This window comes from Streptomyces sp. NPDC037401 (assembly GCF_055602345.1).
On sequence record NZ_JBVJWO010000001.1, the window covers coordinates 30,355 to 85,660 of the forward strand.

54 protein-coding genes, 1 tRNA gene and 1 riboswitch (1 of these 56 cut by a window edge) are annotated in these 55,306 nt (G+C 73.3%); of the genes, 25 read left to right on the forward strand and 30 right to left on the reverse strand.

Annotated elements, in window-relative coordinates; all coding sequences use genetic code 11:
• Positions 1-142 precede the first annotated feature (142 nt).
• Positions 143-1,717, reverse strand: a complete 1,575-nt coding sequence (locus tag ACZ7H1_RS00135) for an RNA polymerase sigma factor (RefSeq protein ID WP_470782351.1) — start codon at positions 1,715-1,717, stop codon at positions 143-145.
• Positions 1,718-1,931: 214 nt separating this feature from the next.
• On the reverse strand, positions 1,932-2,693 hold the full coding sequence (locus ACZ7H1_RS00140; protein WP_470782353.1) for a class I SAM-dependent methyltransferase: 762 nt from the start codon (positions 2,691-2,693) through the stop codon (positions 1,932-1,934).
• 60 nt (positions 2,694-2,753) lie between these two features.
• A riboswitch (ZMP/ZTP riboswitch) is annotated at positions 2,754-2,845 on the forward strand.
• A gap of 27 nt (positions 2,846-2,872) precedes the next feature.
• Here ACZ7H1_RS00140 and ACZ7H1_RS00145 point away from each other — a divergent pair.
• Complete coding sequence (locus ACZ7H1_RS00145) at positions 2,873-3,739, forward strand: bifunctional 5,10-methylenetetrahydrofolate dehydrogenase/5,10-methenyltetrahydrofolate cyclohydrolase (RefSeq protein ID WP_470782354.1); 867 nt, start codon at positions 2,873-2,875, stop codon at positions 3,737-3,739.
• Positions 3,740-3,956: 217 nt separating this feature from the next.
• Positions 3,957-4,373 (forward strand): hypothetical protein, encoded by a 417-nt coding sequence (locus tag ACZ7H1_RS00150; RefSeq protein WP_470782356.1) that lies wholly within the window; start codon positions 3,957-3,959, stop codon positions 4,371-4,373.
• Here ACZ7H1_RS00150 and ACZ7H1_RS00155 read toward each other — a convergent pair.
• Together ACZ7H1_RS00155 and ACZ7H1_RS00160 are read right to left on the reverse strand one after the other, a co-directional pair.
• Positions 4,359-5,159, reverse strand: a complete 801-nt coding sequence (locus ACZ7H1_RS00155; RefSeq protein WP_470782357.1) for a helix-turn-helix domain-containing protein — start codon at positions 5,157-5,159, stop codon at positions 4,359-4,361. The genes ACZ7H1_RS00150 and ACZ7H1_RS00155 overlap by 15 nt on opposite strands.
• A gap of 24 nt (positions 5,160-5,183) precedes the next feature.
• Positions 5,184-7,004 carry a hydroxysqualene dehydroxylase gene (locus tag ACZ7H1_RS00160; RefSeq protein ID WP_470782358.1) on the reverse strand — a complete coding sequence of 607 codons (1,821 nt, stop codon included), beginning with the start codon at positions 7,002-7,004 and terminating at the stop codon, positions 5,184-5,186.
• A gap of 186 nt (positions 7,005-7,190) precedes the next feature.
• Between ACZ7H1_RS00160 and ACZ7H1_RS00165 the strand changes: the two genes are divergently transcribed.
• Together ACZ7H1_RS00165 and ACZ7H1_RS00170 are read left to right on the forward strand one after the other, a co-directional pair.
• Positions 7,191-7,496, forward strand: a complete 306-nt coding sequence (locus tag ACZ7H1_RS00165; protein WP_470782360.1) for a 4a-hydroxytetrahydrobiopterin dehydratase — start codon at positions 7,191-7,193, stop codon at positions 7,494-7,496.
• Between the two features lie 2 nt (positions 7,497-7,498).
• The gene (locus tag ACZ7H1_RS00170; RefSeq protein ID WP_470782361.1) at positions 7,499-8,248 is read left to right on the forward strand and encodes a class I SAM-dependent methyltransferase; all 750 of its coding nucleotides are present in this window, start codon (positions 7,499-7,501) and stop codon (positions 8,246-8,248) included.
• 110 nt (positions 8,249-8,358) lie between these two features.
• Here the strand turns inward: ACZ7H1_RS00170 and ACZ7H1_RS00175 are convergent, their stop codons facing one another.
• Positions 8,359-9,243, reverse strand: a complete 885-nt coding sequence (locus ACZ7H1_RS00175; protein WP_470782362.1) for a Rossmann-fold NAD(P)-binding domain-containing protein — start codon at positions 9,241-9,243, stop codon at positions 8,359-8,361.
• A 103-nt stretch (positions 9,244-9,346) separates the two neighbouring features.
• Between ACZ7H1_RS00175 and ACZ7H1_RS00180 the strand changes: the two genes are divergently transcribed.
• Entirely contained in the window at positions 9,347-10,279 is a 933-nt protein-coding gene (locus tag ACZ7H1_RS00180; protein ID WP_470782364.1) for an AraC family transcriptional regulator, read from the forward strand.
• A 54-nt stretch (positions 10,280-10,333) separates the two neighbouring features.
• Here the strand turns inward: ACZ7H1_RS00180 and ACZ7H1_RS00185 are convergent, their stop codons facing one another.
• The 6 genes from ACZ7H1_RS00185 to ACZ7H1_RS00210 all read right to left on the reverse strand — a co-directional run bounded on the left by ACZ7H1_RS00185 (position 10,334) and on the right by ACZ7H1_RS00210 (position 19,346).
• Positions 10,334-11,176, reverse strand: coding sequence for an aldo/keto reductase (locus ACZ7H1_RS00185; protein WP_470782746.1), 843 nt, complete (start codon positions 11,174-11,176; stop codon positions 10,334-10,336).
• Between the two features lie 164 nt (positions 11,177-11,340).
• Positions 11,341-12,084, reverse strand: coding sequence for an ABC transporter ATP-binding protein (locus tag ACZ7H1_RS00190; RefSeq protein ID WP_470782365.1), 744 nt, complete (start codon positions 12,082-12,084; stop codon positions 11,341-11,343).
• The gene (locus ACZ7H1_RS00195; protein WP_470782366.1) at positions 12,081-14,948 is read right to left on the reverse strand and encodes an ABC transporter permease subunit; all 2,868 of its coding nucleotides are present in this window, start codon (positions 14,946-14,948) and stop codon (positions 12,081-12,083) included. Before ACZ7H1_RS00195 ends, ACZ7H1_RS00190 begins: the two co-directional genes overlap by 4 nt.
• 18 nt (positions 14,949-14,966) lie before the next feature.
• Entirely contained in the window at positions 14,967-16,238 is a 1,272-nt protein-coding gene (locus ACZ7H1_RS00200) for an ABC transporter substrate-binding protein (RefSeq protein ID WP_470782367.1), read from the reverse strand.
• A 145-nt stretch (positions 16,239-16,383) separates the two neighbouring features.
• Positions 16,384-18,204, reverse strand: a complete 1,821-nt coding sequence (locus ACZ7H1_RS00205) for an AMP-dependent synthetase/ligase (protein WP_470782369.1) — start codon at positions 18,202-18,204, stop codon at positions 16,384-16,386.
• 260 nt (positions 18,205-18,464) lie between these two features.
• A complete protein-coding gene (locus ACZ7H1_RS00210) occupies positions 18,465-19,346 on the reverse strand; it encodes a LysR substrate-binding domain-containing protein (protein ID WP_470782370.1) in 882 nt (293 codons plus the stop codon).
• A 171-nt stretch (positions 19,347-19,517) separates the two neighbouring features.
• Between ACZ7H1_RS00210 and ACZ7H1_RS00215 the strand changes: the two genes are divergently transcribed.
• Both ACZ7H1_RS00215 and ACZ7H1_RS00220 read left to right on the forward strand, forming a co-directional pair.
• Positions 19,518-20,561 carry a bile acid:sodium symporter family protein gene (locus ACZ7H1_RS00215; RefSeq protein ID WP_470782372.1) on the forward strand — a complete coding sequence of 348 codons (1,044 nt, stop codon included), beginning with the start codon at positions 19,518-19,520 and terminating at the stop codon, positions 20,559-20,561.
• Between the two features lie 25 nt (positions 20,562-20,586).
• Positions 20,587-20,997, forward strand: a complete 411-nt coding sequence (locus ACZ7H1_RS00220; protein WP_470782373.1) for a (2Fe-2S) ferredoxin domain-containing protein — start codon at positions 20,587-20,589, stop codon at positions 20,995-20,997.
• 20 nt (positions 20,998-21,017) lie between these two features.
• Here the strand turns inward: ACZ7H1_RS00220 and fdhD are convergent, their stop codons facing one another.
• The gene (fdhD, locus tag ACZ7H1_RS00225; protein ID WP_470782374.1) at positions 21,018-21,872 is read right to left on the reverse strand and encodes a formate dehydrogenase accessory sulfurtransferase FdhD; all 855 of its coding nucleotides are present in this window, start codon (positions 21,870-21,872) and stop codon (positions 21,018-21,020) included.
• Positions 21,873-22,083: 211 nt separating this feature from the next.
• On the opposite strand from fdhD, the gene ACZ7H1_RS00230 reads away from it, so the two are divergent.
• The 6 genes from ACZ7H1_RS00230 to ACZ7H1_RS00255 all read left to right on the forward strand — a co-directional run bounded on the left by ACZ7H1_RS00230 (position 22,084) and on the right by ACZ7H1_RS00255 (position 26,825).
• Positions 22,084-23,022 (forward strand): beta-ketoacyl-ACP synthase III, encoded by a 939-nt coding sequence (locus tag ACZ7H1_RS00230; RefSeq protein WP_470782376.1) that lies wholly within the window; start codon positions 22,084-22,086, stop codon positions 23,020-23,022.
• Between the two features lie 124 nt (positions 23,023-23,146).
• The gene (locus ACZ7H1_RS00235) at positions 23,147-23,605 is read left to right on the forward strand and encodes a hypothetical protein (protein WP_470782377.1); all 459 of its coding nucleotides are present in this window, start codon (positions 23,147-23,149) and stop codon (positions 23,603-23,605) included.
• An 83-nt stretch (positions 23,606-23,688) separates the two neighbouring features.
• Positions 23,689-23,773: transfer RNA gene (locus ACZ7H1_RS00240), tRNA-Leu, on the forward strand.
• A gap of 143 nt (positions 23,774-23,916) precedes the next feature.
• Positions 23,917-24,576, forward strand: coding sequence for an NADPH-dependent FMN reductase (locus ACZ7H1_RS00245; protein ID WP_470782379.1), 660 nt, complete (start codon positions 23,917-23,919; stop codon positions 24,574-24,576).
• A 419-nt stretch (positions 24,577-24,995) separates the two neighbouring features.
• Positions 24,996-25,973 (forward strand): hypothetical protein, encoded by a 978-nt coding sequence (locus tag ACZ7H1_RS00250; protein WP_470782381.1) that lies wholly within the window; start codon positions 24,996-24,998, stop codon positions 25,971-25,973.
• A gap of 72 nt (positions 25,974-26,045) precedes the next feature.
• Positions 26,046-26,825 carry a bestrophin-like domain gene (locus ACZ7H1_RS00255; RefSeq protein WP_470782382.1) on the forward strand — a complete coding sequence of 260 codons (780 nt, stop codon included), beginning with the start codon at positions 26,046-26,048 and terminating at the stop codon, positions 26,823-26,825.
• A gap of 6 nt (positions 26,826-26,831) precedes the next feature.
• On the opposite strand, the gene ACZ7H1_RS00260 is transcribed toward ACZ7H1_RS00255, so the two are convergent.
• The 4 genes from ACZ7H1_RS00260 to ACZ7H1_RS00275 form a co-directional block, all read right to left on the reverse strand.
• Positions 26,832-28,331: an FAD-dependent monooxygenase gene (locus ACZ7H1_RS00260; protein ID WP_470782384.1), complete on the reverse strand. Its 1,500-nt coding sequence runs from the start codon at positions 28,329-28,331 to the stop codon at positions 26,832-26,834.
• Entirely contained in the window at positions 28,324-29,511 is a 1,188-nt protein-coding gene (locus ACZ7H1_RS00265; RefSeq protein ID WP_470782386.1) for an MAB_1171c family putative transporter, read from the reverse strand. Before ACZ7H1_RS00265 ends, ACZ7H1_RS00260 begins: the two co-directional genes overlap by 8 nt.
• Before the next feature lie 8 nt (positions 29,512-29,519).
• Positions 29,520-30,068, reverse strand: coding sequence for a toxin-antitoxin system, toxin component (locus ACZ7H1_RS00270; RefSeq protein ID WP_328967692.1), 549 nt, complete (start codon positions 30,066-30,068; stop codon positions 29,520-29,522).
• A gap of 72 nt (positions 30,069-30,140) precedes the next feature.
• Positions 30,141-30,809, reverse strand: a complete 669-nt coding sequence (locus ACZ7H1_RS00275) for a helix-turn-helix domain-containing protein (RefSeq protein ID WP_470782388.1) — start codon at positions 30,807-30,809, stop codon at positions 30,141-30,143.
• 219 nt (positions 30,810-31,028) lie between these two features.
• On the opposite strand from ACZ7H1_RS00275, the gene ACZ7H1_RS00280 reads away from it, so the two are divergent.
• The 3 genes from ACZ7H1_RS00280 (at position 31,029) to ACZ7H1_RS00290 (ending at position 35,628) form a co-directional block, all read left to right on the forward strand.
• Positions 31,029-32,021, forward strand: coding sequence for a helix-turn-helix domain-containing protein (locus ACZ7H1_RS00280; RefSeq protein WP_470782389.1), 993 nt, complete (start codon positions 31,029-31,031; stop codon positions 32,019-32,021).
• Between the two features lie 99 nt (positions 32,022-32,120).
• Positions 32,121-33,461, forward strand: coding sequence for a 6-phospho-beta-glucosidase (locus ACZ7H1_RS00285; RefSeq protein ID WP_470782747.1), 1,341 nt, complete (start codon positions 32,121-32,123; stop codon positions 33,459-33,461).
• 139 nt (positions 33,462-33,600) lie between these two features.
• Positions 33,601-35,628 (forward strand): MDR family MFS transporter, encoded by a 2,028-nt coding sequence (locus ACZ7H1_RS00290; RefSeq protein ID WP_470782748.1) that lies wholly within the window; start codon positions 33,601-33,603, stop codon positions 35,626-35,628.
• Here the strand turns inward: ACZ7H1_RS00290 and ACZ7H1_RS00295 are convergent.
• Entirely contained in the window at positions 35,611-36,123 is a 513-nt protein-coding gene (locus ACZ7H1_RS00295) for an NUDIX domain-containing protein (RefSeq protein WP_470782390.1), read from the reverse strand. The two genes, ACZ7H1_RS00290 and ACZ7H1_RS00295, sit on opposite strands and share 18 nt — an antisense overlap.
• 68 nt (positions 36,124-36,191) lie before the next feature.
• On the opposite strand from ACZ7H1_RS00295, the gene ACZ7H1_RS00300 reads away from it, so the two are divergent.
• Positions 36,192-37,586, forward strand: coding sequence for an NAD(P)/FAD-dependent oxidoreductase (locus tag ACZ7H1_RS00300; protein WP_470782391.1), 1,395 nt, complete (start codon positions 36,192-36,194; stop codon positions 37,584-37,586).
• A 40-nt stretch (positions 37,587-37,626) separates the two neighbouring features.
• Here ACZ7H1_RS00300 and ACZ7H1_RS00305 read toward each other — a convergent pair whose 3' ends face one another.
• Positions 37,627-38,691 (reverse strand): ATP-dependent DNA ligase, encoded by a 1,065-nt coding sequence (locus tag ACZ7H1_RS00305; RefSeq protein WP_470782392.1) that lies wholly within the window; start codon positions 38,689-38,691, stop codon positions 37,627-37,629.
• Positions 38,692-38,765: 74 nt separating this feature from the next.
• Here ACZ7H1_RS00305 and ligD point away from each other — a divergent pair, with 74 nt between their 5' ends.
• The 3 genes from ligD (at position 38,766) to ACZ7H1_RS00320 (ending at position 42,333) form a co-directional block, all read left to right on the forward strand.
• The gene (gene ligD / locus ACZ7H1_RS00310) at positions 38,766-39,785 is read left to right on the forward strand and encodes a non-homologous end-joining DNA ligase (protein ID WP_470782394.1); all 1,020 of its coding nucleotides are present in this window, start codon (positions 38,766-38,768) and stop codon (positions 39,783-39,785) included.
• A 140-nt stretch (positions 39,786-39,925) separates the two neighbouring features.
• Positions 39,926-40,897: an alpha/beta hydrolase gene (locus ACZ7H1_RS00315; protein ID WP_470782395.1), complete on the forward strand. Its 972-nt coding sequence runs from the start codon at positions 39,926-39,928 to the stop codon at positions 40,895-40,897.
• Complete coding sequence (locus ACZ7H1_RS00320; RefSeq protein ID WP_470782396.1) at positions 40,894-42,333, forward strand: MFS transporter; 1,440 nt, start codon at positions 40,894-40,896, stop codon at positions 42,331-42,333. Before ACZ7H1_RS00315 ends, ACZ7H1_RS00320 begins: the two co-directional genes overlap by 4 nt.
• Here ACZ7H1_RS00320 and ACZ7H1_RS00325 read toward each other — a convergent pair.
• Complete coding sequence (locus ACZ7H1_RS00325) at positions 42,305-42,979, reverse strand: TetR/AcrR family transcriptional regulator (protein WP_470782397.1); 675 nt, start codon at positions 42,977-42,979, stop codon at positions 42,305-42,307. The two genes, ACZ7H1_RS00320 and ACZ7H1_RS00325, sit on opposite strands and share 29 nt — an antisense overlap.
• 210 nt (positions 42,980-43,189) lie before the next feature.
• Here ACZ7H1_RS00325 and ACZ7H1_RS00330 point away from each other — a divergent pair, with 210 nt between their 5' ends.
• Both ACZ7H1_RS00330 and ACZ7H1_RS00335 read left to right on the forward strand, forming a co-directional pair.
• Positions 43,190-43,987, forward strand: coding sequence for a VOC family protein (locus ACZ7H1_RS00330; RefSeq protein ID WP_470782399.1), 798 nt, complete (start codon positions 43,190-43,192; stop codon positions 43,985-43,987).
• Between the two features lie 78 nt (positions 43,988-44,065).
• Positions 44,066-44,302 (forward strand): WhiB family transcriptional regulator, encoded by a 237-nt coding sequence (locus ACZ7H1_RS00335; protein ID WP_470782401.1) that lies wholly within the window; start codon positions 44,066-44,068, stop codon positions 44,300-44,302.
• On the opposite strand, the gene ACZ7H1_RS00340 is transcribed toward ACZ7H1_RS00335, so the two are convergent.
• The 7 genes from ACZ7H1_RS00340 to ACZ7H1_RS00370 form a co-directional block, all read right to left on the reverse strand.
• Positions 44,303-44,887, reverse strand: a complete 585-nt coding sequence (locus ACZ7H1_RS00340; protein WP_470782402.1) for a hypothetical protein — start codon at positions 44,885-44,887, stop codon at positions 44,303-44,305. It lies immediately after the preceding gene.
• A complete protein-coding gene (locus ACZ7H1_RS00345) occupies positions 44,884-45,540 on the reverse strand; it encodes a hypothetical protein (RefSeq protein WP_470782403.1) in 657 nt (218 codons plus the stop codon). Before ACZ7H1_RS00345 ends, ACZ7H1_RS00340 begins: the two co-directional genes overlap by 4 nt.
• Positions 45,537-46,688, reverse strand: coding sequence for a hypothetical protein (locus tag ACZ7H1_RS00350; RefSeq protein WP_470782404.1), 1,152 nt, complete (start codon positions 46,686-46,688; stop codon positions 45,537-45,539). The genes ACZ7H1_RS00345 and ACZ7H1_RS00350 overlap by 4 nt, the downstream gene beginning before the upstream one ends.
• Positions 46,681-46,983: a hypothetical protein gene (locus ACZ7H1_RS00355; RefSeq protein WP_470782405.1), complete on the reverse strand. Its 303-nt coding sequence runs from the start codon at positions 46,981-46,983 to the stop codon at positions 46,681-46,683. Before ACZ7H1_RS00355 ends, ACZ7H1_RS00350 begins: the two co-directional genes overlap by 8 nt.
• 58 nt (positions 46,984-47,041) lie before the next feature.
• Positions 47,042-48,013 (reverse strand): acyl-ACP desaturase, encoded by a 972-nt coding sequence (locus ACZ7H1_RS00360; RefSeq protein WP_470782407.1) that lies wholly within the window; start codon positions 48,011-48,013, stop codon positions 47,042-47,044.
• A 259-nt stretch (positions 48,014-48,272) separates the two neighbouring features.
• Positions 48,273-48,476 (reverse strand): hypothetical protein, encoded by a 204-nt coding sequence (locus ACZ7H1_RS00365; protein ID WP_470782409.1) that lies wholly within the window; start codon positions 48,474-48,476, stop codon positions 48,273-48,275.
• Between the two features lie 80 nt (positions 48,477-48,556).
• Positions 48,557-49,408 carry a helix-turn-helix domain-containing protein gene (locus ACZ7H1_RS00370; RefSeq protein ID WP_470782410.1) on the reverse strand — a complete coding sequence of 284 codons (852 nt, stop codon included), beginning with the start codon at positions 49,406-49,408 and terminating at the stop codon, positions 48,557-48,559.
• 198 nt (positions 49,409-49,606) lie between these two features.
• Between ACZ7H1_RS00370 and ACZ7H1_RS00375 the strand changes: the two genes are divergently transcribed.
• The gene (locus tag ACZ7H1_RS00375) at positions 49,607-50,086 is read left to right on the forward strand and encodes an ATP-binding protein (protein ID WP_470782412.1); all 480 of its coding nucleotides are present in this window, start codon (positions 49,607-49,609) and stop codon (positions 50,084-50,086) included.
• 56 nt (positions 50,087-50,142) lie between these two features.
• On the opposite strand, the gene ACZ7H1_RS00380 is transcribed toward ACZ7H1_RS00375, so the two are convergent.
• A complete protein-coding gene (locus tag ACZ7H1_RS00380; protein WP_470782413.1) occupies positions 50,143-51,804 on the reverse strand; it encodes an ABC-F family ATP-binding cassette domain-containing protein in 1,662 nt (553 codons plus the stop codon).
• A 173-nt stretch (positions 51,805-51,977) separates the two neighbouring features.
• Positions 51,978-52,394, reverse strand: a complete 417-nt coding sequence (gene ssgD / locus ACZ7H1_RS00385) for a spore wall synthesis regulator SsgD (RefSeq protein ID WP_470782414.1) — start codon at positions 52,392-52,394, stop codon at positions 51,978-51,980.
• 306 nt (positions 52,395-52,700) lie between these two features.
• Between ssgD and ACZ7H1_RS00390 the strand changes: the two genes are divergently transcribed.
• Positions 52,701-53,777, forward strand: a complete 1,077-nt coding sequence (locus ACZ7H1_RS00390) for a WD40/YVTN/BNR-like repeat-containing protein (protein WP_470782415.1) — start codon at positions 52,701-52,703, stop codon at positions 53,775-53,777.
• A gap of 116 nt (positions 53,778-53,893) precedes the next feature.
• Here the strand turns inward: ACZ7H1_RS00390 and ACZ7H1_RS00395 are convergent, their stop codons facing one another.
• Positions 53,894-54,193: a YciI family protein gene (locus ACZ7H1_RS00395; protein ID WP_470782417.1), complete on the reverse strand. Its 300-nt coding sequence runs from the start codon at positions 54,191-54,193 to the stop codon at positions 53,894-53,896.
• Positions 54,194-54,219: 26 nt separating this feature from the next.
• On the opposite strand from ACZ7H1_RS00395, the gene ACZ7H1_RS00400 reads away from it, so the two are divergent.
• Positions 54,220-54,900, forward strand: a complete 681-nt coding sequence (locus ACZ7H1_RS00400; protein WP_470782419.1) for an endonuclease V — start codon at positions 54,220-54,222, stop codon at positions 54,898-54,900.
• A 34-nt stretch (positions 54,901-54,934) separates the two neighbouring features.
• Here ACZ7H1_RS00400 and ACZ7H1_RS00405 read toward each other — a convergent pair whose 3' ends face one another.
• Positions 54,935-55,306 carry the end of a saccharopine dehydrogenase family protein gene (locus ACZ7H1_RS00405; RefSeq protein WP_470782421.1) on the reverse strand. It continues 819 nt past the right edge of the window, so only the last 372 of its 1,191 coding nucleotides appear in the window; the start codon falls outside the window, past its right edge — the gene reads right to left on this strand; it ends in the stop codon at positions 54,935-54,937.

The following is a 55,306-nucleotide window of genomic DNA, read 5'->3' on the forward strand; positions in this document are numbered from 1 at the left end:
GCCCCCCCCCCCCCCACCCCACCCCCCCCCCCCCCACCTCCCCCACCCCCCCCCCCCCCCCCCACGCCCCCCCCCCCCCCCCCCCCCCCCCCCCCCCCGCTCCGTCGTGCGGGTGCGCGGACGGGCCGCGGACCGGGTGCGACTAGTCGAGGTAGTCGCGCAGGACCTGGGAGCGCGACGGGTGCCGCAGCTTCGACATCGTCTTCGACTCGATCTGGCGGATCCGCTCGCGCGTGACGCCGTAGACCCGGCCGATCTCGTCGAGGGTCTTCGGCTGGCCGTCGTTCAGGCCGTACCGCATGGACACGACGCCCGCCTCGCGCTCCGAGAGCGTGCCCAGGATCGACTGGAGCTGCTCCTGGAGGAAGGTGAAGGACACCGCGTCCGCCGGGACCACGGCCTCGGAGTCCTCGATGAGGTCACCGAACTCGCTGTCGCCCTCCTCGCCCAGCGGGGTGTGCAGGGAGATCGGCTCGCGGCCGTACTTCTGGACCTCGATGACCTTCTCAGGGGTCATGTCGAGCTCCTTGCCCAGCTCCTCCGGAGTGGGCTCGCGGCCGAGGTCCTGCAGCATCTGGCGCTGCACACGGGCGAGCTTGTTGATGATCTCGACCATGTGCACCGGGATGCGGATGGTGCGGGACTGGTCCGCCATGGCGCGGGTGATCGCCTGGCGGATCCACCACGTGGCGTACGTGGAGAACTTGAAGCCCTTGGTGTAGTCGAACTTCTCCACCGCGCGGATCAGGCCGACGTTGCCCTCCTGGATCAGGTCCAGGAAGAGCATGCCGCGGCCGGTGTAGCGCTTGGCCAGCGAGACCACGAGACGGAGGTTGGCCTCCAGCAGGTGGTTCTTGGCCCGGCGGCCGTCCTCGACGAGGATCTCCAGCTCGCGCTTGAACGCGGGCTTGTGGTCCTCCTCCTCTTCGAGCTTGTACTCGGAGAAGAGACCCGCCTCGATGCGCTTGGCGAGCTCGACCTCCTGCTCGGCGTTGAGCAGCGGCACCTTGCCGATCAGCTTCAGGTAGTCCTTGACCGGGTCGGCGGTGGCGCCGGCGACCATGACCGTCTGGGCCGGGGCGTCGTCGTCGTCCTCGTCGGACAGCACGAAGCCCTGGCCGGCGGCACCGGCCTTGGGCGCCTCCTCCTCGACGTCGTCGGCGAGGTCCTCGGCCCAGTCCTCGCCCTCGACGACCTCGGCGTTCTCCGGGTCCGCGTCCTTGGCGCCGGTCTTCTTCGCCGCCGTCTTCTTGACGGCGGTCTTCTTCGCAGCGGTCTTCTTGACCGTGCGCTTCTTCGGCTCTGCGGCGGCCTCGGCCGTGGCCGGGTCCGCCTCCGCCGCGGGCTGAGCGGATATCGCCGCCGCGGCGGCCGGGGCGGCTGCGGTCTTGCGCGCGCCGATGGGCCGCGGAGCGGCGGCCGCCTTCTTGACGGCCGTGCGGGCGGGGGCCGCCGCGGCCTTGCGGGGCTTCTTCGCGGCGGTCTTGGCAGCGGGAGCCGCGCTGACGTGCAGCGCGACGCCCTCCTCGTCCAGCACCTGGTTCAGGCTGCGCAGGACCCGCTTCCACTGGTCCACCGGGATGCGGCCGGCCTCGAAGGCCTGGCGCACATCGTCACCGTTGATGTGACCCTGCTCGCGGCCGCGCTCGACGAGCGCGACGAGGGCCTCCGATTCGGCGATCTCCGGAGGGAACGTACGGGACGGGCTGAGCGACACAAGGAGCCTCTCGTTGCGAACAGACAAAGGACGGGCGGGACATCTTCGCGCGACGGCAGGTACCCGGACCGGTCGGGGTCGGGAGACCGGGCCGCGCGAGGACACCTGTCGGTTCATCGCATGCCCGAGTCGATTCGTTACGCACGGAATTGAGTGACCTGCGCCACGCCGTCTACGAGCCGCCGTCACGCTGCCAACGCTCCGCGGCCCGGGATCATTCCGGTTTGCGGGCCTCGATCAGGAATCGTGCCGTATGCGCGACGAACGGACCGTTCCGCCCGATCTGTTCGTGCAGCTCGCGCAGCCGGTCCCGGTAGTGGCCGACCGTGAAGCCGGGCACCATCCAGATCACCTTCCGGAGAAAGTAGATCACGGCGCCGATGTCGTTGAACTCCGTCCGCAGCCGTTCGGAGCGCAGATCGACGACCTCCAGCCCGGCGGCCCGCGCGTCGGCCACCGCGTCGTCGGGGTGCCGCCCGCGCCGGACCTCGTCCGGCTGCGGGCCGAGGAAGTACTCGACGAGCTCGAAGACGCTCGCCGGTCCGACCTGCTGCGAGAAGTACGTACCGCCCGGGCGCAGCACCCGCGCGACCTCCTCCCACCAGATCGTCACGGGGTGCCGGCTCGCCACCAGGTCGAAGGCGCCGTCGGCGAACGGCAGCGGCGGCTCGTCCGGGTCCGCGACGACCACCGCGCCGAGGGGGTGCAGCAGCCGGGTGGCCTTGGCGACGTTCGGCGGCCAGGACTCGGTGGCGACCGTCAGCCTGGGCAGCGGGCCCGCTCCGGCCAGCACCTCGCCGCCGCCGGTCTGGATGTCCAGCACCGCCTCGGCGCGGGCGAGGCGCTCGCGCAGCATCCGCTGGTACCCCCAGGACGGGCGCTGCTCGCTGGCGCGCCCGTCGAGCCAGGAGAAGTCCCAGCCTTCGACGGAGACCGACTCCGCCTCCGCGACCAATGCGTCGAAAGTTGGCGTCATGTCTTGATCATCCCAGTTGAGGTGCCCTTTCGGCCACCGGTTTGGCATTGGGTACGCTTGGTGGCGGGCCGTGACTGGCGCTTGGGTGGATCACCACCGGGGAGCGGCCCGGCGTACGCCGTACGCCGATGCCGCGCGCCTGGGCGAACCGCGATCCGCAGCGACGTTCAGGAGACCCCGTGACGACTGCCCAGACTGCCCGCCTGATGGACGGCACCGCCGTCGCCCGCCGCATCACCGAGGCCACCGCCGCCCGTGCCGCGCAGATCACCGAGCGCACCGGCAAGGCGCCCTGTCTCGCCACCGTGCTCGTCGGCGAGGACCCCGCTTCCGTCACCTACGTGAAGATGAAGCAGAACCGCTGCGCCAAGGCCGGGATCACCTCCCGCCACGTGGAGCTGCCGGCGGAGACCACCACCGAGGAGCTGGTCGCCGCCATCACCGAGCTGTCCGAGGACCCCGAGGTCAGCGGCATCCTGCTGCAGCACCCGGTGCCGCACCACATCGACGAGCGCGCGGCCTTCGAGGCGATCGCACCGGGCAAGGACGTCGACGGCGTCACCATGCACTCGTTCGCGGCCATGGGCTTCGGCCTGCCGGGCTTCGTGTCCTGCACGCCCGGCGGCATCATGCGGCTGCTGGCGGAGTACGACGTCGACCTCACCGGCAAGCACGCCGTGGTCGTCGGCCGCAGCGCGATCCTGGGCAAGCCCGCGGGCATGCTCCTGCTCGGCCGGAACGCCACCGTCACGTACTGCCACTCCCGGACCGAGGACCTGCCCTCGATCGTCCGCCAGGCGGACGTCCTGGTGGCGGCGGTGGGCAAGGCGGAGTTCATCCGCGGCGAGGACATCAAGCCGGGCGCCGTCGTCCTGGACGCCGGGTACAACGAGGGCAACGTCGGCGACGTCCACTTCGAGTCCGCCGCGGCCCGCGCCTCCCTGATCACCCCGGTGCCGGGCGGCGTCGGCCCGATGACGATCGCCGTCCTCCTGGAACAGACGGTCCAGGCAGCCGCCACCCAGTCGGGCCTCGACCTGACCTGACCCCCACCGCCCCACCCCACCCGCCCCGACGCCCCGTGCCCCCGGCCCGGGGCGTCGTGCTGTCCCCTCCGGGCCGCCGGGGCCCCATTACCCGGGAGGTAATCGACCTCCGGGGGGCGGGGCGGGAGGGTGGGGGGTGTTCGGGTCCGGGGTGGCGCACTCTGCTCCGGGCCCGGGCTTCGGCCAGTGGTGTTCTGTTTGACGGAGGGTGATTCTGATGTCCGCAACCCTGTTCGCCGGGCTTGCCCGGGCCGGTGGGCCGCAGACCGTGCTGCGGCGGTTCCTCGCGCTCGACTCCGTGGTCACCACCGGGAACGGCCTCGCCTACGTCGCCTTCTCCGCCCCGCTCGGGCGGCTGCTCGGGGTCGGGCAGGGGCTGCTCCTGGAGCTCGGGGTCCTGCTCGTGGCGTACGGCGCGGCGGTCGGGTGGCTGGCGTCGCGGCGGCGGCCGCCGGCGCTCGCCGTGAAGGCCGTCGTCGAGACCAACTACGCCTGGGCCGCGCTGAGTCTGGTCGCGCTGGTGGTGTGGTTCTCGCCGACCGCCGCCGGGACCGCGTGGATCCCGGCGCAGGCCCTCACCGTCGCGGCGTTCGGTGTGCTCCAGCAGCTCGCGCTCCGCTCAACCCTCAAGTGAGCGGAGGTACTTCACCGTCGCCGGGTCGGCCGGGAGCATCGTCTCGATGGCCAGCTCGGCGACGGTCACGTCCATCGGCGTGTTGAAGGTCGAGATGGACGACACGAAGGACAGCACGTGCCCGTCGTGCTCGATGACCAGCGGCAGCGCGAAGTACGGCACGGGCTCGCCGGGTTCGGCGTCACCCGGGCGGTCGGCGACGGGGTAGGCCGCCACCTCCTCGTACAGGGCGCGCAGCGGCTCGGAGCGGGCGAGGGCGATCTGCCGTTCCATCTGGGCCAGCAGGTGCCCGCGCCACTCCTTCAGGTTGCGGATCCGCGGCGCGAGGCCCTCGGGGTGCAGGGTGATCCGCATGGCGTTCAGCGGCGGCGTGAGCAGGTGCCCGGGCAGGCCGTCCAGCAGCATCGCGATGCCCCGGTTGGCGGCGACCACGTGGTACGTGCTGTCGACGACGAGCGCCGGGTACGGCTCGTATCCGGTCAGCAGCCGCTCCAGGCCCTCGCGCAGCAGGCCCATCGAGGGATCGCTGAGCGGGGTCTCGGCGTACCGGGGAGCGTAACCGGCCGCCAGGAGCAGTGCGTTGCGCTCGCGGACCGGTACGTCGAGCCGGTCCGCGAGCCTGAGCAGCAGCTCCTCGCTCGGCCGGGACCGGCCCGTCTCGACGAAGCTGATGTGCCGGGACGAGGAGTCGGCGCGGCCGGCCAGCTCCAGCTGGCTGATCCCGCGCCGCTCCCGCCAGGTGCGCAGCAGGGCGCCCACGCCCGCCCGGTCCGGAAGAGTCGTCATGGACGCGACACTAGCCGAGCGCGGTCATCCCAGGTCGAAGAGGTTCCGCAGCCCCAGCCGGTAGCGCAGCCGGTCGTGGCGCCGGACGGGCTCCAGCTCCGGCGGCCGGTACATCGGCACGACCGTGCACCGGTCGGCCGCCGAACCCGCCCGGTCCAGAAGGGCGTTGACCGCCGCGCGGGCCGAGGCGTTCGCCCCCTCCATGGTGGCGAGGTCGATGTCGACGGCGACGTAGTCACCGCACAGGAAGAAGTTCGGGATCCGGGTGCCCGCGCTCGGCCGGTCGTACAGGGTGCCCACCGGGTGGATGAGCAGCTCGTCGTCGTTCGCCGGGTGCGGGGTGCCCAGGCCGTCCACGCCCGGGTCCAGGAACCACGAGTGCAGCGCGCCGTCGCGCAGCACCGTGCGCCCCGAGTCGTTGAGCGAGGCCTTCAGCTGCGCCCAGACCTCCCGGGCCACCTCGTCGCGGGTGCACTGCTTGGCCGTCTTCCCGTACAGGATCCCCGGCTTGTCCCACTCCGAGATGTCGATGGAGAGGCAGTCCACGGCGACCCCGTCGCCGTAGTCGGCCGGGAAGTCGCGGTCCGCCCAGTGCTCCGCCTGCTGAATCGCCGTCAGGGACCAGGCGGAGTCGATGCAGTTGAGGTGCCCGTGCACCAGCGGCGCCCGCTCCGTCAGATAGAACTGGATGCCCGTCATCCAGTCCGTCTTCAGGCGGTCGCAGCGCGCCAGCATCGGGTCCGCCGCGCGCAGCCCGGCCCCCCAGGTGCGCCGGGCGTGCTCCACCGGCATGGCGCTGACGTAGTGGTCGGCCGTCACGGTCTGCCGGGCCCCGCCGGGGCCCTCGACGGCCACGCCGCTCACCCGCCCGTCCGCGTACAGCACTTCCCGTACGCTCCACCCGATCCTGAACTCCACGCCCAGGGAGCGCAGATGGGTCTCCCACGGGTCGATCCAGGCTTCGTTCGTGGGCAGGTTGAGGATCCGGTCCGGCGGGCCGTCGGCGCCGCGCCCGAGGGCGTTGAAGACGAACGCCTCGCCGAGGGTTCCGACCGTACGGGTCGAGGCCTCCTCGGCCTTCGTCGCGACGATGTTGCGGGTGATGCCGACCGCCAGGATGCGCTGGTACTCCGGCGACATCTGCCCGGCCCGTACGAAGTCCCACCAGGGCGTGCGCTCCCACACCTCCGCGCGCCGCTCGTCGCAGCTCGTCACGAACACCAGAGCCCGGTCGACGAAGTAGGCCGTCTCGTGCAGCGGGAGCCGGACGAAGGTCTGCAGCAGGCCGGTCAGGGCACGGCGCAGCTCGTCGGGGCTCAGGGAGGCGGGCCGGTGGCCTGGCCAGGGGATCGGCGCGCGCAGGTCCTCGCGGCCCGCGGCCCGCGCGAACATCATCTCGGGCGGTGCGATCAGGTTGTCCCACACGCCGTTGGGGTTCCCGGGGAAGGGGATCCGCCGCATCGTGTCGGGCAGGTTGTGGTAGATCCCGGGGATGAACCGGAAGCCGTGCTCGGCGGGGAGCGCCCGCCGTCCGCCGCGCGCGCTGCCCGGCACGTCCATGCTGCGCGCCTTGCCGCCCAGGGCCCGGCGCTCGTACACGGTCACGGCGTAGCCGCGCTCGGCGAGTTCGTGCGCGGCGGTCAGGCCGGCGACCCCGCCTCCCAGGACGGCCACCCGGCGGCCGTCCGCCGCCTCCGGGGACCGTAACGACCCCGCCGGGCCGGCCGCACCCGCCGGGCCGGTCGCCGCCGCCGTCCCCGCGCTCCCCGCCGTCCCCGCGCTCCCCGCCGTGCCCGCCGTCGCGGCCGCCGCCGCGCCCGCCATGAACGTACGCCTCGAAGTCATGCACCCACCCCTACTACCGCCGGTAACAGTCGCGTCCGGCGCAGGAGCATAGGAGCGGCGACCCCGTCACGGAAGGGACGGAAGGCCACGGCCGTGACGCGGCGCGCACTATGGCGCGAAAGCCTCCCCCGGGTGTCGCCTGTGGGAGGCTGGGGCTTCCGTTCACCGACCACGGAGGAGCCACGCATGGCCATGGAGCCGCTGTCGCAGAAGGAGATCGAGGAACGGCTGCGGGAGCTGCCCGGCTGGGCGGTGGAGGACGGCCGGCTCGTGTGCACCTACCGCCTCGCCGCGCACTTCGCCGCCGCCGCCCTGGTGATGGGCATCGCGGCCGTACAGGACGAGCTCGACCACCATGCGGACCTGACCCTCGGCTACAACACCGTCCGCCTCGCCGTGAACACCCACGCCGCGGGCGGCGCCCTCACCGAGCGGGACTTCGCCCTCGCCGACCGCGTGGCCGCCATGGCCCCCGTGCACGGGGCCGGCTGACGGTGCGTACGCTCCTCGACTACGACGAGGAGGCCGCGGCCTACGACCGGACCCGGGGCGGGGTCCCGCGCGCCGAGGCCGCGGCGGCCGCCGTCCGCGCCCTCCTGCCGCCGCACGCGCGCACCCTCCTCGACCTCGGCTGCGGCACCGGCATCGTCACCGCCCGGCTGGCCCGCCCGGGACTGCGCGTGCTCGGCGCGGACGCCTCCCCCGGGATGGCCCGTATGGCCCTCTCGCGCGGCGTCCCGGTCGTGCTCGCCTCCGGGACCCGGCTGCCGTTCGCGTCCGCGTCCCTCGACGCGGTGAGCGCGGTGTGGCTGCTGCACCTGCTGCGCGCCTCCGGGACCGTGGCGGCGGTGACCGCCGAGGTCGCGCGGGTGCTGCGGCCCGGCGGGGTGTTCGTCACCACCGTCGACAAGGACGCCGCGCACGACGTGGGCTGCGACATCGATGCCGTCCTCGCGCCCCACCTGACGTCCGCGCCCTCCGATGCGTACGGGGCGGTCGCCGGGTACGCCGCCGGGCACGGGCTCGTGGTGGCGGGGGAGGGGGCCTTCACCGGCCTCGGGCAGGGCCGCTCCCCGCGCGGCGCGGCGGAGGCCCTGCGCAAGGGCCGCTACGTCTCCCCGGTGGCCCCCCGCACCTCGGCCGAGGAGGTGGCCGCGGAGCTGGAACGGCTGCCGGACCCGGACCGGCCGAGGGACGACCCGCGCTACCGGCTGCTCTGCCTGGCCCGGCCCGCGCACCGCTGACCGGGCCCGCGCACCGCTCGCCGGGCCCCGCGCACCGCTCGCGGAGCCCGCCGATCGGCCTCCCGGGGTACGCCGGCCCCGGACCGTCCGCCCGCCGCGGCTCCGGCGCCTCAGGACCAGGCGCCGGCCGCCGCGGCCGCCCGCGCGTACTCGGCGAAGCTGCGCGGGTCGCGTCCGAGGACCCGCTTCACCCCGTCCGTCACCGGGGTGTTGTGCCCGTCCAGGAGCCGGGTGAACAGCCCGGCGAGGAAGCCCGCCTCCTCGGCCGGAAGCCCGAACCGCTCCAGCAGGACGGCGTATTCGGCCTCCGAGACCGGCGCGTACCGGATCTCTCGGCCCAGCGCCCGGCCGATCTCCGCCACCGCCTCGCCGAAGGTCAGCGCGTCCGGGCCGGTGACCTCGTGGACCACCCCGCCGTGCGCGTCCTGCGTCAGCGCGGCCACCAGCACGTCCGCCAGGTCGTCCGCGAGGACGAACGGCTCGGCCGTCTCCCCGGCGGGGAAGGGCAGTTCGCCCCCGAGGATGCCCTCGATGAACAGCCCCTCGCTGAAGTTCTCCGCGAAGAACGAGGCCCGTACGACCGTCACTTCGGCCCCCGCCTCGCGCAGTGCGTCCTCGGCCGCCACCGCCTCCGGCTCGCCGCGCCCCGAGAGCAGGACGAGCCGCCGCACCCCCTTCGCGACCGCCAGGTGGCCGAACGCCCGCAGCGCGGGCACCGCCGTCGGCGCGGCCAGGTCGGGTACGTACGCCAGGTACGCGCGGTCCGCACCTGCCAGGGCCGGGCCCCAGGTGGACTCGTCCGCCCAGTCGAACCGGACCTCGCCGGTGCGGGAGCCCGCCCGGACCGTGTGCCCCTGTGCCGCCAGCCGCTCCGCCACCCGGCGGCCAGTCTTGCCCGTCGCCGCCGTCACCAGGACCGTCATCGTCTCGTGCTCCGTGTCGCTCGCCGTGTTCGCCGTGTTCGCCGTGCTCGCCGTGCTCGCCGTGTTCGTCATGGCTTCAGCTTGGCGGCTCGGGCGTGGACGATCCATGCTCCAAAGGCTCGTTCAGATGTCCAGGCGTCTACATCTGCCGGCGGTACTGGTTACGCTGGACGGCATGGACGCGTTGACGGGACTCCTGAACGGGCCGCGTGCCCAGGGCGCCTTCCTCCTCAGGATGGTGATGCAGGCGCCCTGGTCGGTGCGGATCGAGGACCGCGCGCCGCTGACCCTGATGTGCGTACGGCGCGGCGAGGCATGGATCGAGCCCGAGGAGGGCGAACCGGTACGGCTGCGCGTGGGCGACGTGGCGGTGGCGCGCGGGCCCGCCCCGTACACCGTCTCCGACCGGCCCGGCATCGCACCCCGCGTCATCGTCGGCGCCGACGGCGAGTGCCGGACCCCCGCGGGGGAGCCGCTCGGCTCGGTGATGCAACTGGGCGTGCGGACCTGGGGCGACAGCACCGAAGGCGACACCGCCCTGCTCGTCGGCACCTACCGGATGGAGGGCGAGATCGGCGGACGGCTGCTCGCCGCCCTCCCGCCGCTGCTCTCGCTGCCCGCCGGGCTGGACGCATGCCCCTTCGGGCCGCTCCTCGACGAGGAGGTGGCCAAGGACCGCCCGGGGCAGGAGGTCGTGCTCGACCGGCTGCTCGACCTGATGCTGATCGACGTGCTGCGCACCTGGTTCAACCGGCCCGAGGGCGAACCACCCGGCTGGTACCGGGCGCTGGGGGACCCGGTGATCGGGCCCGCGCTGCGGATGCTCCAGGACCAGCCCGCCCGGCCGTGGACGGTGGCCCTGCTGGCGGGTGCGGTCGGGGTGTCCCGGGCGGCCTTCGCACGCCGCTTCGCCGAGCTGGTGGGAGAGCCGCCGATGGCCTATCTGACCGGCTGGCGGCTCTCCCTGGCGGCGGACCTGCTCCGCGACACCGACGAAACGGTCGAGGCGGTGGCCCGCAAGGTCGGCTACAGCGGTTCCTTCGCGCTGAGTTCGGCCTTCAAGCGGGTCCGCGGCATCAGCCCGAGCCGGCACCGCGAACTAGCCTGACGGCCGGTGTACGCGCCGGAGCAGCCGCCCGGCCGCCCGGCGCGCCCGTGTCCTTCAATTCCAGTCGAAGCCGTCCGGGTCCGGCCCGATCCGCCGGCCGGCGTCCAGGGCGTTCAGCGCGGCCATGTCGTCCGCGTCCAGCTCGAAGCCGAACACGTCCAGGTTCTCGCGGATGCGCGACGGGGTGACGGACTTCGGGATGGCGATGTTGCCGAGCTGGAGGTGCCAGCGGAGCACGACCTGCGCCGCGCTGCGCCCGTGCTTGCCGGCGGCGGCCAGCACGGCCGGGTCCGTCAGCAGCTCCTTGCCCTGGCCCAGCGGGGACCAGGCCTCGGTGGCGATCCCGTGCTCGGCGTGCACCGCGCGCAGCCCGGGCTGGGCGAGGAAGGGGTGCAGCTCGACCTGGTTGACCGCCGGGACCAGCCCGCTCTCGGCGCGCAGCCGCTCCAGGTGGGCGGGCTTGAAGTTGGACACGCCGACGGCCTTGGCGCGGCCGCTCGCCGCGATCTCCTCGAAGGCCTTCCAGATGGCCGGGTAGCTGCCGTGCATCGGGCGCGGCCAGTGGATCAGGTACAGGTCCACGTAGTCGAGGCCCAGCCGCTCCAGGGAGGCGTCGAACTCGCGCAGCACGCCGTCGCGGTTCCAGGTCTCCTTGCCGCTGTTCCACAGCTTGGTGGTGACGAACAGCTCCTCGCGCGGCAGGCCCGAGGCGGCGAGGGCGCGCCCGGTGCCCGTTTCGTTCTCGTAGACCGAGGCGGTGTCGATGCTGCGGTAGCCGGCCTCCAGGGCGGTGCCGACCGCCGTCGCCGCCTCGTCGTCCGGCACCTGCCAGACGCCGAAGCCGAGCTGCGGCATCAGGGTGCCGTTGTTCAGCTTGATGGCGGGCACCTGGTTCACGGCCTGGTTCGCGTCCTGGTTCACGTCGCGTCGTTCCCTCGCGTTGTCGTCCGCGTACACGTCGTCGTCTCGTGTACGACCATGGGCAACCGGCCGGCGGAGGGTGCTATTCCCGCCACTGGCCGGTTCCCGTCCCCGGGGCCGCGGCCAGGGCGCGCGTACGGTCAGGAGGCCCGGCCCAGGTACGCCTCCCGGACCGCGGGGTCCGCCCGCACCTCGGCCGCCGTGCCCTCCGCGAGCACCCGGCCCAGGTCGAGCACGACCACCCGCGCGCAGAGCTCCATCACGAAGGCCACGTTGTGCTCGACGAGCAGTACGGCGCAGCCCTCCTCCCCGGCGAGCCGCCGGACCACCGCGGCCAGCCGCTCCCGCTCCGGCGCGGACATCCCCGAAGCGGGCTCGTCCAGCAGCAGCACCCGCGGCGGGTCGGCCAGCGCGCGGGCCAGCTCCACCATCCGGGCCCGGCCCACCGGCAGCCCGCCCGCACAGGTGTCCGCGAGGGAGCTCAGCCCGCACTCCGCCAGCACGGCGGCGGCCCGCTCCCGCCGCAGCCGCCCTGCTGCGGCCCGCCGACGACCGGCGCCGCCGCGCCACTCCTGTGCCACGAGCAGGTTGTCGGCGACCGTGAGCTGCCCGAAGAGCTGCTGGCGCTGGAACGTGCGCCGCATCCCGTGCCGCGCCCGCCACACCGGCGAACGCCGCGTCACGTCCGTGCCGTCCAGGAGCACGCGGCCCTCGTCGGGCCGCCGGATCCCCGACACGACGTCGAAGAGGGTCGTCTTCCCGGCGCCGTTGGGCCCGATCAGCCCGCACACCTCGCCGGGCCGCAGCCCGACCGAGACCTCCGCCAGGGCGCGGACCCCGCCGAACCGGACCCCGACCCCCCGCACCTCCATCACATGGTTCATCGGGCGATCCCCAGGTAGGCGTCGGTGAGCCGGTCCGTCTCGACCGCGGCCCGGGGGCCGCACCAGGAGACCCGGCCCTGGGACAGGTAGGCGACGGTGTCCGCGACCCCGAGGATCTCGGCGGCCTTCTCCTCGACGAGGAGCAGTGCGGTCCCCGCCGCGCGCAGCTCGGCGAGCAGCGCGTACACCTCGTCCACGACCCGGGGGGCGAGGCCGAGCGACGGCTCGTCGGCGATCAGGACCCGGGGCGGGCGCTGGAGCAGCGGGGCGAGCGCGAGCATCTGCTGCTCGCCGCCGGAGAGGGCTCCGGCGGGTACGGCACGCCGGTCGGCGAGCCGGGGGAAGCGCGCGTACACGGCGTCCCGGTCGTCCGCCCGCCCGAGCTGGAGGGCGAGGTTCTCGGCGATGGTCAGGCCGGGGAAGATCCCGCGGCCCTCGGGCGCGAGCAGGACGCCCGCGCGGGCCCGGCGCACCGGCCCCTCGCCGGTCCGCTCCCGCCCGTCGACGTGCACACCGCCGCGCGCCGCCGGCAGGGCGCCGGCGGCGACCCGGCAGGCCGTGGTCTTCCCGGCACCGTTGGGCCCCAGCAGGGCGAGGATCTCCCCGGGCCGTACGCGCAGGTCGACTCCGCGCAGCACCGCGCCGCCGTCGTACCCGGCCCACACCCCGCGCAGCTCCAGCGCCGCACCGGGGTCCGCCGCCGGGACGGGCCCGGCGGAGGGCGCCGCCGACGACCGGCCGTCCGGCCCGCCCGGTCGCGGTGCGACCCGCCCCGCGCCGCCGCTGCCGCCCGTACCGCCGGCGCCGCGGGCGGTCGCCCCGTACGCCGCCGTGCCGTCCGCGCCCCCGGCCGCGTCCGCACCCCCGGCCGGGGGCGCCGTACCCTCCGCCTCCGCCCCGGCGTCGAGCTGCCCCGGGACGCCGGGAGTGCCGGCCGTCCCCGCCCCCGCGTCGAGCCCCGCCCTCCGCCGCGCCAAGCGCATCGGGAGGGCCGCGCAGTAGCCGTCCGGGTCGTTGGCCAGGGCCAGGCCCGCGAGGCCGAACAGCAGGACCGGCAGGTGCGCCGACTCGGTGACGTAGTCCGTCATCAGCGGGGGCGCCACGGCGAACACCAGGCCCGCCACCACCGCGTACTGCGGCCGCCGCACGCCCGCAGCCACCACCACGGCCAGCCACACCAGTCCGGTCAGCGCCGTGAAGTCCGTGGCCGTGATCCGGGTGTTGAAGGACGCGTACATGACCCCGCCGAAGCCCGCGAGCCCGGCGGACAGCGTGAAGAGCAGCAGCTTCGTACGGACGACGGACACGCCCGAGGCCATCGCGGCGGCCGGAGCCGAGCGTACGGCCAGCATGGCGCGCCCCGCGGGAGAGGACCGCAGCGCGCTCAGGGCCGCCGCGGCCAGGGCGACCAGGACCAGCAGGGCCACCCCGAAGGCCCGGTCGTCGGACAGGTCCAGCGGTCCGATCACCGGCCGCGGCACCGACCACCCCTGGTCGCCGTTGCGCAGCCAGCGCAGCTGGAAGAGCACCTGGTCGGCCAGGAACGCCAGCGCGAGCGTGGCCAGCGCCAGCGAGCGGCCGCCCAGCCGCAGCGCGGGCAGGGCCACCAGCGCGCCCAGCAGCGCCGCCGCGCAGGTCCCCACCAGCGCCGCCGCCAGGAAGGGCCAGCCGCGGCTCATCAGCAGCCCCGCGACCAGCGCCGCGCCCGTCACGAACGTCGCCTGGGCCAGGGAGACCATCGCGCCGAGGCCAGTCACCACCGTGAAGGACATGAAGACCAGCGCGATGGCCAGCCCCTGCGCCAGCGCGCCGCTCCAGAACGGCGTGGTCACGGTGTAGAAGGCCGCGGCCAGCAGCGCGGCCGCCACGGCCCACGGCCCCCAGCGGCGCCCCCACGGCCGTCCGGCCAGGTGGTCCACCGGCGGCGCGTCGGCGGCCGCCGTCCCCGCCGTCCGCTGCCGCCGGGTCAGCACCAGCAGGCCCGCGAAGAGGATCAGGAAGGGGACGGCCGTACGGAATCCCGTGATCCGCTCGGCGAAGGACGCGTAGCCGGCGACCAGGTTCTGCAGGACGCCCAGTCCCAGCCCGCCCGCGAAGGCCAGCGGCACCGATGCGAAGCGCCCCAGCACCGCGGCCGTCGCGGAGACGAAGAGGAACAGCGTGAAGTCGTGGGCCGACAGGCCCAGCAGGGGAGTGGCGAGCACACCCGCCAGGCCCGCGAGCCCCGACGCCAGCATCCACGCCACCGACGACAGCCGGTCCGCACTGATCCCGCGCAGCTCGGTCAGCGAGCGGTTGTCGACGGCCGCCCGCAGCCGTAGCCCCAGCCGGGTGTGCCGCAGCAGCACCCACAGCGCGACCGCCACCAGGGCCGTCGTCACCCACGTGATCAGCTGGTCGGAGTCGACGCCCACCCCGTCCATCAGCTGCCAGGACACGGCCGGGCTCGGTCCGGCGCCGGGCAGCCCGAACTGGTTCTCCGCGGGCACCACCGGCGCCCCGGCGGCGGCCAGCAGCTCGACCACCCACAGTCCGGCGGCGGGCAGCGCGACCAGCAGGCCGATCGTGGCGACGATCTGTGCGGTCTCGCCGACGCGCGCCAGCTTGCGGAACATCAGCCGGTCCAGCGCCCAGCCGAGCCCCGGCGCCACGGCGCACACGACGAACACCGCCGCCGGGACCGCCGGCCACCCGAACCCCGACCGCAGTTCGTGGAAGGTGAGCGCGCACAGGTAGGCCGTGGCCCCGTGCGCGAAGTTGAACAGACCGGAGGCGGAGTACGACAGCACCAGGCCGGTGGCGAGGAGGGCGTACAGCGCGCCGGAGACCAGACCGCTCAGCACGAAGGCCAGCAGATCACCCATGCCCGGACCCCCGCGCCGCTACTTGAAGGGGATGGGCTCGTAGCACTTGAACGGTACGGAGACCTCGTACTTGCCCCCCTTCAGCCGGACCAGCGCCCCGCAGCCGAAGCTCTCCTTCTGCCCCTTGGGCTCGCTGCGGTCGCCGACCAGCGTGCCGGTGTCGGAGAAGGCGGCCGCGGCTGTCTGGAACGACTCCGGGGTGAGGTCCTTGCCGGCCTTCTGCGCGATGGCGAGGAAGAGGTCGGCCGACATGTACCCGGTCATCATGTGCATGTTGAGGGGGACTTCCTTGCCGCCCGCGGCCTTCCTGATGTCCTCCTTGAACCGGGCCATCTGCGGGTCGTCCGACTCGAAGGGCTGGAACTGCAGCAGGACGTGCACCCCGTCGAGCGCCTTGCGGGTCGTCTCCTGGGCCAGCAGCCCGGGGTCGTAGTCCGTCGGGTCGGAGAGCAGACCGGTGTAGCCGCTGCGCTTGAGGGCCGTGAACAGGCCGATGTTGTTCGGGGTCTGCATGACCGAGACCACCGCGTCGGGCGCCCTGCCGCCGTTGCTGCGCAGGATCTCCTTGGTGTACGCGGACCAGTCGCTCGGCACCGCCGTCGCGGGCACGGACGGCTTGGCGTACGTGACCTTGAACCCGGCGGTCGCGAAGCCCTGGCTGAAGGTGCGGATGCCGAACTTGCCCGCGTCGCTGTCGTTGGCGATGATCGCGACCGACTTGCCCTTGCCGCCGCCCAGGACGGACAGCAGGCCCTCGGGCCAGGTCTGGTTGAGGGTGCCGCCGGGCATCGGCACGAGGCAGCCGTTGAAGCCGTAGATGTACTTGGGGCCGCAGAAGGACGGCAGGGTGCCCCAGCCGAAGGTGGGCACCTTCGACTGCTCCAGGAAGTCGGCGCCGGAGAAGGTGACCGAGCTCATCGGGGCCACCGCGAACACCTTGTCCTGCTGGACGAGTTTGCGGGCCGCGGCCATGTTGCGGCCCGGGTCCTGGCCGTCGTCCTCGGCGCCCAGGTATTCGATCTTCCGGCCGTTCACCCCGCCCTCGGCGTTGGCCCTGAGGTAGCGGGCGCGGGCTCCGAGGTCGGTGTCCTTCTTGCTGTAGCCGCTCGCGGTGGTCATGGAGACGATGCCCCCGACCTTGATCGAGTCGGCGGTGACCCCGCGCACGGCCGCACCGGGCTTGCCGGCGCCGTCCTTCCCCCCGTCCTCGCCGCCGGAGGCCGAGTTGCAGGCGGAGACGAGGGCGAGAGCCGCGGCCGCGGCGGCGAGGGTGCGGATCGGTCGCAACATGAAGTCAGGTCCCTCCGGTCGGAATTCCCGCATTCTGGGCGCGACCTGATGAGCCGTCAATAATCATGGCAAGAGCAATTGACGAATCGTCAGATTCCGCTTGCCGGCGCCCCCGGGCGGCGGTTCGCCGCGGACCGGGGCCGGGTCACTGCCGGTAGAGCGCGGCCACCTCGGACGCGTACGCCCGCTCGATCGCCCGCCGCTTGAGCTTGAGCGACGGGGTCAGCAGCCCCAGCTCCTCCGTGAACGGCTCGGCGAGCACCCGGAACGTGCGGATCGACTCGGCCTGCGAGACCAGGGTGTTGGCCGCGACCACCGCCCGCCGCACCTCGGCCGTCAGCTCCTCGTCCCGGACCAGCCGCTCCGGGGGCAGCTGCGGCCGGCCCCGCATCGACAGCCAGTGGGCCACCCCCTCCCGGTCGAGGGTGAGCAGGGCGGCGACGTACGGGCGGTCGTTGCCGAGCACGATGCACTGCGCCACCAGCGGGTGCGAGCGCACCCGCTCCTCCAGGGCGGCGGGCGAGACGCTCTTGCCGTTGGAGGTCACGAGGATCTCCTTCTTCCGGCCGGTGAGCGTGAGGTACCCGTCCCCGTCCAGCCGCCCGAGATCGCCGGTGGCCAGCCACCCTTCGCGCAGTACGGCCTCCGTCGCGTGCGGGTCGTTGAGGTATCCGGCGAAGACGTGCGCGCCTCGCAGCCACACCTCCCCGTCCTCGGCGATGTGCACGGTGCCGCCCGGGATGGGCCGCCCGACCGTGCCGTACTTGACCGCCCCCGGCGGGTTGGCGGTCGCCGCCGCGCACGACTCCGTCAGCCCGTACCCCTCGAAGACGGTGATCCCGGCGCCCTCGAAGAACAGCCCGAGCCGCCGGGACATCGCCGAGCCGCCCGACATCGCGTGCCGGACCCGGCCGCCCAGGGCCTCGCGCACCTTCGCGTAGACCAGCTTCTCGAACAGCCTGTGCTGCATCCGTACCGCCGCCGAAGGTCCCGGCCCGCTCCCGAAGTTCTTGTGCTCCTTCGCCTCGGCGTAGCGCACGGCAGCGTCCACCGCGCGCTCGAAGGGCCCGGTCCGGCCCTCGCTCTCCGCCGTGCGCCGAGCCGCGGCGAACACCTTCTCGAACACGTACGGCACGGCCAGGACGAACGTCGGCCGGAACGCCGCGAGATCGGGCATCAGCTCCTCGGCGGCAAGCACCGGCTGGTGCCCCAGCTTCACCCGCGCACGGACGGCCGCCACCTCCACCATCCGCCCGAACACGTGGGCCAGCGGCAGGAAGAGCAGCGTGCACGGCTCGTCGTCCGGCCGCGAGCGGAACACCGGCTCCCAGCCGCTGACCATCGTGTCCGTCTCGAACATGAAGTTGGCGTGCGTCAGGACACAGCCCTTGGGGCGGCCGGTGGTTCCGGACGTGTAGATGACCGTCGCCACCGAATCGGGCGTCACCGCCCGCCGGTGCCGGTGCACGACGCCCTCGGCAACGGCCGTACCGGCAGCGGTCAGTTCGTCGAGCGCGCCCGCGTCCAGCTGCCACAGGCGGGCCAGCCGGGGCAGTCGGCCGACGACGGAGCCGACCGTCATGGCCTGGTCCTCGTCCTCCACCACGCACGCGGTGACCCCGGCGTCGTGGAGCATCCACCACACCTGCTCGGCGGACGAGGTCGGGTACACCGGCACCGACTGTGCCCCGATCGACCACAGGGCGAAGTCGAACAGCGTCCACTCGTACCGCGTCCGCGCCATGATGGCGACCCGGTCGCCGAACCGCACGCCCTGGGCCAGCAACCCCTTGGCCAGGGAGAGGACTTCGTCCCGGAAGACGGCGGAGGTCACGTCACTCCAGACCCCGTCGGCCTTGCGGCCGAACACCACCCGCTCCGGGTCGTCGAGCGCGTGGGCGAAGACGGCGTCGGCCAGCCCGCCGACCGGCGCCGCCGCCACCGGTGGCACGGTGAACTCGCGCAAGGGACCGCTCCTTCCGACCGCTCCTCTCCGCACAGCGCCGTGACGGTACCCCACGGCGGGCCGCTGCGGGAGGCAGTAGGAAGATCCGTTGCGAAGCCATCACCACTGGTCAGACCGGAGATGACGGCCCGCTGCGAATCTCCACGGCTTCTTCCCGGCCCGCACACCGCCCCCGGACCGCCTCCGGGGCCGCCCTCGGACCGCCTTCCGGGCCCCGCCGCGCGCCGTGCCGGGTCCCGCACGAGGCCGCCCGCCGCGCGCTAGCGCAGCGGAGGGCCGGGCCGGCCGAGCCGGTCGCCGCCCGAGAGGATGGCCGCCGCCAGGGCCTGCGCCGCGTCCGCCGCAGCGGTCGGCCGCGGGCCCTCCAGCAGGACGAACTCCACTTCGCCCAGATCCGGCAGCCCCGCCCGCTCCGGCACCCGGACCAGGCCCGGCGGGATCAGGCCGCGGGTGTGCGCCATCACGCCCAGCCCGGCGCGCGCCGCCGCGATCAGACCGCTCAGGCTGCCGCTCGTACATGCGATCCGCCAGGGCCTGCCGTCCCGCTCCAGCACCTCCAGGGCGCGCGCCCGGGTGATCCCCGGCGGCGGGAAGACGATCAGCGGGACCGGCCGGTCCGGATCCACCCGCAGCCCCTCGGCGCCGATCCACACCATCCGGTCCCGCCAGACCAGCCGCCCCCGCCGGTCCTGCGCACTGCGCCGCTTCGCCAGCACGAGATCGAGCCGCCCCTCCGCCAGCCGCTCGTGCAGGGTGCCGGACAGCTCGACGGACAGCTCCAGGTCCACCTCGGGATGGTCGTGCCGGAAGGCCTCCAGGATCTCCGGCAGCCGGGTCAGCACGAAGTCCTCCGACGCCCCGAAGCGCAGCCGCCCCCGCAGCCGGGTCCCCGAGAAGAAGGCGGCGGCCCGCTCGTGCGCCGCCAGGATCGTCCCCGCGAAGCCGAGCATCGCCTCGCCGTCCTCGGTCAGCTCCACGCTGTGCGTGTCCCGGGTGAACAGCCGGCATCCCGCGGCCTCCTCCAGTCGCCGCACGTGCTGGCTGACGGTCGACTGCCGCAGCCCCAGCCTGTTCGCCGCCTGCGTGAAGCTCAGCGTCTGGGCCACGGCGAGGAAGGTGCGCAGCTGCGCGGGCTCGTACACACACCGGAGAATACGCCGGTCATCGCCGTCCGTGATGGCAGTGAGTGCGGTGTACGGGATTCCCGATCACGGTGATCGGGAGGAGTATGGACGAGCGGCGCTCCCGCCCGCCGTCCGCCCGCCGTCCCCGGCACGCCCGCCGCACGCCCGCCGTCGAGAGCAAGTGAGCAGATGTCCCGCCCCCGCCCCCGTCTCCGCATACCCGCCCGGCTGCCGGTGGACGCGTTCGTCCTGGCGCTGCTCGCCACCGTCGGCATCGCCGCCCTCCTGCCCGCCCGGGGCCCGGCCGCCGCCGTCGCGGACGGCGCCGCCACCGGAGCGGTCGCCCTCCTCTTCTTCCTCTACGGAGCCCGCCTGTCCACCCGGGAGGCCCTCGACGGGCTGCGCCACTGGCGGCTCCACCTCACCGTCCTGGCCTGCACCTTCGTCGCCTTCCCGGTCCTCGGACTGGCCGCCCGCGGCCTGGTGCCCGCCGTGCTCACGGACCCGCTCCACCAGGGACTCCTCTTCCTCTGCCTGGTCCCCTCCACCGTGCAGTCCTCGATCGCCTTCACCTCCATCGCCCGCGGCAACGTCCCCGCGGCGATCTGCGCGGGCTCCTTCTCCAGCCTGGCCGGGATCGTGCTGACCCCGCTGCTCGCCGCGCTGCTGCTCGGTTCCGGCACCGGCGGCTTCTCCCTCGACTCCGTGCTGAAGATCGTCGTACAGCTCTTGCTGCCCTTCCTCGCCGGTCAGCTGCTGCGGCGCTGGGTGGGCGGCTTCATCGCCCGCCACAAGAAGACGCTCGGCCGCGTCGACCGCGGCTCGATCCTCCTCGTCGTCTACAGCGCCTTCAGCGCGGGCGTGGCCGCCGGGATCTGGCACCGGGTCAGCCTGCCCCGGCTGGGCGCCCTGTTCCTCGTCGAGGCCGCGATCCTCGCCGTGATGCTCTTCCTGACCTGGTACGGAGCCAAGCGGCTCGGCTTCGGCCGGGCCGAGCGGATCGCGATCCAGTTCGCGGGGTCGAAGAAGAGCCTGGCCGCCGGACTGCCGATGGCCAGCGTGCTGTTCGGGGCGCAGGCCGGTCTGGCCGTGCTGCCGCTGATGCTCTTCCACCAGATGCAGCTGATGGTGTGCACGGTGATCGCCCGCCGCCGGGCCCGGGACACCGGGGCCGGTGCGGCCGCCTGCGAAAACGGTGTGGCGCAGCTCTCGGTCCCCGCCCGGCAGGGCTGACCGCCTGGGCCGATAGCGTTCCGTGGTGACCTGGATACGACCCACCACGGCAACCCGCCCCTGCACCCTCGTCGTGTGCCGGGGCTGCTGCTGCGGCAGCGCCCGCAAGAACCCCGGTACCGACCACGCCTGGCAGCTGGACCGGCTCCGGGTGGCCGCGCAGGAGTCCGGCGGGCGGCTGGCCGTCCGTACCAGCGACTGCCTCGGGCCGTGCGCCCAGGCCAATGTGATCGTGGTTCAGCCGTCTTCCGAGGGCCGCCGCCGCGGCGGCCGCGCAATGTGGATCGGCTGGGCTCTCGACGACGCGAGCACCGACGAGATCGTGGCGTGGGCCGAGGCCGGCGGCCCCGGGATCGTCCCGCCCCCGCCCGCCCTCGAACTCCAGCGCATCGAGCCGCCCGTCGAGACCCGCACCCCGCGGCGCCGGCGCCGCTGAACCGGGCTCGCGCATCGGGCTCAGGCCTGCTGCGGCAGCGCCCCGGCGGTGTCCAGTACGCGGTGCTCGCCCGCGTACACGTTCATCGAGGAGCCGCGCAGGAAGCCGACCAGCGTCATCCCGGACTCCACGGCCAGGTCCACCGCCAGCGACGACGGTGCGGAGACCGCCGCGAGCACCGGGATGCCCGCCATCACGGCCTTCTGCACCAGCTCGAAGGACGCGCGCCCCGAGACCATGAGCACCGAGCCGCGCAGCGGCAGCCGGTCCTCCCGCAGGGCCCGCCCCACGATCTTGTCGACGGCGTTGTGCCGGCCCACGTCCTCGCGTACGTCGATCAGCTCGCCCGTGCCGTCGAACAGCGCCGCCGCGTGCAGGCCTCCCGTACGGTCGAACACCTGCTGGCGCTCGCGCAGCCGGTCCGGCAGCGCGGCGAGCAGCTCCGGGCCGATCCGCACCGGGTCGCCGGCCGCCCCCGGGAAGCGGGCCGCCGTCCGCACCGCGTCCAGGCTCGCCTTCCCGCACAGCCCGCAGGAGGACGTCGTGTACACGTTGCGCTCGAGGGTGATGTCCGGCACCGGGACGCCCGGGGCCAGCCGGACGTCGACGACGTTGTAGGTGTTCGAGCCGTCCTCTGTGGCGCCCGCGCAGTAGACGATCGACTGGACCTCGTCGGCCCGCGCCAGGACCCCTTCGCTCACCAGGAACCCGGCCGCGAGCGCGAAGTCGTCGCCGGGCGTGCGCATGGTGATGGCGAGCGGCTTGCCGTTCAGCCGGATCTCCAGCGGCTCCTCGGCGACCAGCGTGTCCGGCCGGCGGCTGACCTGCCCGTCGCGGATCCGGACGACACGGCGGCGCTCGGTGACCCGTCCCATGCTGATCAGCCCACCCGTTCCCTCGGCACCGTGGCTCCCCTGGCCCCTGACGCACCCATTGTCCTGCACCTCCCGCGCCCGGCGGACAGGGGAGATCCTCGGGAAGCTCCAAAGAAGACCGGTTTAACCTGTCGGGTCACGCGCCCTTGTACCAGCGGGTAGCAGGCGAAGCTGAGGGGTCCTGACTGCCGCACGAGAGGGTAAACCGCCCATGACGGGTTCACGCGTGGTCGCACTGGGTCACTATCAGCCCGCCAAGGTCCTCACCAACGAGGACCTCGCGGTGCTTGTCGACACCAGCGACGAGTGGATCAGGTCCCGGGTGGGCATCAAGACCCGCCGGATGGCCGGCCCCGACGAACCGGTCGACGAACTGGCCGCGCAGGCCGCGGGCAAGGCCCTCGCCGGTGCCGGGCTCGACCCCATGGACATCGACCTGGTCCTGGTCGCCACCTCCACGGCCATCGACCGCTCCCCGAACATGGCCGCGCGCGTCGCGGCCAAGCTCGGCATGGGCTCGCCCGCGGTGATGGACATCAACGTCGTCTGCTCGGGCTTCACGCACGCCCTCGCGACCGCGGACCACGCCATCCGGGCAGGCTCGGCCCGCCGCGCGCTCGTCATCGGCGCCGACAAGATGACCGAGATCACCGACTGGACCGACCGTACGACCTGTGTGCTCACGGGTGACGGCGCGGGCGCCGCGGTCGTCGAGGCCTGCGAGGAGCCCGGCATCGGCCCCGTCCTGTGGGGCTCCGTCCCGGAGATGGGCCACGCGGTCCGCATCGAGGGCACCCCGCCGCGCTTCGCGCAGGAGGGCCAGTCCGTCTACCGCTGGACCACCAGCCAGCTCCCGCCGCTGGCCCGCAAGGTCTGCGAGCGCGCCGGCATCGCGCCCGAGGACCTCGCCGCCGTCGTCCTCCACCAGGCCAACCTGCGCATCATCGAGCCGCTCGCCCAGCGGATCGGCGCGGTCAACGCCGTCGTCGCCCGCGACGTCGTCGACTCCGGCAACACCTCCGCCGGGTCCATCCCGATGGCCCTGTCCAAGCTGGTCGAGCGCGGCGAGATCCCCACGGGCGCCCCGGTCCTCCTCTTCGGCTTCGGCGGCAACCTCTCGTACGCCGGGCAGGTCATCCGCTGCCCGTAGGCCGCGCCCGGCCCGATGCCCCCTGGGTCGTACCCGGATTGGTCCCGCGGACGGACGAATGTCCGCTCCGTGCCGCCGAGCATGGAAGGGACCTGAACGAGTACGCCCCGGGGAGCACCACCGCATGAACGCCAGGAAGATCGCCACGACCACCGCGGGGGTCGTCGTCGCCGCGGGCCTCGCCGCCGCCGTCGCCGTCCCCGCCGCGAAGGAGTGGTTCGACGGGCGGCACGACCAGTCCTCCTCCTACGCCGACGGCGCGGAGGCGAAGCGCGACCGCGCGTCCGTCCCGCACTGGCTCCCCGACGACGCGAAGTCGGTCGAGTACGCGATGAAGACGACCGGCGGCGACCGCCTCCTGAAGGCCACCCTCGCGGACGGCCGCCTCCCGGCCGGCTGCACCCCGTCGGCCGAGGGGGCGAAGGACCCCCGCATCAAGGCGGACTGGTTCCCCTCCGACGCCCGCAACCGCGCCACCGCCCGCTGCGGGATCTACTACGCGTACCTGGACGGCAACACCTTGTACGGCTGGCAGGACCACACCGACTGGGTCAACCAGAACAAGTCCGGCGCAGGCAGCTGACCACGGGAAATGTGGTTCTGACCCACCTCGAACGCCTGGTATTGTTGTCCATGTCGCCGCGGGAGACCGGGGCCGACCACCTAGTCCGGGTGGCGGAATGGCAGACGCGCTAGCTTGAGGTGCTAGTGCCCTTTATCGGGCGTGGGGGTTCAAGTCCCCCCTCGGACACATGAAGCAGGGGCCGTGACTCACAGAGTCGCGGCCCTTGCTGCTGTTCGCCTCCCGGTACGCGCCCGCCGCCCGGGTGACTGCCGGCGGGACGCCCCGCCGCCTCGGCCGTCCCGTGCCGCGGGTGGCATAGCGTCCGGTGCGTGACCGAAACCACCGGGCCCGGCGCCCTGCGCGTGCTCGTCCTGGCCGGATCCTCCCGCGCCGGCTCCGTGAACGCGCGGCTCGCCGCACTCGTCGCCGGCCAGGTCGAACGCTCCGGCGCCACGCCCGACCTGGCACAGCTGAGCGAGTTCGAGATGCGCACCTACGACGGTGACGCCGAGGCGGCAGAGGGGCCGCCGCCCGGAGCGGTCGCCCTGCGCGAACGGCTCCTCGGCGCCCAGGCGCTGGTCATCGCCTCTCCCGAGTACAACGCCTCGGTGCCCGGCGTGCTCAAGAACGCCGTGGACTGGGTCTCGCGGTTCCGCCCTCAGCCCTTCAAGGACAAGCAGACGCTGCTGGTCTCCGCGTCGCCGTCGATGGTCGGCGGCAACCGGGGCCTGTGGGCGCTGCGCGTCCCGCTCGAACACCTCGGGGCACGCGTCTACCCCGACATGTTCAGCCTGGCCATGGCGCACTCCGCCTTCGGCGACGACGGCGAGCTGACCGACGCGGGCCTGCGGGAGCGGCTCGCGGCGACCGTGGACTCCTTCCTCGCCCTCGCCGAGGCGGACACCCGCTACCTGTGCCTCCAGCGGCGCTGGTACGAGTTCCTCGGCGACGAGAGCAGCGCCCCCGTGACCCAGCGCGCCGAGGACTGACCGCCGCCGTCCCCGGCCGGGACCGGAGCGGGCCCGGCTCGGAGCGGGCGGGGCTCGGAGCGGGCGGGGCTCGGAGCGCCGCCGAACCTGCCTCCGCCGCCCTCCGGTTCGCCCGGGGCGGCCTCCGGCTCCGTGACCGTGCCGCTCATGCGGCGCCGCCGCCGCGGAAGGCCGGAGCATACCCGCGCACGGAGCCACACATCGGACCACGCGGGCTCCTGCCGTCCTGGCCGCTGCCCGGGGTCACGTATTCGGCGGGGCGCACGACCGTGCGGTGCCGGGGAGGCCGACCGGGTGGGGGCCGTGCGCCGTGCCTGATCCACTTCCGGGGCGCGCAGGCGTATCGAACCGGGTCGTTGATCGTTTCTCCTCGCGGGCGCACCACGCCGTGGTGCGGTGCTGCGACGGGAGGACATGCGGTGACGGCTTGGCCCTACTACCTGGCCGGAGCGGGCCTGGCGGCCGCGCTCTGCCCGCTGCCCGCCGCGGCGGCCGCGGCGGCGGCGCTTCCGCCCCCCGCCCCCGGGCGGTCCGTGGCCGTGGACGACGTCGTGGCCGGAGAGTTCGGGGAGCGCGGTGCGCTCGGTGCGTGCCTGGGCACGGCCGCAGCGCCCGGATCGCAGCCCGGATCGGGCGCGCTGCCCGGGCGGCCGCGGCTGAGGGCCTGGCTGGTGCCGGGGGGTCCCGGCGCTCCGGCGCGCATGGGCGCCGACCTGGTGTCCGGCGAGGGCGGGGGAGCGCGACGCCTGACCGCCTGGACGGGGCCCGCCGGGGATGCGGGGGTGACGGGTCCCGTTCCGCCGGGTGTCGTTCCACCAGGCGTCGTACCGCCGGGTTCGGCGGATCCGGCAGGTCCTGCGGGTCCCGGCCACGCGGGGGGCGGTCCTTCGGGCAGCCGGCCTGCGGGTGCTGCGCCGGGTGACGCGGCCGGGGGCGTGGCGCCGTGCGCGCCGCCCCGGGTGCCGGCCGCGCCGCCGGTACCGCGAGCCGCGCCGCCGCAGCCCGTACGCCCGCCCGTACGCCCGCCCGTGGCGCAGCCCGTACGACCTCCGGCGCCGGCGCCCGTACCGGAACCGGCGCCGACGGGTGAGCCGCCGGCCGTACTCCCGCCGCCCGCACCGCCGGGAGCGGCGCCCGCCGCGCCCGCGCCGCGTCCGGCTCCCGCGCCCGCCGTACCCGGGGCGCTCCCGGCCGCCGTGCCCGTACGGGCGGCGGCCCCGGCGCGGCTGCCCGCCGAGCCCGCGGAGTTCCGGGTGCGCCCCTACCGGTCCGCGGCGCTCCAGCGCCGCTCGGCGGGCGGGCTCTCCACGATGACGCTGATGCTCGTGGTCACGACCCCCGCCGTGCTCGCCGCCGCCACGCTGCGGCCCCGCGCCAGGGGACGCACCTCCTCCTGACACCGCCGCACCCCGCGCGCCGGCCCGTCCGCCGGCCGCGCTTCACCACCACACCCCACCGGGAGTCCCCTCGTGTCCGAATGGCTGGTCCTGGCCATCGCCATGGCGCTCGCCTGCGCCCTCGTCCTCGCCATCACCGCCCTGCGGCACCGCAGAGCCTCCGACGACGAGGACACCAGCGAAACCCCCGACGTCATCGAGTACATGACGATGATGGTCGGCGTGGTGTACGCGATCGTGCTCGGCCTCGCCATCGCGGGCGTCTGGGAGGCGCGCGGCGCGGCCGAGGACAACGTGCGCCGCGAGGCCCAGGCCCTGTACGAGATCACCCAGCGCGCCGACGTCTACCCCGCCGAGGTCCGCGACCGGATCCGCGACGAGGTCGACGCGTACGTGGCGCACACGGTCACCGTCGACTGGCCCCGCATGGTGCAGGACGAGCCGCTGTCCGCGAAGGGCGCCGAACTCCTCGGCACCGTACGCAGCGACCTCACCCACCGGGCGCCCACGACGGAACTCCAGGCGCAGGCCTACCAGCCGTTGCTGGACCACGTCGCGACCGCCGACGACGCCCGGCACGCCCGGACCCAGAGCTCGTCGACCACCCTGCCCGGGGTGGTGTGGTTCGGTCTGCTGACCGGTGCGCTCGTCACCGTCGGGCTGATCTTCACCCTGCAGATCCGCCGCTCGTCCCGCGAACTGCTGCTCGCGGGCCTGTTCAGTGCGCTGATCGCGTTCCTGCTGTTCCTGGTGTGGAGCTTCGACGCGCCGTTCGGCCGGGACGGAATCGATTCGGCAGCGCCGTTCGCGGACCTCTTCCCGGCCGTGGCCCAGGCCGCCGCGGCGCCCTGAGCCCGCCTACGCCTCGGCGTCCGTACGCTCCGTGAAGCGGAGTTCGGCCTCGGTCAGCGGCGGCCCCGCGAGCTGGGGCAGGCGCGGACCGCGCAGGGCGTGCCACAGCACGCGTGGCCGCACCAGGGTGGCCAGCGGCGCCGACAGGGTCATGACCTCGGTCAGGGCAGTCGCCACCAGGAAGTCTCCGGTCGCCGTCAGCACCAGCCGGTCGACGTAGCGGGCGAGCAGCCGGTCGGCGAGGGTCGGGCTCTTGCCGATCACCCCCGGGTAGAAGATGTCCTGCCCGGTGGCGAGGCCCCAGGCCACCGACACCGGGCCGGCCACGGCGCGCTGGATGCGCCGGGCCAGCCCGGGAGTCCGCAGGCCCTGGCCGTCCAGGGCGGCGAGGCCGTCGCGCAGCGCCCGGGCGGCCTGGGCGGCCACCGACATCCCGTGGCCGTACACGGGGTTGAAGGAGGCGACGGCGTCACCGGCCACGAGGAAGCCCTCGGGCCACACGCGGGACTTTTCGTAGTAGCGCCGGCGGTTGGCGGTGTTCGCGAACGTGGTCACGCCGGTCAGCGGCTCCGCGTACGCCAGCAGCTCGGCCACCACCGGGTGGCGCACCGACCGCGCGTACTCCTCGAAGGCCTCGTCGTCGCCGGTCGGCTGCGCGCCCCGGGTGCCGATCAGGGTCACCAGCCAGCGGCCGCCCTCGACCGGCAGCAGGGTCGCGGCCTTGCCGGGCACCTGGGCGGTGGCCACCGACTGCACGTTGACGACGGGGAACTCCTCGGTCCCGGCCGGGGCCTGGTACATGCGGCTGGCATAAACGAGGCCGGAGTCCACCAGCTCTTCGCGCACGGCCGGCACGCCGAGCTCCCCGAGCCACTCGGGCGCGCGTGTGGAGCGGCCGCCCGCCTCCACCACGAAGTCCGCCGGAAGGTCCTGGCCGGGGCCCTCGTGGGGGTGGATCCGCACGCCCGTGACGCGCTTGGCGTCGCCGAGGAGGCCGCGGACCCGGGTGCGTTCGAGCACGGTGACGTTCGGCAGCGCGGTCACCATGTCGCGCACCACCCAGTCGAGGAGCTGGCGCGTGCACGCGATGAGGGAGTGGGTGGGCCGCCAGCGGCGGTACCAGCCGCCGGGGGAGAAGGCCACCATGCCGGCCGTCAGCGGGACGCGCCGGGCGCCCGCCGCGAGCAGCCGGCCGGTGACCCCGGGCAGCAGGTCCTCCATGGCGTCGGCGCCGCCGCACCACAGCACGTGCGCGTGCGGGCCCTGCGGGAGGAACGCGCGCGGATCGGGCCCGGTGGGCAGCGTGTCCCGCTCGACGACGGTGACCTGCCCGGCGTACGGGGCCAGGGCCGCCGCCGAGAGCATGCCGGCCAGCCCGCCGCCGATCACGACGGCCCGGCCTGCCGCGGCCGGGCCGTCGTGATCGGCCGCGGCGGACGCCACCGGCTGCTGCGGTGTGCCGGGTTCCGGCAGGGGCGGGCTGTCCGGGCTGGGCGGTTCACTCATGGGTGGCTGCTTTCGTACTGACCGCCCTGCGGCGGGTCTCTTCGACGACGGGGGACCGCAGGGCGAGGGAGATCGCCTCGAGGTCGCGCTGTCCCTCGGTGTGCGCCGACGTGTAGACGTCCGCCGAGCCGATGACCTGCTCCTCCGGGTCGGCGGTTCGCGCCACGACCGCGGCGGCGACCATGGCGGCCTCGGCGGTGGCGGCGGCCTCCGCCCCGTCGGCGCCCGAGGCGAGCGCCGACTCCCGGATCCGGTCCCGCAGGTCGCGGTCGAAGTACGGGTCGAGGTGGAGGATGCCGTCGTGGATGTCGGCCACCCGCTGGATGACCCGCAGGTCGAGGGAGGACCACCAGGAGATCCGTACGAGTCGTGAACCGTGCGGGACGACGGGCCGCAGCTCGCGCCAGAGCGGACCGAGGCGGCGGTACGTGGCCCAGGTGCGCCAGCTCGCCGAGACGCGCTGGACCAGCAGCGGCAGGACGAAGCCGGTGCCGATCAGGAGGGCGGACAGCGAGGCGACGGGCGGCGCCACGCGGGTGCTGAGGAAGTCGAGGTCGTGGCCCAGCCAGCGGGCGACGACGGCGGTGACCTTGGCGGCGTCGAAGATGAGGTTCAGGACGAACCCGCACACCATCAGCATCAGTCCGTGCCGCAGCGAGCCCTCGACGTGCAGGGACCACCGGCGGCACAGGACGGTCATCACCACGGCCGCGACGGTGTGCGCGACCAGGTAGACCATGATCATTTCCCGGATGAACGGGGTGTTCGCGTAGTACGTGTCGAGGTCGACGAGCCGTTCCACCGGGGCCTCGCCCAGCGCGAACAGCACGATCAGCGCCAGGATCACCGAGGCGTAGGCGCCGAAGCACCAGCGGGAGGCCCGCCGGGTGCGGTCCTCGGGGCCGCCGCGCCAGTTGATCAGCAGGAGCAGGCAGGAGGCGCTGAACGCGGTCAGGATGCAGTACACCAGCGGGGCCGAGAAGTTCGGCACGCCGGTGATGCGGTTGACCTCCGAGATGGTCGGCGGTGCGGCGAAGAAGAAGACCGAGCTGGCCACCAGCAGGAGGACGCTGACGGCGCGCACGAGCGGATCGCGCCAGTCCCGCGCGAGACCGGGCAGCTTGCAGGCGAAGGCGACGACGAGCACGCCGGCCGGAATGTAGAAATCCAGACCTTTCAAAGGAGCACTCAGCCTCGTGGCCCTCGGTAGCCGAGCGAGGCCTCGATGCGCCCGGCGAGCTTATTGCGCTCGGTGGGTGCGGGGCCGGCCGAACCGGCCAGCCACGATCGGCACTTGCTGCCCAGCAGCAGGCCGAACGTTTCGGCCTCGGTCTCCTCCGAGACGTCCGCACGGGTGCGCGCGGCGACGCTGCGGACCGTCTCGCTGAGGTCGGCCTCGTCGGAGAGCAGCCGGGCGGCGACGGCGGCACCGTCGACGTGATGGCTGCAGTGGCCGGCCTTCATGTGCCACAGCTCGTGGCCCAGGATGACCAGCTGGTGGTCCGGAGCGGTGCGCTCCTCGATCACCACGAGATCGCGGTCCGCCATGTCGAGCCACAGACCACTGGCCGTCCCCGGGGGGAACGAGGCCATGCGGAACTGCACCGGCCGCCCGCGGTGGCGGCTCATGCCCTCGCACAGGGCGGCGTAGAGGTCTGCGGGTTCTGCGGGTGCGGGCAGGCGGATGCCCGCCACCAGCTCTCCGCACAGCCGCCGCTGCTCTTTGCCTATGCTCACCGTTCTCCCCGTCGGCGCGGATCCGGATGTGGAACTCTGCAACACTCTCTCGGACCCGGCATGGTGACCGGGTCAGGATTCAGTGGGTTTGACGCTCTCGAGAAGCATGTCCAGCCACTCCGTCACCTTGTCCCGGTGTTTGTCCGTGGGTAGTTGTGCTGCCCGCCAGGCGATGCCGCGTACCCCGTGGTCTTCCAGCAGCCGGGCCAGTGGGTCGTTTCCGGCCGGGTTCTCGGCCGGGGCGTTCTCCCGCTCGCGGCCGGCGAAGTCCTGGAGCAGCTGCTGCTCGGTGCGCTGGAGCGCATCGGTGAGCGCGTCCGCGTCATGGGCCGTCAGGAAGCCTGCGTGCACGCCGAAGAAGCGCTGGATCGCGTCGCAGTGCTCCATGGTGGGCCTGCGGTCGCCGTTGATGAGGGCGCCCGCCTGCTGGCGGGACATGCCCGCGCCGTCGGCGATCTCCTGCTGGGTGTAGCGGCGGCCGTTGGGTTTGACGCGGGTGCGCCGCAACAGGTCGAGGCGCTGGAGGAAGCGGGTCTGGAGGTCGGGTTCGCCGGCGGGCCGGCCGTCGAGGAGGGCGCGGACCACGTCGGCGGGGACGCCCGAGGCGTCCGAAAGTCGCCGTAGGTCGAAGACCTCGCTCTGGGCCCGTCCGAGCTTGCCCGCGAGTTCGGCGACGCGTGCGGCAGTGGCCGCCAGAGGTCCGGTGGCCACTGGGACGGTTGCCGGGAAGCCGTCTGTCACCAGTGGTTCTCCTAGATCACGCGAGGTCGGTACGGGCACGCGGTTGGCCCCTGGAGGCTAACGGCTTCCCCGTCATACGGCTAGAACTTGCCACAGCTGTGGCGTGAATGAGGTGCCATGAGGCTGGAATTGCCACAATAGTTGACACTGTCTTGTCGCGGGTAGCAGGATCGCCACACGGAAATGAAGATCGCAGACCGTGAGAAGGGGGAGCTCCCGGTGTCACATCTCGCAGCCGTGGGCCAATCCGGCATCCTCGCGCGGTCCGGCCAGGAGTCCCTGGCGGGCGAAGAGCCCGTACGCGGCGCCGTCCGGTCGGAGCGCCGCAAGGCACTCCTGCGGCAGCGCCGCGAGGAACTGGGCCTCAGTCAGGAGGACGTCGCCGCCCGCCTCGGCATCAGCGTGCGTGCCTACGGCAACTGGGAGCGCGGCCTCGTCAAGGAGTGGAACGACCGCAAGCTGCTCGCGCTCGCCCAGGCACTGGAGATGGACGACCGGCAGCTCTTCTGGCTCTTCCGGGTGCTCGTCGACCGGGACCCGCCGCAGTCGTGGCGCCCGGCCGAGGACAGCCGGCTGCCCGAAGACCCGGCGCAGCGCGACTACCTGCGCGACTACGCCGCGTTCATGGAGTCGGTGCCGTACCCGTCGTTCCTGGTGGACCGGCGTTGGGACGTGGCGCTCACGAACTCCGCCTTCGACCAGCTGTTCCAGACCGTGCGGCCGCATCCGACCGCACTGCCCGACGACAACTTCCTGCGCTTCGTGCTGTTCCACCCGGACGCCGCGGCCGTGCTGGAGGACCACGAGCCGGGCTGGTGCGTGCCGCTGCTGGCGCAGTTCGCCACCGCCCTGGCGGAGCAGCCGGAGGACGCCGGCCTCAAGAGCATCCGGCAGGACATCGCGCACGATCCGTTCATGGAGGCGGCCTACCGCTACGGCGTGCCGCACTGGCTCGCCACGTACGGCGCCGACGCCGCGCGCAGCGACGGCTCGGTGCTGGCCGTCCGGCACCCGGACCCGCGATGGGGCCGCACCCGTTGCCGGATCGTCGCGGAGTCGGGGCCGATGCTCGACGTCATGGGCTTCACGCGGCTCACGTTCGTGCTCTCCGCGCCGCAGGGCGGCCCGGCGGGCGTGCCCGTGAGCGGCCCGGGAACCGCACTCCAGCCGGCCGGACCGCGGCTGCGGGCGGTGCCCCCGCTGGGCGAGTAGCGCCGGGGCGCCGGGTGTTGGTGCCGGTGCGGGCCGCCGGGTGACACTGTTCCGTACACGGTGACACTGCACCGTGTACGGCAGAAGGGCGGGCGGTACGTGAAGCTCACGATCCTCGGCGGCGGCGGATTCCGGGTCCCGCTGGTCTACGGCGCGCTGCTCGGCGACCATGCCGAGGGCCGCATCGACCACGTGACCCTGTACGACGAGGACCCCGGCCGGCTCACCGCCATCGCGCGGGTGCTCGCGGAGCAGGCGGAGGGCGTCCCCGACGCCCCCGCGGTGAGCGCCACCGACGACCTCGACGAGGCCCTGCGGGGAGCCGACTTCGTCTTCTCCGCCATCCGCGTAGGCGGCCTCGAAGGACGTGCCGCCGACGAGCGGATCGCCCTGGCCGAGGGCGTGCTGGGCCAGGAGACGACCGGCGCGGGCGGGATCGCGTACGGCCTCCGCACGGTGCCCGTCGCCCGGGAACTGGCCCGCCGCATCGCCCTCCTCGCCCCGGACGCCTGGGTCATCAACTTCACCAACCCGGCCGGCCTGGTCACCGAGGCCATGGCCGTCCACCTGGGCGAACGGGTCATCGGCATCTGCGACTCGCCGGTCGGACTGGGCCGCCGGATCGCCCGCCTCCTCGGCGCGGACCCGGCCCGGGCGCGCATCGACTACGTCGGCCTCAACCACCTCGGCTGGGTGCGCGGGCTGCACGTGGACGGCCGGGACGAGCTGCCGCGGCTGCTCGCCGACCGCAGTCTGCTCGAGTCCTTCGAGGAGGGCAGGCTCTTCGGCGCGGACTGGCTCCAGTCCCTGGGCGCGATCCCGAACGAATACCTCCACTACTACTACTTCAACCGCGAGGCCGTCCGCGCCTACCAGGAGGCGGAGCAGACCCGCGGAGCGTTCCTGCGCGACCAGCAGGCGCGTTTCTACGCCGAGGCCGCGCGGCAGGACGGTTCCGCGCTGGCCGCCTGGGACCGTACCCGCGCCGAGCGCGAGGCCACGTACATGGCGGAGAACCGCGAGGCCGCGGGCGTCGGCGAACGCGAGGAGAGCGACCTGGAGTCCGGCGGCTACGAGCAGGTCGCCCTCGCGCTGATGCGGGCCATCGCGCGCGACGAGCGGACCACCCTGATCCTGAACGTGCCCAACCGGGGCACCCTCGCGGTCCTCGACGCGGACGCCGTGATCGAGGTCCCCTGCGAGGTCGACGCCAAGGGTCCGCGCCCGCAGCACACGGACCCGCTGCCGTACCACGCCGCCGGGCTGGTGACCTCGGTGAAGGCCGTGGAGCGCGAGGTCCTGGCCGCCGCCGCGAGCGGCTCGCGGCACGCCGCCGTCAAGGCCTTCGCGCTCCACCCGCTGGTCGACTCGGTGACCGTCGCCCGGCGGCTCCTCGACCGGTACGCGGCCGAGCACCCGGGCCTCGCCTACCTGCGCTGACTGCGCGGCGGCGGCCCGGGAGAGGGGAGCCCGTACGGCGCAATGTCACATGCGGCACTCGCATGGCGGTGTGAGAGTGCGACATGTGACCACTGCCCGCGAGTCCGGCCCCGCAGCGTCCCCCGCGCCGCCTCCCGTCATGGACCGGCGGCGGCGCAACGTCGTCTTCGGGACGATCATGCTCGGGGTGCTGCTCGCGGCACTCGACCAGACGATCGTGGGCACGGCCCTGCCAACGATCGTGGCAGATCTGGGCGGCGGCGAGCACATGTCCTGGGTCGTCACCTCCTACCTGCTCGCGGAGACCGTCGCCACGGTCCTCGTCGGCAAGTTCGGCGACCTGTTCGGCCGCAAGGTGGTCTTCCAGATCTCCGCCGTCGTCTTCATCACCGGGTCGTTCTTGTGCGGGCTCGCGAGCAACATGACCCTGCTCATCGTGTGGCGCGGCCTCCAGGGCATCGGCGCCGGCGGCCTCATGGTCACGTCCATGGCGCTGATCGCGGACGTGGTGCCGCTGCGCGAACGCGGGAAGTACCAGGGAGCCGTCGGAGCCGTCTTCGGCGTCGCGACCGTCATCGGGCCCCTCCTCGGCGGACTGTTCACCGACCACCTCACCTGGCGCTGGGCCTTCTACGTCAACGTCCCCCTCGCGATCCTGGTCGTGGCAGCCGCCACGCGCACGATCCCCTCCGTGCGCTCCGCCGCCCGGCCGGTCATCGACTACCTGGGGATCGCCCTGGTCGCCGTCGGCTCCAGCGCGCTGATCCTGGCCACCAGCTGGGGCGGCAACGAATACGCCTGGGGCTCCGGCGTCATCATCGGTCTGTTCGCGGGCGGATTCCTGGCCCTCGCGCTGTTCTGCCTGGCCGAGACCCGGGCCGCCGAACCGATGCTGCCGATGCGGCTGTTCCGCAACCCCGTCTTCAGCGTCTGCTCGGTGCTCAGCTTCGTGGTCGGCTTCGCGATGCTCGGCGCGATGACCTTCCTGCCCACCTACCTCCAGTACGTCGACGGGGATTCGGCCACCGTCTCCGGCGTGCGCACCCTGCCGCTGGTGATCGGACTGCTCATCGCCTCGGTCTTCAGCGGCAACGTGACCAGCAAGACGGGCCGCTACCGGATCTTCCCGATCGTCGGCTGCCTGGTGATGGGAGCCGGGCTGTTCCTGCTCTCCCTGATGGGCCCCGGTACGAGCGCCTGGGCGGCCTCGCTGTACATGTTCGTCCTCGGCACCGGCATCGGCCTGTGCATGCAGGTGCTGACCATCGTGGTGCAGAACACCGTCGACTACGCCGACCTCGGCACTGCAACGTCGGGTGTGACATTTTTCCGTACGCTCGGCAGCTCCTTCGGCACCGCCGTCTTCGGCACCATCTACACCAACACGCTCACCCCGAAGCTCGCCGACGCCGTCGCCGAGTCGGCCCGTGCCACCGGCACCGATCCGGCCGTCCTCAGCAAGGCTGCCACCAGCCCCGAGGGCGTGCACGGCCTCTCCGCCGCCGAGGCGGGCCCGATCGTCCAGGCGTACGCCGACACCCTCCAGACCGTGTTCCTGTGGACCGTGCCCGTGGCAGGCGTGGGCTTCGTCGTCGCCCTCTTCCTCAAGCAGGTCAAGCTGCGCGACAGCGCCCGCGCCGGCTCCGCCGACATGGGCGAGGGCTTCGCCTCCCCGGCCGGCACCGGCAACTCCGCCAAGCTCCTCGAACTCGCCGTCGGCAAACTCGTCCGCACCATGGGACCCGAGACCGCCCGGGCCATCGTCGAACGCTCCGACACCCGCCTCGACATGGCCGGCGCCTGGGCGGTGATGCAGGTCGAGCTGATGACCCGCACCGTCGGCCACGCCGGTCTCGGACTGATCGCCGCCCGGCGCTCGCTGCCCCCCGAGGTACTGCTCCCCGTCTTCGACCGGATGGTCGAAGAGGGCTTCCTCACCCGCCAGAACGGCTACTTCTCGCTCTCCAAGGGCGGCGAGCGCGAAGCCGCGGTGATCTCGGCGGCCTGGGGCGACTGGCTCGCCGCCGAGCTGGAAAAGGACCGCGGCCGCCCGAGCAGCACCGAGCTGAGGGCCGCGGCCGACGCCATCGCCAAGCGGCTCCTCGCCGAGGACCTCGGCAACGGCGGCTTCGCCCCGCGGCCCGCCGGTTCAGGCCTGCGGCGCTGACGCCCCGCCGTCCGCCAGCCGGTACGCGTACGAGGCCACCTGGGGCAGCTCCAGCTCCGGCCGCCACGCCCGCAGCACCGTCCCCGACGGCCCGAACAGCTCCGCCGGGACCTCCGCCGGCGCGAACCACTCCCAGCACACGATCTTGTCCGGCTCCGTGACCCGGGGCGTGCCCTCCGCCGACTCCGTCACCGCGGCCGCCGTCAGCCGGGTCACCCCCGACTTGGTCCCGAGCAGCACCGCGAGCACCCGGACGCCCGCCGGGTCGGCCCGAAGCGAGGTCTCCTCCGCCAGCTCCCGCGCGGCGGCCTCGGCGAAGCCCTCGCCCGGGTCGACCTTGCCGCCGGGCAGCTCCCAGCGCCCGTCGTGCGCCCGGCCGAGCAGCACCCGGCCGTCCGGTCCCACCACGACGACGCCGACGCCGACCACGGCATTGGTGGCCGGACGCGCGCGTTCCGGCCGCTCGGCCCCGAACGGGCCGGAGAGTTCGGACATGGGTTTCCTCCCGTCGGGCAGTCTCATGGGCGATGTGATCGTCGCACGGCAGGGCCGAGGGGGAGGCAATGGCGCATCTCGTGGTCATCGGTGCGGGCGTCGGGGGGCTGGCGACAGCACTGCTGGCCGCCCGGCACGGACACACCGCCGACCTGTTCGAACGGGACAGCCGGTCGCCCGGCACCGCCGTCGACCGGGACTTCTTCGGCTGGCACCGGCCCGGCGTCCCGCAGTCCAGACAGCCGCACGCCCTGCTCGGCGCCGCCCGCGCCGTGCTGCGCACGGAACTCCCGGACGTGTACGAGGAGATGCTGCGGCTCGGCGCCCGCGAGCGCCACGAGCTGGACTGGTTCGACCAGCGGCCCGCCGCCCTGCCGGGGGACGAGGACATCGTGATGGTGCAGGCCCGGAGGGTGCTGCTGGAGAGCGCCCTGAGCAGCGCTCTGCGCGCCGAACCGGGCGTCGTCACCCGCCACGGCGAGCCCGTCGACGGCCTGACCGCCGAGCCCGGAACGGCGGGCGGGCCGCCCCGGGTGACCGGGGTCCGCACCGCGGCCGGCCGGTACCCGGCGGACCTGGTCGTGGACGCGGGCGGGCGCCGCAGCGGGAGCGGGGCCCGGCTGGCAGCGATCGACTGCCGCCAGCCCGTGGTGGAACGCCACCCGGCCGGACTCGCGTACTTCTGCCGCTGGTACCGCCTGCCCGACCGTACGGAGGGCCCGCGCCGGCCCTGGGCGGTGAGCGGGGGACCCTTCGCGGGCTGTGCGGTATTCCCCGCCGACAACGGCGTGTTCGGTGTGACATTGTTCGTTCACACGTCGGACCCCACGCGCGCGGCCCTGCGCGATCCGGCGGTGTTCGAGGCAGCCGCGCGGGCCTTCCCGCCCGGCGCGGCCTGGCTGGGGCTCGGGGCGAGCCCGCTCTCGGAGGTGTTCGCCGCCGCGAGCCTCGACAACCGCTGGAGCACGCTCTGCGACGACGAGGGGCCGGTCGTCAGCGGCCTGGTGCCGGTGGGCGACGCCATCACGCACACGAACCCCACCCTCGGCCAGGGCATGTCCCTGGCTCTGTGGGCCGCGCGCCGGGTCGCCGTCACGGCCCACGACGACCCGCCCTCCGTACGGTTCGCCGCAGCGCACCACGCGTGGGCCGTGCGCACCCTCAAGCCGTGGTTCGACCTCCAGGTGGTGGCCGACCAGGCCATCGGGGCGCGCTTCGCCGACGGAACGGGCCGGACCGGCACCCCGCGCGAGGTCGCCGCGCTGTTCGAATGCGCCCTGGAGGACCCGGTGGTGATGCGGGCCCGTGCCCGGGTCCGCCATCTGGCCGAACTCCCGGAACGGGCCTACGCCGAGCCGGCCGTACGCGAGAGGGTCACGCGCTGGCTCGACGCCCGACCCGGCTTCGCGCCGAACGCCTCCGGGCCGTCGCGCGAGGAGTGGGAGAAGATCACCGGGCGGTGAGAGCGCCGCCGCGGGGCGCTGCGGCGCGGTGCGGCGGGTGTCAGCCGCCGCCGAGCACCTCGGCGAGGTCGTAGCGCACGACCTCCTCCAGCTGGGCGTACGTACAGCTCTCCGGCGCACGGTCGGGCCGCGCTCGCCGGAACTGTGCCGTGTGCCGGAACCGGTCGCCCTCCATGTGGTCGTACGCCACCTCGATCACCAGCTCCGGGCGCAGCGGCACCCACGACAGGTCCTTCTTGCCCGACCAGCGGCTCGGCGCGCCCGGCAGCCGGGCACCCTCGTGGGCCGACTCCTCGGTCCACGCGCCCCACGGATGGCCTGCGGCGTCCGGCATTCTCAGCGGCTCGAGCTCCTCGACCAGCTCGGCCCGCCGCTTCATCGGGAACGCGGCGCACACGCCGACGTGCTGGAGCGCCCCCCGGTCGTCGTACAGGCCGAGCAGCAGCGAGCCGACCACCGGCCCGCTCTTGTGGAAGCGGTAGCCGGCCACGACCACGTCGGCCGTCCGCTCGTGCTTGATCTTGTACATGAGCCGGGCGTCGGGCCGGTACGGGAGGTCGAGCGGCTTGGCGACCACCCCGTCGAGCCCGGCGCCCTCGTAGGCGGAGAACCACTCCTGGGCGAGGGCCGCGTCGGTGGTCGCCGGGGCGAGGTGGACCGGGGGCCGGGCGCCGCGCAGCGCCTCGGTGAGCGCGGCGCGCCGTTCGGCCATCGGGGTGTCGAGGAGCGCTTCGTCGCCGAGGGCGAGCAGGTCGAAGGCGATGAAGCGGGCGGGCGTGCGCTCGGAAAGCAATGTCACACGTGACGCTGCAGGGTGAATGCGTTCGGTGAGCCGGTCGAAGTCGAGCCGCCCCTCGTGCACGATCACGATCTCGCCGTCCACGACGCAGCGCTCGGGCAGGTTCTCCCGCAGCGCCGTCACCAGCTCGGGAAAATACCTGGTCAACGGCTTCCCGGTACGGCTGCCGACCACCACCTCGTCCCCGTCGCGGTGCACGACGGCACGGAACCCGTCCCACTTCGCCTCGTACTGCATGCCCGGCGGGATCCGGGCCACGGACTTGGCGAGCATCGGCTTCACGGGCGGCATCACCGGCAGGTCCATACGTCGATTCTGCGAGGCAGCGGGGCGTTGCGCCCGGTGTGCGGGGTGGACGGGGCACGCCTACCGTGGCGCACATGGGTACTGCGCGTACTGCGGTGGAACTGGACGCCGGCGGCCGACCGGTGCGGCTGTCCAGCCCGGAGAAGGTCTACTTCCCGGAGCGTGGACTGACCAAGCTGGACGTGGCGAACTACTACCTGGCCGTGGCCGACGGCATCACCCGCGCCCTGCGGAACCGGCCGACGACGCTGGAGCGCTACCCCGACGGAGTGACGGGCGAGTCGTTCTTCCAGAAGCGCGCCCCGAAGAACCTGCCGGACTGGATCCCCACCGCCCACATCGCCTTCCCCAGCGGACGGACCGCCGACGAGATCTGTCCCACCGAGCCGGCCGCCGTCCTGTGGGCCGCCAACCTCGGCTGCCTGACCTTCCACCCCTGGCCGGTGCGGCGTGAGGACACCGACCACCCCGACGAACTGCGCATCGACCTCGACCCGCAGCCCGGCACGGACTACCACCACGCGGTGGCCACCGCCCACGAACTGCGCGCCCTGCTGGACGAACTGGGCCTGCGCGGCTGGCCGAAGACCTCCGGCGGCCGGGGCCTGCACGTTTTCGTGCCGATCGAACCGCGCTGGACCTTCACCGAGGTACGCCGATGTGCGATCGCACTCGGGCGGGAGCTGGAGCGCCGGATGCCCGGCAAGGTCACCACGGCCTGGTGGAAGGAGGAGCGCGGCGAGCGGATCTTCGTCGACTACAACCAGACCGCCCGTGACCGCACCATCGCCTCCGCGTACTCCGTCCGCCCGCGCCCCCACGCTCCCGTTTCGGCGCCGCTGCGCTGGGACGAGGTCGACCAGGCCGAACCGCGGGACTTCGACATCGTGACCATGCCGGCCCGCTACGCCGAACTGGGCGACGTCCACGCGGACATGGACGACCACGCGTTCTCGCTGGACTCCGTGCTGGATCTGGCCGCCCGTGACGAACACGACCGCGGGCTCGGCGACATGCCGTACCCGCCCGACTACCCGAAGATGCCGGGCGAGCCCAAGCGCGTTCAGCCCAGCCGCGCCAAGCACGAGGACTAGCTCCGGCCCCCGAATGGCGTCGGGAGGCGCTGCCGTCGGCAGCGGTGATGTGTGATGAGCCGAAAACAACACGAACGATCGTGCTAATGTCTTCTCATCCTGCCATCCTGAGGAGATCCGGAGAACCGGAAATGCATCCCATGGCTTCACTGCTGAGCGTCACGCTCAACGTCACCTCTCACATTGCACCGAAGCTCGCCGGGCGCGCCGCGTTCGCGCTGTTCATCCGCCCGCTCGGGCGCCCCCGGCTGCGTCCCGACGAGGCGGATGCGATGGCCGGGGCGCGCATCGGGCGGCTGGCCGTCGACGGCGTGGCCGTCACCACGTACCAATGGGGGGAGGGGCCGCGGCCGGTGCTGGTCGTGCACGGCTGGTCCTCGCGCGCCTCGCGCTTCGCGGCCCTCGTCGCGGTGCTGCGCGCCCAGGGTCACAGCGTCGTCTCGTTCGACGCCCCGGGGCACGGAGAGTCCGGCGGCCGCGCCGCCAACGTCCGGCAACTGCGCGAGATCATCCGCCAACTCCACTCCCTGCACGGGGACTTCAGTGCGGTCGTGGCGCACTCCCTCGGCGTACTGGCGTCGTTCTTCACGCTCAGGGAGGGGATCCGCGCCGACCGGATCGTGGCCATCGGCGGGGTCGCCGAATTCGACTACCTCCTCGCGCAGTTCCGCATGCGCATGCGCCTGGGCCGGCGAGCGGTGACGGTGCTGGCCGCCCACATCGAGCGCAGGGTCTTCCGCGGGGAGCCCGACATCTGGCGCCGCCTCGACGCGGGCTTCCGTCCCGAGGACATCGGAGCGGCCGCCGTGCTGCTCGTGCACGACGCGGACGACGACGTGGCGGAGCCCGGCCAGGCCCGGGTCATGGCCACCGCGTACGGCGACCGGGCCCGGCTGGTCGAGACCCGTGGGCTGGGCCACCGCCGCATCCTCGCCGACCCCGAAGTCATCGCGCTGGCAGCGGAGTTCCTGGCGCCGTCCGTGCCCGGGCCCGCGCGGGCCGTCGCGCCCGTACCGGTACCGGCCCCCGCGACCGCCTCCGCCCCCGCGACCGCCTCCGCCCCCGCGACCGCCTCCGCATCCGCGACCGACGGCCGGGCGGCCGCCCGGTGACCGAGACCGCCGACGCCCCGGACCGTACAACCGCCCCGGCTCGCACAACCGCCTCGGCCGGCTCCGCCGCTCCGGCCCGCATCCTGCTCCTCGCCTGCGCGGTCACCTTCCTCGCCTTCCTCGACTCCACGGTCGTCAACGTCGCCTTCCCGGACCTGCGCGCCGCCTTCCCCGACGTCCCGCTGGCCCGGCTGACCTGGGTGGTCAGCGCTTACGTGGTGTTTTTCGCGGCCCTCCTCGCCGCGGCCGGCCGGCTCGCCGACACCTTCGGCCGGCGCACCCTCTTCCTCGGGTCGTCCCTCGCCTTCACCGTGACGTCCCTCGCCGCGAGCGCCGCCCCCACCGCCGAACTCCTCATCGCGGCACGGGCCTTGCAGGGCGCCGCGGCCGCCGGCCTGATCCCCGCCGCCCTCGGGCTGGTCCTCGGCCACACCCCGCCCGAGCGGCGCGCCGCGGCCCTCGGCGCCTGGAGCGCGGCCGGCGGCCTCGCCGCCGCGATCGGCCCCACCCTGGGCGGCCTGCTCGTCGAAGCGTGGGACTGGCGGGCCGTCTTCCTGATCAACGTCCCGCTGGGCGTCCTGCTCTGGTACGCGGCCGTACGGGCGATCCCCGCGGACCGCCCCGCCGGACGGGGCCTGCCCGACCCCCTCGGCACCGCCGCGCTCACCCTCGGGATCGGGGGAGTCGTGGCCGGCCTCACCCAGGGCGAGGAGTGGGGCTGGGCCGACCCCGCGGTCCTCGGACTGCTCGGCGCCGGAGCCCTGTTCACGGCCACGGCACTCGTGCGCTCCCGCAGTCACCCGGCGCCCGCCGTCGAGCGCGACCTGTGGCGGGACCGCGTCTTCGCCGGAGCGAGCATCGGCTCCGCGCTCTTCGGTGCGGGCATGTACGGCTGGCTGCTGGCCGGCCCCGTCTTCCTCACCGCCCACTGGGACTGGTCCGTACTGCAAGCGGGTCTCGGCGTCACGCCCGGCGCGTTCACGGCCATGGCCGGCGCCCTGGCCGTCGGCCGCTGGATCCCGCCCGCCCGCCAGTGGGCCGCGGTGGCGGCCGGCGCGCTGCTCTTCGCGGTCAACGGTGCCGTGCTGTGGCTGTGGGCCGAGTCCTCGTCCTCGTACGCGCAGGTCTTCCTGCCCGCAGGCCTGATCGGAGGCCTCGGCGTCGGCATGGCCCTCACGGGCCTGTCGACCGCCGCCTCGGCGGCCCTCGCCCCGCAGCGCTTCGCGGCCGGCACCGGACTGCTGATGACGGCGCGTCAGTTCGGCGGCGCGCTCGGCATCGCGGCCACCGCCGCCCTGCTCGGTTCCGGCGCGTCCGGTTACCCGCTCGTGTGCCTGTTCTGCGCCGTGGCGACCCTCGCCGCGGCCGGTTCGGCGGTGCTCATGCGCCCTGCCGGCGCGGCGGTGCTCAGCCGGAGTCCGCAGCGCCTGAGGTGAATGCGGCCATCGCAGGCGGCCGTTCCGGGAGCTGCTCCGGGGCGGTCGCCGCCATGCGCAGCCGGGCGAGGATCCCCTTCGCCGCCTTCCCGTAGGCCAGGGGGTCGCCGAGCAGGACCGACTGGGCGTTCGCCATCTCCATCAACGCCTTTATCTCGAAGGCGAGTTGGGGGACATCAAGGTCTGCCGGGAAGCTGCCGGCCAGCCGCGCCTCGTCCAGCACCCGCTCGATGAAGCGCGTCCAGTCCCGCTGGGTCTTGGCGATCTCGTCGCGCACCGGTCCGGGGCGGGAGTCGAACTCCGCCGAGACCGAGTAGAAGAAGCAGCCGCCGGGGAACACCCGGAGCCCCGAGTACTCCAGCCACAGCTCGCACAGCCGCCACGCCTTCCCCGCCCCGGCGGGCTCCGGGGCCAGTGGACGGACGACGCGGGCGACGAAGACCTCCACCGCGGCGCGTACGGTCTCGACCTGGAGGGACTCCTTCGAGCCGAAGAGCGCGAAGATGCCGCTCTTGCTGAGCCCGAGGTCGGCCGAGATCTTCCCCAGGGACAGCCCTTCCAGCCCGTCGACCGAGGCGATCCCCATGGTGTGGTCGAGGACCAGCCTGCGGGTCTGGTTGCCGCGCTCGATGCGCCCGTCAGTCATGTGCCCATCTTACTGAACGTACGGTCGTGCGGCATGTGTGCAAGGCGCCGGGCTGTCGGCGCGTACGGGCGGTACGGGCGCGGTACCAGCCCGGTTCAGGCCCGGGTGGCGTCCCACCGGGCGGACCGTCCGTGCCCGGTGCCAGACTCGAAGAGCGGGATCCGGACGACGCCCCGCCCGTACCCGTCCGTACCCGAGGAGGAGCGGGCCATGCTGACGACGGACTACGCCGACGGCGCCCCGAACTGGGTCGACATCGGCACCCCTGACATCGACGGCGCCAGCGGCTTCTACACGGAGCTGTTCGGCTGGGACTTCGAAGCGGGAGGAGAGGAGGTCGGCGGCTACGGCATGTTCCGGCTCGACGGCAAGACCGTCGCGGGCGGCATGAACGTCACCGCCGAGCAGGGCCTGCCCGGCTGGACGGTCTACTTCCAGAGCGCGGACGCGGACGCCACGGCGGCGGGGGTGCGCGCCGCGGGCGGAGCGGTGCTGTACGAGCCCTCGGACGTGCTGGACGCCGGGCGCATGGCGCTCTTCGCCGACCCGGCCGGGGTCGCGTTCGCGACCTGGCAGCCGCACGGGAACACCGGCCTCGACCTGGTGACGGCCGTGGGCTCGCTGTGCTGGACGGAGCTGTACACGCGCGAGCCGGATGCGGCGGCGGAGTTCTACCGGAGGGTGTTCGGGTGGGAGATCGTCCGGACGGAGTTCGCCGGGGGCACGTACACGATGGCCACGCCGGCGGGCGCGGACGACGACGCGGCGTTCGCCGGCCTGGTCCCGATCGGGTCCGACCCGATCGAGGACTCCGCGATGCCGTACTGGACACCGTACTTCGAGGTCGCGGACTGCGACGTGACGGCGGCGCGGGCGGAGGAGCTGGGCGGCAAGGTCCGGCTGACGCCGGTGTCGATGGAGGGTGTGGGACGGTTCGCGAAGCTGGCGGACCCGTACGGCGCGCGGTTCGCGGTGATCGCGAGCGCGCCGCAGGAGGGGGCCGCGTGAGGCGGCGGCGTGAGGGGAGACGGGGGCCGTTGACCGGGCGTTGATCAGACGTATATCGCCGGTCGGCATGCTCCCTCCATGCTGATGAACAAGACCGCGACGGATGTCACCTGGCAGGCGGACGCGCTGTGCGCGCAGACGGGACCGGAGTTCTTCTTCCCGGAGCCGGGGACGTCGGTCCGCGAGGCGAAGCGGTTGTGCGCGGCGTGCACGGGGCGGGCGGCGTGTCTGGAGTACGCCCTGACCCACGATGAGCGCTTCGGGGTCTGGGGCGGGATGTCCGAACAGGAGCGGCTGCGGCTGCGCCGCTCCTGATCAGGTCTGCGTCCCCACCCCGTCTCCCTTCACCAGCCCCACCCGCCGCGCCAGCCCCTCGTCTCCACCGGCCCCACGAACCTCCCCGTGCGGCACGACCCGCACGGGGTAATGCCCCCCGACGGGCGACACCACCCCGCCGTAGCGGGGGTCACCGGCAAACCAGATCCGGTCGGGGTGGTCGTTCTCCTTGGTGGCTAGCGCCATGATCGGCGGCAGCAGCTGGTAGGCCGGAGTGCAGTCGTCCATGTGCAGGACGATGGGCACGGAACTCGTCGTGGCATGCGGCGGGTAGGAGCAGCCGTACTCCCTCCACGGGTAGGCCTGCAGGATGGCCTGCAGACGGTGTCGGCGGACGAAGAGTGCGACGGCGGCGCACACCCCCGACCCGCATAGGACGCTCAGGAGCAGCAAGACGCTGATTTTGTTATCCGCCGCCAGGAAGGCGAGAGGCGCAGTGATCACGGTCGCGGAGACCGTGCCAACCAGCCACGTGAGCCTGCGCCGTGCCAGGCGCCGGAAGCCGTCCACGGTCGGCGGGTGCTCCCAGGCCGTCTTCGCGAGGGGCAGCGGAATTGTCGTCATGTGAGCACGTCCAGAATGCGTGAGTGTGCGGCGCGGGGCGTGGTCGGCGGTGGGGGAGTGGGATCGGTGAAGGAGACCGTGCAGCCGATTCCTTCCAGGATGTCGGCGTAGGCCTGCGCGTGCTGTGTCGCGTTGCTTGTCAGGTTCGCGACCACGACATGGGACCCTGCGGGGTGTGCGACGGCGAGCCGTGCCTGGCAGACGTCGACGGTTCCGTCGGCCCAGGGGACCGGCAGGATGCCGGTGACCATCACGGCGGGCGAGCCACACGGCAAGTCCAGGAAGCGCGCGGTGCGAGCGCTCCACAACGGTGATTCCAGCAGGCTCAGGGACGTGCGTGCGATCGCCGCATTCGGGTTGCCCACGTGTGTGGGACGTACGGCCAGCGAGAACATGGACAGTGCGATGCCCTCGTCATCAAGGTGCAGGCCTACGGCGCATTGCGCGCCGACGGTCCCCTGCAGTCGGTCGACTAGGTCCATGAATCGGCTGGCGTCCGAGAGCGCGGCGGGAGCGACCGCAGGACCCACCCACTCGGCCAGGAGTAATTCGAGTTCGTCGCGGTGGCTGGGCTCGACGTCCCAGAATCCGGGCGGCAAACGGAACCACACCGGCGGCGTGGTGTGAACGTCGCTCGCCCCGTGCCCGTTCATCGTGCCACCGCCGACCAGACGTGTGCGGTCTTCGCTGCCACGGTGGGGGCGTCGTCCAGTACGGCCCGGGACCCATCTACCGCCGTGGAAGTCTGGTCGACGACGGGCTCGTCGTCCACACCAGCGATGCCGGCCGTACCCGTTACTGCGCCCGTTGCCGGGACGCCGTATTTCACCAAGCGCTGTGCGCCTGGTCCTGTGCTACGGAGCGCCCATTGCGTGAGCGGGTTCTCGACGTTCTGCATCGAGCCCGTCGTGGCCCAGGTCGTGCGAGCGCCCTCGCGGACGCCAGCGCCGAGGTTCGCGAGCGCGGCCCCCTCGGGCACGGCTGCCGCGGCCCGGAACGCCGCGGACCCCGCCTTGGCGCCGTGTGCCACGGCGGAAACACCGGGCACTGCGCCCAGGGCATCACCCAGAACGGTGACGCTGCTCTTCCAGAAGTCCGCGTCGAATTGGCCCTTGGTGACGCCGTCCGCGATGGGCTTGCGCACCTTGGGGTCCGACATATGGAGCGTGAGTGCAGCCAGGCTCAGCCCGCCCGCCACGAGCACCAGGCCGATCGCGACGGGGGGACACCAGGTGGCGAAGAGGACGCCCGCGAACCCCAGGACCGCAGCCCAGTCCGAGAACGCGTCCCCTCCGTCCTCCGACAGCCAGTCGGTGAAGCGGCGCAGTACCCCCGGCTCGCGGGGAGCCAGTTTTTCCGCGGCCGTGTCGAGGGCCGCGGCCACTTTGCGGGCGTCCGCAGCGTGTTGTTCCGTCAGCTCGCGGGCCAGGCGGCGGACGGAGGCGAGGGCCTCGGTGTCGTCGGGCGGGACGGCGGCCGCGCGGGACTCGTACGTGCGGGCCAGGGCCTGGTGGGAGGTCAGGGTGTCGTGCCACGACGAGAGGCGGGTCGCGGCGCGGGAGAGGGAGTCCTGGGCGCGGCGTAAGTAGCGGGGGAGCTCGTCCGAGAGGGAGTCGCGGAACGCGGCCGCCGCCTCGCCCTGCCACGGGGCGCTCATGCCGAGCAGCCGGTCCAGTACCCCCGAGGCCTCGCCCAGTGCAGCCGCGGAGGACTTCAGCTTCGACGACAGGGCCAGGACCGCGGCCGGTGATCCCGGAGCCGGGTCCCATCCCAGGGCCGGGAACGCGCGGGGTTCAGTCACCGTCGGCCGCCGCTCCGCGGAAGGCCGCGCGCAGGGCATCCTCCAGGCGCCCGTACTCCGCGGCGCTCAGCCGGACGCCCTCGCGGATCTCGCCGATCCGCTCGGACAGCTCGCCGGCCCCGTAGGCCCATCTGTCCTGGAAGGCCTCGCAGGCCTCGTCGAGGTCCGCCGTGCCCAGCTGGTCCGCGCGGATCCGGGACAGGGCGCGGCGGGCCTCCGCGAGGGAGGTCACGCACGTGTCCAGGGACTGCCACAACCGGTTCAGCCGGTCGATGTCCACCCGAAGAGAGGTCATGGACGGACACCCTGGCAGAACCGCCGCCCGCCAGGGCAAACGCCATCACCCGGGAGGGTTACTTCCCGCGGGCCGCGATCCGGGCCGCGCGCGCCGCGAGGCGCTCGTCGAGCTTCTTGGCCTCCGCGTCGAGGTCGGCCATGTACAGGCCCAGCTCCTCCTGCGCCTGGTGCCCCTCGGGGCCGAGGCCGTCGATCTCCATGACCTTCAGGAAGCGCAGCACCGGAGAGATCACGTCGTCGTGGTGGATCCGCAGGTTGTAGATCCCGCCGATCGCCATCTGGGCCGCGGACCGCTCGAAGCCGGGCATGCCGTGTCCGGGCATCCGGAAGTTGACGACGACGTCGCGCACGGCCTGCATGGTCAGGTCCGGGGCCAGCTCGAAGGCCGCGCCGAGGAGGTTGCGGTAGAAGACCATGTGCAGGTTCTCGTCCTGCGCGATGCGTGCGAGCATCCGGTCGCAGACCGGGTCGCCGGACTGGTGTCCGGTGTTCCGGTGCGAGATGCGCGTCGCCAGCTCCTGGAAGGCGACGTACGCGACCGAGTGCAGCATCGAGTGGCGGTTGTCGGACTCGAAGCCCTCCGACATGTGCTGCATCCGGAACTGCTCCAGCTTGTCCGGGTCGACCGCACGGGACGCGAGCAGGTAGTCGCGCATCACGATGCCGTGGCGGCCCTCCTCGGCGGTCCAGCGGTGCACCCAGGTGCCCCAGGCGCCGTCGCGGCCGAAGAGCGACGCGATCTCGTGGTGGTAGCTGGGCAGGTTGTCCTCGGTGAGGAGGTTGACGACCAGCGCGATCTTGCCGATGTCGGTGACCTTGGACTGCTGCGGGTCCCAGGCCTCGCCGTCCTCGAAGAAGCCGGGGAAGTTGCGGGCGTCGCTCCAGGGCACGTACTCGTGCGGCATCCAGTCCTTGGTGACCTTCAGGTGGCGGTTGAGCTCCTTCTCGACCACCTCTTCCAGCGCGAACAGCAGCTTGGCGTCCGTCCACGCCTCCGAGCTGCCGAGGTGGGGAGAGGTGATGGTCACGGGTACTCCAGGGGGGCGGGCTGAATACTTACGGCTTCGTAGGTTACGAAACCGTAGGTTAAGCCCGGCGTCAGGACCAGCCAAGTCCCGATGGCGGAACGGACGGATACGTTCCGTTATGTGGCGAGGTCGCGGACGTGCGCGGCGGGACAAATCGCTCACACTTCGAGCTCCGGAAATCGCCGATTTCACCGACACTGACGACTACCGGCCGGTAACCACATGGGTGGCGAGTCCCCCCCCGTGCCGACGACGCGACCTAGCGCACGAGATGGTCGGCCGCGCCCGCCTTGACCGCGTCGATCAGGGCCCGCAGGGCGTCGATGGAGTCGCTGACGAACACCGGGGACTGGGTGGTGCCTATGTACGCCCTGCCCTCGTCGTCCCGTCCGAAGCGGAAGCAGTTGGCTCCCTCGCTGCAGAAGGCCTCGTCCCAGGCGATGTGGCTGGTGCGCGTGCTCATGTCGTCTCTCCTCGGGCTTCCCGTCACGGTCGTGGGTGCGCTCGGCTGCGCGGTGGCGTACGCGGTGTGTGCGTACGGGGTCACAGGTCCTGCGCCACGCGGTGGACGAACTCGCGCGAGTCGCGGTCCGGCAGCGCCAGCCGGCGCAGCCGCTCCAGCAGTCCCCGGTAGCGCCTCAGCTTCATGTCGGAATCCAGCAGCATCGACCCGTGCGAGGTGTCCAGCTGTACGGTGTCGAGCTGGGATATGGCGGCGGCCGCGTACGTGAACGACTGGCCCGCGCCCGGGAACCCGCCTGCGGTGAACGGGATGACCCGCACCGTGAGGTGGCCCCGCTCCGACTGCTCCAGGATGTGCTCCAGCTGGGCCCGGGCCACCTTCGGCCCGCCGAACTGCATGCGCAGCGCCGCCTCGTGGATCACCGCTTCGTACTGCGGCGGGCACTCCCGGTCGAAGATCCGCCGCCGGGTCATCCGCAGGGCGAGCCGCGCCTGCAGGTCGGGTGCGGGCAGCGGAGGGTCGGCGGTGTCGAAGACCGCGCGGGCGTGCTCCTCCGTCTGCAGCAGCCCCGGTATGTGCGTGGTCACCGCGGTGTGCAACTCCACCGCGTGGTGTTCCAGTTCGGCGATGTCCAGGAGTCCGGGCGGCAGCATCCCGCGGTGCTGCTCCCACCAGCCCTTGCCGCGCTCCTGCGCCATCGAGGCGAGCCGGTCCACCAGAGCCGTGTCGGGGCAGTCGTAGTTGAAGGCGAGGGTGCGGACGCGCTCGGCCGTGATGCCGATCCGGCCGGATTCGATGTTCGGGATCCGGGTCCGGTCCACCCCCAGGAGAGCGGCGGCCTGTTGGACCGTCATGCCCGACTGCTCACGGAGTTTGCGCAGCTCGCTGCCGAGTCGCTGCTGACGTGCTGTCGGGGTGCTCCTGGGCGGCATGATTCCCCCTCTCCTCGGCCGCGGCTGCGCGCACGGCGCCGCCACGCCCGAAATGGCATAAGAAAGCCCACGTGGTCACACAAGTAGTAGCACTGTGCACCCGGTTGCGCTACGGTCGGTAGTGCAAGTCTCACACGGGGCGACTCCGTGTGCCCGAATGTCCACCCCCTTGCGCACCTCGGAATTTGGAGCAGCACGATGACGGGCAGCCTCCGTGGCCTGCGGTCGGCCCAGGAGTCCAGGCGGATCCCGCCGGGCGCGGAACCGGACGCGGAAGGGCTGAGCTATTCCATAGGCCTGCCGGGGGGCGCCCACTGCGCGGGCAGCGCCCGTTCGGCCGTCCGGTCCCTGCTCGGCAGGCACGGCCTGTCGGAACTGTGCGACACCGCGGCCCTGGCCGCCTCCGAACTGGTCACGTGCGCCCACCGGTTCACCCCCGACAAGGAAATCCTGCTCAAGGTCCGCTGGCAGTTCGACGCGCTGCGGATCGTCGTCTACGACCAGCACCCGGCGCATTCCTCGCCCGAGGAGAGCGAGGAATGCCGGCGTCGGCGCAGCCGCGGGATGTGGCTGCTGGCCGCAGCGGTCGAGGCCTGCGGCGGGGACTGGGGGCTGACCCCCGTGCTCACCCCGCGGGGCGGCACCAAGTCCTGGGCATTACTGCCCCGTCACCCCTGAGGGTGCCGGGGCAGGCCGGACCGCGGCCGGCGCGGGCGGCCACGTCAGGGCCCAGATCAGTGTTCCCACAGCGCTCCCCTCACCTCCTCCCCGGTCGTCGGGCGCAGTTCGCCGTCCAGCAGCAGCCAGCGCGTGATGCCGATCGACTCCAGGAACGTCACGTCGTGGCTCGCCACGATCAGCGCTCCCTCGTACGACTCCAGTGCCGTGGTCAGCTGCCGTACGCTCGCCAGGTCCAGGTTGTTCGTCGGCTCGTCGAGCATCAGCAGCTGCGGCGCCGGCTCGGCGAGCAGGAGCGCCGCCAGCGTGGCGCGCAGCCGTTCGCCGCCCGACAGGGTGCCGGCGGGCTGGTCGGCCCGGGCGCCCCGGAAGAGGAAGTGGGCGAGCCGCGCCCTGATCCGGTTGTTCGTCGCCTCCGGTGCCATGCGAGCCACGTTGTCCACCACCGACAGCCCGTCGTCGAGGACGTCGAGGCGCTGCGGCAGGAAGCGCAGCGGCACATGGGCCTCCACCTCGCCCGCGACCGGGGGCAGTTGCCCCGCGATCGTGCGCAGCAGCGTGGTCTTTCCGGAGCCGTTGCGCCCCACCAGCGCGATCCGCTCGGGCCCCCGCAGCTCCCACCCCTTCGGTACGACGTGCCTGCCGCCGGCGTGGGCGAGGGCGAGCTCGCGCAGGGTGAGCACACCGCGGCCCGGGGGCACGCGGGTGGCGGGCAGCTCGAAGCAGATCTCGTCGTCGTCCCGTACGGCCTCGGCCGCCTGGTCCAGCCGGTCCCGCGCCTCGGCCAGCTTCTCCTGGTGCAGGATGCGGTGCTTGCCCGCGGACACCTCGGCCTGCCGTTTGCGCGCACCCATGACGATCTTGGGTTCGCGCTTCTGGTCCCACATCTTCTGCCCGTACCGCCTGCGGCGGGCCAGTTTGACGTGGGCGTCGGCCAGTTCGCGCTTCTGCCGCTGCACATCGGCCTCGGCGACCCGGACGAGGCGCTCGGCCGTCTCCTGCTCGGCGGCGAGAGAGCGCTCGTACGCGGAGAAGTTCCCGCCGTACCAGCGCACTTCGCCCTCGCGCAGCTCGGCGATCTGGTCGACGCGCTCGAGCAGCTCGCGGTCGTGGCTGACCACGACCATGACGCCGGACCAGGACTCGACCGCGGCGTAGAGGCGCTGCCGGGCGTGCAGGTCGAGGTTGTTGGTGGGCTCGTCGAGGAGCAGGACGTCCGGGCGGCGCAGCAGGAGCGAGGCCAGCCGCAGCAGCACCGACTCGCCGCCCGAGAGGTCGCCCAGCGTGCGGTCGAGGCCGATCCGGTCCAGCCCGAGCTGGTCGAGGGTGGCGCGGGCGCGCTCCTCGACGTCCCAGTCGTCGCCGACCGCGGTGAAGTTCTCCTCGGTCGCCTCACCCGCCTCGATGGCGTGCAGGGCGGCGCGTGCGGCGGCGATGCCGAGGGCGTCGTCGACGCGGAGGTCCGTGTGGAGGATCAGGCCCTGGGGGAGGTAGCCGACCGAGCCGGCCACCGTGATCTGCCCGTCCGAAGGGGTCAGTTCACCCGCGGCCAGCTTCAAGAGGGTCGACTTCCCACAGCCGTTGAGACCGACGAGGCCGGTGCGGCCGGGGCCGACGGTCAGTTGGAGACCGTCGAACACGGTGGTGCCGTCAGGCCAGTCGAAGCCGAGGGCGGAGCAGGTGACGAACGCGGCGGAAGGAGAAGAAGAACGTGACATGGAGGCCTCCGGTTGCATGAGTGGTTCCGAGCAACACGTGGAGACACCGGGCGGTGTCTCAGGGCCTCACGAGCAATGTCCTTCTCCGATCAACGACGGCAGTTCCGTCGCTGACGCTACGGGCCGGCGAACCGGCCCGCAAACGATTTACGCGTCGCGTCGGAGGGTGCCGCTCAGAGGGTGCCGCGCAGCAGCTCGGCGAGGTCGTGGTCCACGTCCAGGTAGAGGTGCTCCATGCCGGGCGGCACGAGCGCGGCCGTGCGGTCCAGGAAGCGGCGCAGTTCGCCGGACTCCATCAGGACGACGGCGATGCCCTCGGGCGCGTGGAACTCCACCACGGTGCGCTCCGGTCCGTACGGGCGCACCCGGACGTCGCCGATGCCGGACGCTTCCTCCATGCCCGTCTCCAGGAGCTCGCGTGCGAACGCCCACGAGACCTCGATGCCCTCCAGCGTCGCGGGGGCGGGGAAGGCCATCCGGACCGCGAAGGGGTCCGAGCGGTCGTAGCAGAGCGTGACGGGCACGGACTCGACCCTGGGTGCGGTCGCGACCAGCCGGGCCTGTACTGCTTGCTCGATAACGGTGATCAAGGCCTGCTCCCTTGCGGCGATCGGTTGGGCATCTGGGTAGACGCAGGAACCGGCGGATCCGTGCACGGGAGGGGTGCGTGACGTGTGTCACCGAGTGGCGTGAATCAACCTGTGTGATCGCACAGAGTGATCGTGGCGTCGCTGCTCATGGTGCGAAGCGGAAGGGTTCCCGGGGCGCCGGTGGTGCTTCAGAAGGGCCGGTTCTCGCTGGCCCGCATGGTGGGCGTGAGGCCGGCGTGACGCGCTCTGGACGGCGATCACGGCGGTGCGTTAGCTTCCCGCGCCATGAGACTTCTGGCGGTTGGCATGTGCGCGGCAGTGTTAGCAGGGGCGCTCGCGGCGCCCGTGGCCCTGGCGGACAGCGGTCCGGGCGGCGGTCCGGTGGACTCCGGGGCGGTCGCGTCCGCTTCGGGCGCGCGGTGGGCCCTCAAGCAGAGCGGTACGGACGCCCGGTTCCGCGGGCTCGCGGCGGTGAGCCGGTCCACGGCCTGGGTGTCGGGCTCGAAGGGCACGGTGCTGCGGACGACCGACGGCGGCCGCACCTGGCGGAACGTATCGCCGCCGGCCGCGGCGGGCCTGGAGCTGCGCGACATCGAGGCCTTCGACGCGCGGCGGGCGGTGGCCCTCTCCATCGGCGAGGGCGAGGACTCGCGGGTCTTCCGCACCGAGGACGGCGGAGCCAGCTGGACGGAGACCTTCCGCAATCCGGACCCGAAGGCCTTCTACGACTGCCTGACCTTCTTCGACCGCCGCCACGGCCTCGCCATGAGCGACCCGGTGAACGGGAAGTTCCGCATCCTGTCCACCTCGGACGGCGGCCGCTCGTGGCGGGTGCTGCCGGACGCGGGGATGCCGGCCGCGCTGCCGGGCGAGGCGGGCTTCGCAGCCAGCGGCCAGTGCCTGGTGAGCGCGGGTCCCCGTGACGTGTGGCTGGCGACCGGCGGCGGGGCCGTGGCCCGGGTCCTGCACTCCTCGGACCGCGGGCGGAGATGGACGGTCACCGAGACGAGCGTCCCGGCGGGGGAGGGCGCGAAGGGCGTCTTCGCCCTGGCCTTCCGCGACCGGCGGCACGGGATCGCGGTCGGCGGCGACTACCGCGCCGACCAGGCGTCACCGCAGGCGGCGGCCGTCACCGGCAACGGCGGCCGCGCCTGGTCGCCCGCGTCGACCCCGCCGCCCGCGTACCGCTCGGGCGTGGCCTGGCTGCCGTACGCGCGCTCGGCGGCGCTGGCGGTCGGGCCGACCGGCACGGACCTGACCACGGACGGCGGCCGCACCTGGCGCCCGCTGGACGCCGGATCGTTCGACACGGTCGACTGCACGACGGACGGCGCCTGCTGGGCCTCCGGGGAGAAGGGCCGCATCGCCCGCCTCCAGAGGTAGGACCCGACCGGCCCGGCCCGGCCCGACCCTGCCGGCCCGCGGTCCGGGCGCGGCAGCGGGGTCCGCTCACCGGCGGGCCCCGCGGATCGGACCGGGCCGCTCGTACAGCCGGGCGGTCAGACCGCGGGCGCCTCGCGGACCGTGGAGAGGTCGGCGGAGGTCTTCGTCGCCAGGAACTCCGTGATGCGGTACGTGCAGACGCCGGCCCGCGTGAACGGGTCCTCCTCCGCGATGCGTTCGATCTCGGCACGCGAGACGCCGCCCGCCAGGATCACGCCGCCGTCGCGCGGCACCTTGCGCCCCGAAGCCAGGAAGACGCCCGCCGCGTAGTGGCCGTCCAGCCAGGCGATGTGGGCGTCCAGCTCCTCCTCGACGGCCTCGATGGGTGCGATGTAGGTCAACTCCATTACGAACATGATCGTCAGGCTACTCTCGGATCACCATGACGAGCGTGAAGACCCCGGCCGACGAGGCCGAAGCCCGGGCGATACAGGACGAACTCCGCACCCGCGTCGTGCGGGACGAGGCGGGCCCGCCGCCCGGACGCGGGCTGGTCGCCGGCGTCGACGTCGCGTACGACGACGAGCGCGACCTCGTGGCCGCCGCGGCCGTCGTCCTCGACGCGGCGACGCTGGAGACCGTCGAGGAGGCCACCGCCGTCGGCCGGGTCAGCTTCCCCTACGTCCCGGGCCTGCTGGCCTTCCGCGAGCTGCCCACCGTGCTCGCCGCGCTCGACGCGCTCAGCGCCCGGCCCGCGCTCGTCGTGTGCGACGGCTACGGGATCGCTCACCCGCGCGGCTTCGGGCTCGCCAGCCACCTCGGCGTCGTGACCGGACTGCCCGCCGTCGGCGTCGCGAAGAACCCGTTCACCTTCGCGTACGAGCCTCCGGCCGACCGGCGCGGGGACCGGTCCCCGCTGCTCGCTCCCGGCGGGCTCGAGGTCGGCGCCGCCCTGCGGACCCAGAGCGGGGTCAAACCCGTCTACGTGTCCGTCGGGCACCGGGTCTCCCTCGACAACGCCTGCGCCCACACCCTCGCCCTGAGCCCGCGCTTCCGGATCCCGGAGACCACCCGGCAGGCCGACTCGCTCTGCCGCCGCGCCCTGCGGGAAGCCCAGGGCTGACCGGGCACCGGACGCCCCGCCGCTGCGACCCCGGCTACCGCAGGTCCACGACCCGGAAGACGATCCCCGCCGCCCGCAGCCGCTGCGTCAGCGCGTCGCCCATCGCGACCGCCGTCGTCACCTGCCCCGCCGTCGCGGGCAGTTCGTCGTACGCCAGGCTCAGCGCCGACTCGGCCAGCATCTTCGCCGTCTCCCCGTACCCGGGATCGCCGCCCGAGACCTCCGTGAAGACGCGGCGGCCGCCGCCCTCGCCCACGAACCGCACCGTGAACCAGCTGCGCGCCCGCTGCTGCGCGTCCGGCCCGCGGCCCGGCTCCCAGCGGCCCATCAGCCAGTTCCGCGCGGGCGGCAGCTGTGCCAGCGCCACTGTGGCACCGAGCGCCGCAGTGCCCCCGAGCACCACCGG

Bases quoted from the DNA above. Each gene is read 5' to 3' on its own strand.
- ACZ7H1_RS00165 (WP_470782360.1), top strand. From the start codon at position 7,191: ATGGCCATGGAGCCGCTGTCGCAGAAGGAGATCGAGGAACGGCTGCGG.
- ACZ7H1_RS00260 (WP_470782384.1), bottom strand. From the start codon at position 28,331: ATGAGTGAACCGCCCAGCCCGGACAGCCCGCCCCTGCCGGAACCCGGC.
- ACZ7H1_RS00290 (WP_470782748.1), top strand. From the start codon at position 33,601: ATGGACCGGCGGCGGCGCAACGTCGTCTTCGGGACGATCATGCTCGGG.
- ACZ7H1_RS00380 (WP_470782413.1), bottom strand. From the start codon at position 51,804: ATGTCACGTTCTTCTTCTCCTTCCGCCGCGTTCGTCACCTGCTCCGCC.
- ACZ7H1_RS00215 (WP_470782372.1), top strand. From the start codon at position 19,518: ATGTCCCGCCCCCGCCCCCGTCTCCGCATACCCGCCCGGCTGCCGGTG.
- ACZ7H1_RS00305 (WP_470782392.1), bottom strand. From the start codon at position 38,691: ATGGACCTGCCGGTGATGCCGCCCGTGAAGCCGATGCTCGCCAAGTCC.
- ACZ7H1_RS00395 (WP_470782417.1), bottom strand. From the start codon at position 54,193: ATGTTCGTAATGGAGTTGACCTACATCGCACCCATCGAGGCCGTCGAG.
- ACZ7H1_RS00335 (WP_470782401.1), top strand. From the start codon at position 44,066: ATGCTGATGAACAAGACCGCGACGGATGTCACCTGGCAGGCGGACGCG.
- ACZ7H1_RS00400 (WP_470782419.1), top strand. From the start codon at position 54,220: ATGACGAGCGTGAAGACCCCGGCCGACGAGGCCGAAGCCCGGGCGATA.
- ACZ7H1_RS00355 (WP_470782405.1), bottom strand. From the start codon at position 46,983: ATGACCTCTCTTCGGGTGGACATCGACCGGCTGAACCGGTTGTGGCAG.
- ACZ7H1_RS00180 (WP_470782364.1), top strand. From the start codon at position 9,347: ATGGACGCGTTGACGGGACTCCTGAACGGGCCGCGTGCCCAGGGCGCC.
- ACZ7H1_RS00330 (WP_470782399.1), top strand. From the start codon at position 43,190: ATGCTGACGACGGACTACGCCGACGGCGCCCCGAACTGGGTCGACATC.
- ACZ7H1_RS00140 (WP_470782353.1), bottom strand. From the start codon at position 2,693: ATGACGCCAACTTTCGACGCATTGGTCGCGGAGGCGGAGTCGGTCTCC.
- fdhD (WP_470782374.1), bottom strand. From the start codon at position 21,872: ATGGGACGGGTCACCGAGCGCCGCCGTGTCGTCCGGATCCGCGACGGG.
- ACZ7H1_RS00155 (WP_470782357.1), bottom strand. From the start codon at position 5,159: ATGACGACTCTTCCGGACCGGGCGGGCGTGGGCGCCCTGCTGCGCACC.
- ACZ7H1_RS00300 (WP_470782391.1), top strand. From the start codon at position 36,192: ATGGCGCATCTCGTGGTCATCGGTGCGGGCGTCGGGGGGCTGGCGACA.
- ACZ7H1_RS00375 (WP_470782412.1), top strand. From the start codon at position 49,607: ATGACGGGCAGCCTCCGTGGCCTGCGGTCGGCCCAGGAGTCCAGGCGG.
- ACZ7H1_RS00370 (WP_470782410.1), bottom strand. From the start codon at position 49,408: ATGCCGCCCAGGAGCACCCCGACAGCACGTCAGCAGCGACTCGGCAGC.
- ACZ7H1_RS00315 (WP_470782395.1), top strand. From the start codon at position 39,926: ATGGCTTCACTGCTGAGCGTCACGCTCAACGTCACCTCTCACATTGCA.
- ACZ7H1_RS00160 (WP_470782358.1), bottom strand. From the start codon at position 7,004: ATGACTTCGAGGCGTACGTTCATGGCGGGCGCGGCGGCGGCCGCGACG.
- ligD (WP_470782394.1), top strand. From the start codon at position 38,766: ATGGGTACTGCGCGTACTGCGGTGGAACTGGACGCCGGCGGCCGACCG.
- ACZ7H1_RS00345 (WP_470782403.1), bottom strand. From the start codon at position 45,540: ATGAACGGGCACGGGGCGAGCGACGTTCACACCACGCCGCCGGTGTGG.
- ACZ7H1_RS00190 (WP_470782365.1), bottom strand. From the start codon at position 12,084: ATGAACCATGTGATGGAGGTGCGGGGGGTCGGGGTCCGGTTCGGCGGG.
- ACZ7H1_RS00325 (WP_470782397.1), bottom strand. From the start codon at position 42,979: ATGACTGACGGGCGCATCGAGCGCGGCAACCAGACCCGCAGGCTGGTC.
- ACZ7H1_RS00175 (WP_470782362.1), bottom strand. From the start codon at position 9,243: ATGACGAACACGGCGAGCACGGCGAGCACGGCGAACACGGCGAACACG.
- ACZ7H1_RS00295 (WP_470782390.1), bottom strand. From the start codon at position 36,123: ATGTCCGAACTCTCCGGCCCGTTCGGGGCCGAGCGGCCGGAACGCGCG.
- ACZ7H1_RS00340 (WP_470782402.1), bottom strand. From the start codon at position 44,887: ATGACGACAATTCCGCTGCCCCTCGCGAAGACGGCCTGGGAGCACCCG.
- ACZ7H1_RS00230 (WP_470782376.1), top strand. From the start codon at position 22,084: ATGACGGGTTCACGCGTGGTCGCACTGGGTCACTATCAGCCCGCCAAG.
- ACZ7H1_RS00200 (WP_470782367.1), bottom strand. From the start codon at position 16,238: ATGTTGCGACCGATCCGCACCCTCGCCGCCGCGGCCGCGGCTCTCGCC.
- ACZ7H1_RS00390 (WP_470782415.1), top strand. From the start codon at position 52,701: ATGTGCGCGGCAGTGTTAGCAGGGGCGCTCGCGGCGCCCGTGGCCCTG.
- ACZ7H1_RS00195 (WP_470782366.1), bottom strand. From the start codon at position 14,948: ATGGGTGATCTGCTGGCCTTCGTGCTGAGCGGTCTGGTCTCCGGCGCG.
- ACZ7H1_RS00365 (WP_470782409.1), bottom strand. From the start codon at position 48,476: ATGAGCACGCGCACCAGCCACATCGCCTGGGACGAGGCCTTCTGCAGC.
- ACZ7H1_RS00235 (WP_470782377.1), top strand. From the start codon at position 23,147: ATGAACGCCAGGAAGATCGCCACGACCACCGCGGGGGTCGTCGTCGCC.
- ACZ7H1_RS00150 (WP_470782356.1), top strand. From the start codon at position 3,957: ATGTCCGCAACCCTGTTCGCCGGGCTTGCCCGGGCCGGTGGGCCGCAG.